The sequence below is a fragment of the Frateuria hangzhouensis genome (assembly GCF_026410505.1).
Classification (GTDB): domain Bacteria; phylum Pseudomonadota; class Gammaproteobacteria; order Xanthomonadales; family Rhodanobacteraceae; genus Frateuria_A; species Frateuria_A hangzhouensis.
Genome location: NZ_JAPMIU010000001.1, coordinates 285,781 through 341,844 on the forward strand (window position 1 = coordinate 285,781; position 56,064 = coordinate 341,844).

At 66.6% G+C, this 56,064-nt stretch carries 53 protein-coding genes, 1 other RNA gene and 1 riboswitch (2 of these 55 cut by a window edge); of the genes, 13 read left to right on the top strand and 41 right to left on the bottom strand.

Annotation, left to right across the window (positions count from 1 at the left end):
- A protein-coding gene (locus OSC30_RS01265; protein WP_267170010.1) for a type IV secretory system conjugative DNA transfer family protein crosses the window boundary here: on the top strand, positions 1-323 show its end. The gene continues 1,402 nt to the left of window position 1, outside the view; the window shows 323 of its 1,725 coding nt (coding positions 1,403-1,725); its start codon lies off the left edge, out of view; its stop codon occupies positions 321-323.
- On the opposite strand, the gene lpxK is transcribed toward OSC30_RS01265, so the two are convergent.
- The 14 genes from lpxK to OSC30_RS16910 form a co-directional block, all read right to left on the bottom strand.
- On the bottom strand, positions 320-1,306 hold the full coding sequence (gene lpxK, locus OSC30_RS01270; protein WP_267170011.1) for a tetraacyldisaccharide 4'-kinase: 987 nt from the start codon (positions 1,304-1,306) through the stop codon (positions 320-322). The two genes, OSC30_RS01265 and lpxK, sit on opposite strands and share 4 nt — an antisense overlap.
- A gap of 11 nt (positions 1,307-1,317) precedes the next feature.
- Positions 1,318-3,093 carry a lipid A export permease/ATP-binding protein MsbA gene (gene msbA / locus OSC30_RS01275; protein ID WP_267170012.1) on the bottom strand — a complete coding sequence of 592 codons (1,776 nt, stop codon included), beginning with the start codon at positions 3,091-3,093 and terminating at the stop codon, positions 1,318-1,320.
- The gene (locus OSC30_RS01280; RefSeq protein WP_267170013.1) at positions 3,090-3,518 is read right to left on the bottom strand and encodes an ExbD/TolR family protein; all 429 of its coding nucleotides are present in this window, start codon (positions 3,516-3,518) and stop codon (positions 3,090-3,092) included. The genes msbA and OSC30_RS01280 overlap by 4 nt, the downstream gene beginning before the upstream one ends.
- A 7-nt stretch (positions 3,519-3,525) precedes the next feature.
- The gene (locus OSC30_RS01285; protein WP_267170138.1) at positions 3,526-4,167 is read right to left on the bottom strand and encodes a MotA/TolQ/ExbB proton channel family protein; all 642 of its coding nucleotides are present in this window, start codon (positions 4,165-4,167) and stop codon (positions 3,526-3,528) included.
- A gap of 115 nt (positions 4,168-4,282) precedes the next feature.
- Positions 4,283-6,589 (bottom strand): DNA internalization-related competence protein ComEC/Rec2, encoded by a 2,307-nt coding sequence (locus OSC30_RS01290; protein WP_267170014.1) that lies wholly within the window; start codon positions 6,587-6,589, stop codon positions 4,283-4,285.
- A 267-nt stretch (positions 6,590-6,856) separates the two neighbouring features.
- Positions 6,857-7,576 carry a lipoprotein-releasing ABC transporter ATP-binding protein LolD gene (lolD, locus tag OSC30_RS01295; protein WP_267170015.1) on the bottom strand — a complete coding sequence of 240 codons (720 nt, stop codon included), beginning with the start codon at positions 7,574-7,576 and terminating at the stop codon, positions 6,857-6,859.
- A complete protein-coding gene (locus OSC30_RS01300; protein ID WP_267170016.1) occupies positions 7,569-8,813 on the bottom strand; it encodes a lipoprotein-releasing ABC transporter permease subunit in 1,245 nt (414 codons plus the stop codon). Before OSC30_RS01300 ends, lolD begins: the two co-directional genes overlap by 8 nt.
- Positions 8,814-8,973: 160 nt before the next feature.
- On the bottom strand, positions 8,974-9,399 hold the full coding sequence (locus OSC30_RS01305; protein ID WP_267170017.1) for a hypothetical protein: 426 nt from the start codon (positions 9,397-9,399) through the stop codon (positions 8,974-8,976).
- Complete coding sequence (locus OSC30_RS01310; protein WP_267170018.1) at positions 9,371-9,610, bottom strand: FAD assembly factor SdhE; 240 nt, start codon at positions 9,608-9,610, stop codon at positions 9,371-9,373. Before OSC30_RS01310 ends, OSC30_RS01305 begins: the two co-directional genes overlap by 29 nt.
- A gap of 244 nt (positions 9,611-9,854) precedes the next feature.
- A complete protein-coding gene (locus OSC30_RS01315) occupies positions 9,855-10,634 on the bottom strand; it encodes a succinate dehydrogenase iron-sulfur subunit (protein ID WP_267170019.1) in 780 nt (259 codons plus the stop codon).
- A 79-nt stretch (positions 10,635-10,713) separates the two neighbouring features.
- On the bottom strand, positions 10,714-12,501 hold the full coding sequence (gene sdhA, locus OSC30_RS01320) for a succinate dehydrogenase flavoprotein subunit (protein ID WP_267170020.1): 1,788 nt from the start codon (positions 12,499-12,501) through the stop codon (positions 10,714-10,716).
- Positions 12,502-12,506: 5 nt separating this feature from the next.
- Positions 12,507-12,902, bottom strand: a complete 396-nt coding sequence (gene sdhD, locus OSC30_RS01325) for a succinate dehydrogenase, hydrophobic membrane anchor protein (RefSeq protein WP_267170021.1) — start codon at positions 12,900-12,902, stop codon at positions 12,507-12,509.
- A complete protein-coding gene (gene sdhC, locus OSC30_RS01330; protein WP_267170022.1) occupies positions 12,899-13,294 on the bottom strand; it encodes a succinate dehydrogenase, cytochrome b556 subunit in 396 nt (131 codons plus the stop codon). Before sdhC ends, sdhD begins: the two co-directional genes overlap by 4 nt.
- Before the next feature lie 81 nt (positions 13,295-13,375).
- A complete protein-coding gene (locus tag OSC30_RS16910) occupies positions 13,376-13,618 on the bottom strand; it encodes a DUF1674 domain-containing protein (protein WP_425474717.1) in 243 nt (80 codons plus the stop codon).
- Between the two features lie 39 nt (positions 13,619-13,657).
- Between OSC30_RS16910 and ygfZ the strand changes: the two genes are divergently transcribed.
- Positions 13,658-14,449 carry a CAF17-like 4Fe-4S cluster assembly/insertion protein YgfZ gene (ygfZ, locus tag OSC30_RS01340; RefSeq protein ID WP_267170024.1) on the top strand — a complete coding sequence of 264 codons (792 nt, stop codon included), beginning with the start codon at positions 13,658-13,660 and terminating at the stop codon, positions 14,447-14,449.
- Positions 14,450-14,546: 97 nt separating this feature from the next.
- Here ygfZ and OSC30_RS01345 read toward each other — a convergent pair whose 3' ends face one another.
- From OSC30_RS01345 to cmk, 10 genes are all read right to left on the bottom strand, one after another.
- Positions 14,547-14,885 (bottom strand): tRNA-binding protein, encoded by a 339-nt coding sequence (locus OSC30_RS01345; protein WP_267170025.1) that lies wholly within the window; start codon positions 14,883-14,885, stop codon positions 14,547-14,549.
- Entirely contained in the window at positions 14,882-16,171 is a 1,290-nt protein-coding gene (locus tag OSC30_RS01350; protein WP_267170026.1) for an NAD(P)/FAD-dependent oxidoreductase, read from the bottom strand. The genes OSC30_RS01345 and OSC30_RS01350 overlap by 4 nt, the downstream gene beginning before the upstream one ends.
- Positions 16,172-16,342: 171 nt before the next feature.
- Positions 16,343-17,230 (bottom strand): UTP--glucose-1-phosphate uridylyltransferase GalU, encoded by an 888-nt coding sequence (gene galU, locus OSC30_RS01355; protein ID WP_267170027.1) that lies wholly within the window; start codon positions 17,228-17,230, stop codon positions 16,343-16,345.
- Positions 17,231-19,153: a polysaccharide biosynthesis protein gene (locus tag OSC30_RS01360; protein ID WP_267170028.1), complete on the bottom strand. Its 1,923-nt coding sequence runs from the start codon at positions 19,151-19,153 to the stop codon at positions 17,231-17,233. It abuts the gene before it with no gap.
- Positions 19,140-20,180: an MraY family glycosyltransferase gene (locus tag OSC30_RS01365; protein ID WP_267170029.1), complete on the bottom strand. Its 1,041-nt coding sequence runs from the start codon at positions 20,178-20,180 to the stop codon at positions 19,140-19,142. Before OSC30_RS01365 ends, OSC30_RS01360 begins: the two co-directional genes overlap by 14 nt.
- Positions 20,177-21,349, bottom strand: coding sequence for a lipopolysaccharide assembly protein LapB (gene lapB / locus OSC30_RS01370; protein ID WP_267170030.1), 1,173 nt, complete (start codon positions 21,347-21,349; stop codon positions 20,177-20,179). The genes OSC30_RS01365 and lapB overlap by 4 nt, the downstream gene beginning before the upstream one ends.
- Positions 21,346-21,603 carry a lipopolysaccharide assembly protein LapA domain-containing protein gene (locus OSC30_RS01375; RefSeq protein ID WP_267170031.1) on the bottom strand — a complete coding sequence of 86 codons (258 nt, stop codon included), beginning with the start codon at positions 21,601-21,603 and terminating at the stop codon, positions 21,346-21,348. Before OSC30_RS01375 ends, lapB begins: the two co-directional genes overlap by 4 nt.
- A 168-nt stretch (positions 21,604-21,771) precedes the next feature.
- Positions 21,772-22,071, bottom strand: coding sequence for an integration host factor subunit beta (locus OSC30_RS01380; RefSeq protein WP_267170032.1), 300 nt, complete (start codon positions 22,069-22,071; stop codon positions 21,772-21,774).
- Positions 22,072-22,156: 85 nt separating this feature from the next.
- The gene (rpsA, locus tag OSC30_RS01385) at positions 22,157-23,830 is read right to left on the bottom strand and encodes a 30S ribosomal protein S1 (RefSeq protein ID WP_267170033.1); all 1,674 of its coding nucleotides are present in this window, start codon (positions 23,828-23,830) and stop codon (positions 22,157-22,159) included.
- Positions 23,831-24,019: 189 nt separating this feature from the next.
- Positions 24,020-24,700: a (d)CMP kinase gene (gene cmk / locus OSC30_RS01390; protein ID WP_267170034.1), complete on the bottom strand. Its 681-nt coding sequence runs from the start codon at positions 24,698-24,700 to the stop codon at positions 24,020-24,022.
- A gap of 100 nt (positions 24,701-24,800) precedes the next feature.
- Between cmk and OSC30_RS01395 the strand changes: the two genes are divergently transcribed.
- From OSC30_RS01395 to ykgO, 4 genes are all read left to right on the top strand, one after another.
- Positions 24,801-25,058, top strand: a complete 258-nt coding sequence (locus OSC30_RS01395) for an acyl-CoA-binding protein (protein WP_267170035.1) — start codon at positions 24,801-24,803, stop codon at positions 25,056-25,058.
- 152 nt (positions 25,059-25,210) lie between these two features.
- Complete coding sequence (locus tag OSC30_RS01400) at positions 25,211-27,223, top strand: NADPH-dependent 2,4-dienoyl-CoA reductase (RefSeq protein WP_267170036.1); 2,013 nt, start codon at positions 25,211-25,213, stop codon at positions 27,221-27,223.
- A 208-nt stretch (positions 27,224-27,431) separates the two neighbouring features.
- Positions 27,432-28,340 (top strand): LysR substrate-binding domain-containing protein, encoded by a 909-nt coding sequence (locus tag OSC30_RS01405; protein ID WP_267170037.1) that lies wholly within the window; start codon positions 27,432-27,434, stop codon positions 28,338-28,340.
- A gap of 62 nt (positions 28,341-28,402) precedes the next feature.
- Entirely contained in the window at positions 28,403-28,528 is a 126-nt protein-coding gene (gene ykgO / locus OSC30_RS01410; RefSeq protein WP_008215056.1) for a type B 50S ribosomal protein L36, read from the top strand.
- A gap of 152 nt (positions 28,529-28,680) precedes the next feature.
- On the opposite strand, the gene greA is transcribed toward ykgO, so the two are convergent.
- From greA to carA, 3 genes are read right to left on the bottom strand one after another with little or no spacing between them, the layout of a single operon-like run.
- Positions 28,681-29,157: a transcription elongation factor GreA gene (greA, locus tag OSC30_RS01415; protein ID WP_267170038.1), complete on the bottom strand. Its 477-nt coding sequence runs from the start codon at positions 29,155-29,157 to the stop codon at positions 28,681-28,683.
- Positions 29,154-32,381, bottom strand: coding sequence for a carbamoyl-phosphate synthase large subunit (gene carB / locus OSC30_RS01420; protein WP_267170039.1), 3,228 nt, complete (start codon positions 32,379-32,381; stop codon positions 29,154-29,156). Before carB ends, greA begins: the two co-directional genes overlap by 4 nt.
- Positions 32,381-33,508, bottom strand: a complete 1,128-nt coding sequence (carA, locus tag OSC30_RS01425; RefSeq protein WP_267170040.1) for a glutamine-hydrolyzing carbamoyl-phosphate synthase small subunit — start codon at positions 33,506-33,508, stop codon at positions 32,381-32,383. Before carA ends, carB begins: the two co-directional genes overlap by 1 nt.
- 211 nt (positions 33,509-33,719) lie before the next feature.
- Here carA and OSC30_RS01430 point away from each other — a divergent pair, with 211 nt between their 5' ends.
- Positions 33,720-34,415 carry a 2OG-Fe(II) oxygenase gene (locus OSC30_RS01430; protein ID WP_267170041.1) on the top strand — a complete coding sequence of 232 codons (696 nt, stop codon included), beginning with the start codon at positions 33,720-33,722 and terminating at the stop codon, positions 34,413-34,415.
- Between the two features lie 2 nt (positions 34,416-34,417).
- On the opposite strand, the gene OSC30_RS01435 is transcribed toward OSC30_RS01430, so the two are convergent.
- The 6 genes from OSC30_RS01435 to hrcA form a co-directional block, all read right to left on the bottom strand.
- Positions 34,418-35,416: a sodium:calcium antiporter gene (locus OSC30_RS01435; protein ID WP_267170042.1), complete on the bottom strand. Its 999-nt coding sequence runs from the start codon at positions 35,414-35,416 to the stop codon at positions 34,418-34,420.
- Positions 35,417-35,510: 94 nt separating this feature from the next.
- Positions 35,511-35,651: riboswitch (yybP-ykoY riboswitch) on the bottom strand.
- A gap of 136 nt (positions 35,652-35,787) precedes the next feature.
- Positions 35,788-36,579: a 4-hydroxy-tetrahydrodipicolinate reductase gene (dapB, locus tag OSC30_RS01440; protein WP_267170043.1), complete on the bottom strand. Its 792-nt coding sequence runs from the start codon at positions 36,577-36,579 to the stop codon at positions 35,788-35,790.
- Between the two features lie 137 nt (positions 36,580-36,716).
- A complete protein-coding gene (gene dnaJ / locus OSC30_RS01445) occupies positions 36,717-37,847 on the bottom strand; it encodes a molecular chaperone DnaJ (RefSeq protein WP_267170044.1) in 1,131 nt (376 codons plus the stop codon).
- 165 nt (positions 37,848-38,012) lie between these two features.
- Entirely contained in the window at positions 38,013-39,935 is a 1,923-nt protein-coding gene (gene dnaK / locus OSC30_RS01450) for a molecular chaperone DnaK (RefSeq protein WP_267170045.1), read from the bottom strand.
- 116 nt (positions 39,936-40,051) lie between these two features.
- Positions 40,052-40,573 carry a nucleotide exchange factor GrpE gene (gene grpE, locus OSC30_RS01455; protein ID WP_267170046.1) on the bottom strand — a complete coding sequence of 174 codons (522 nt, stop codon included), beginning with the start codon at positions 40,571-40,573 and terminating at the stop codon, positions 40,052-40,054.
- An 82-nt stretch (positions 40,574-40,655) separates the two neighbouring features.
- Positions 40,656-41,711, bottom strand: a complete 1,056-nt coding sequence (gene hrcA / locus OSC30_RS01460) for a heat-inducible transcriptional repressor HrcA (RefSeq protein ID WP_267170047.1) — start codon at positions 41,709-41,711, stop codon at positions 40,656-40,658.
- 144 nt (positions 41,712-41,855) lie between these two features.
- On the opposite strand from hrcA, the gene recN reads away from it, so the two are divergent.
- Positions 41,856-43,529: a DNA repair protein RecN gene (gene recN / locus OSC30_RS01465; protein WP_267170048.1), complete on the top strand. Its 1,674-nt coding sequence runs from the start codon at positions 41,856-41,858 to the stop codon at positions 43,527-43,529.
- A gap of 86 nt (positions 43,530-43,615) precedes the next feature.
- Here recN and OSC30_RS01470 read toward each other — a convergent pair whose 3' ends face one another.
- Complete coding sequence (locus OSC30_RS01470; RefSeq protein WP_267170049.1) at positions 43,616-44,254, bottom strand: response regulator transcription factor; 639 nt, start codon at positions 44,252-44,254, stop codon at positions 43,616-43,618.
- A gap of 168 nt (positions 44,255-44,422) precedes the next feature.
- Between OSC30_RS01470 and OSC30_RS01475 the strand changes: the two genes are divergently transcribed.
- A complete protein-coding gene (locus OSC30_RS01475) occupies positions 44,423-46,018 on the top strand; it encodes an MASE1 domain-containing sensor histidine kinase (protein ID WP_267170050.1) in 1,596 nt (531 codons plus the stop codon).
- 449 nt (positions 46,019-46,467) lie between these two features.
- Here OSC30_RS01475 and fur read toward each other — a convergent pair whose 3' ends face one another.
- Positions 46,468-46,884, bottom strand: coding sequence for a ferric iron uptake transcriptional regulator (fur, locus tag OSC30_RS01480; RefSeq protein ID WP_267170051.1), 417 nt, complete (start codon positions 46,882-46,884; stop codon positions 46,468-46,470).
- Positions 46,885-46,959: 75 nt separating this feature from the next.
- Between fur and OSC30_RS01485 the strand changes: the two genes are divergently transcribed.
- On the top strand, positions 46,960-47,412 hold the full coding sequence (locus OSC30_RS01485; RefSeq protein ID WP_267170052.1) for an outer membrane protein assembly factor BamE: 453 nt from the start codon (positions 46,960-46,962) through the stop codon (positions 47,410-47,412).
- A gap of 3 nt (positions 47,413-47,415) precedes the next feature.
- On the opposite strand, the gene OSC30_RS01490 is transcribed toward OSC30_RS01485, so the two are convergent.
- Together OSC30_RS01490 and OSC30_RS01495 are read right to left on the bottom strand one after the other, a co-directional pair.
- Positions 47,416-47,679 carry an RnfH family protein gene (locus OSC30_RS01490; protein WP_267170053.1) on the bottom strand — a complete coding sequence of 88 codons (264 nt, stop codon included), beginning with the start codon at positions 47,677-47,679 and terminating at the stop codon, positions 47,416-47,418.
- Positions 47,672-48,100: a type II toxin-antitoxin system RatA family toxin gene (locus tag OSC30_RS01495; RefSeq protein ID WP_267170054.1), complete on the bottom strand. Its 429-nt coding sequence runs from the start codon at positions 48,098-48,100 to the stop codon at positions 47,672-47,674. The genes OSC30_RS01490 and OSC30_RS01495 overlap by 8 nt, the downstream gene beginning before the upstream one ends.
- A gap of 70 nt (positions 48,101-48,170) precedes the next feature.
- Here OSC30_RS01495 and smpB point away from each other — a divergent pair, with 70 nt between their 5' ends.
- The 3 genes from smpB (at position 48,171) to OSC30_RS01510 (ending at position 50,599) form a co-directional block, all read left to right on the top strand.
- Positions 48,171-48,662 (top strand): SsrA-binding protein SmpB, encoded by a 492-nt coding sequence (gene smpB, locus OSC30_RS01500; RefSeq protein ID WP_267170055.1) that lies wholly within the window; start codon positions 48,171-48,173, stop codon positions 48,660-48,662.
- An 89-nt stretch (positions 48,663-48,751) separates the two neighbouring features.
- Positions 48,752-49,104, top strand: a transfer-messenger RNA (tmRNA) gene (ssrA, locus tag OSC30_RS01505).
- A 376-nt stretch (positions 49,105-49,480) separates the two neighbouring features.
- Positions 49,481-50,599: a TolB family protein gene (locus OSC30_RS01510; RefSeq protein WP_267170056.1), complete on the top strand. Its 1,119-nt coding sequence runs from the start codon at positions 49,481-49,483 to the stop codon at positions 50,597-50,599.
- 282 nt (positions 50,600-50,881) lie between these two features.
- Here OSC30_RS01510 and gyrA read toward each other — a convergent pair whose 3' ends face one another.
- The 4 genes from gyrA to phaC all read right to left on the bottom strand — a co-directional run.
- On the bottom strand, positions 50,882-53,518 hold the full coding sequence (gene gyrA / locus OSC30_RS01515) for a DNA gyrase subunit A (protein ID WP_267170057.1): 2,637 nt from the start codon (positions 53,516-53,518) through the stop codon (positions 50,882-50,884).
- Between the two features lie 147 nt (positions 53,519-53,665).
- Positions 53,666-54,076: a GtrA family protein gene (locus OSC30_RS01520; protein WP_267170058.1), complete on the bottom strand. Its 411-nt coding sequence runs from the start codon at positions 54,074-54,076 to the stop codon at positions 53,666-53,668.
- On the bottom strand, positions 54,073-55,101 hold the full coding sequence (gene mtnA / locus OSC30_RS01525) for an S-methyl-5-thioribose-1-phosphate isomerase (RefSeq protein ID WP_267170059.1): 1,029 nt from the start codon (positions 55,099-55,101) through the stop codon (positions 54,073-54,075). Before mtnA ends, OSC30_RS01520 begins: the two co-directional genes overlap by 4 nt.
- Before the next feature lie 104 nt (positions 55,102-55,205).
- On the bottom strand, positions 55,206-56,064 hold the 3' portion of the coding sequence (gene phaC / locus OSC30_RS01530; RefSeq protein WP_267170060.1) for a class III poly(R)-hydroxyalkanoic acid synthase subunit PhaC. Its footprint extends 212 nt past the window's final position; 859 of the gene's 1,071 nt are visible here — the last part of the coding sequence; its start codon lies beyond the right edge, outside the window — the gene reads right to left on this strand; it ends in the stop codon at positions 55,206-55,208.

Here is a 56,064-nt window from a genome sequence, read left to right on the forward strand (position 1 = left end):
ACGCCAACGAATACAGCGAGATGCTCGGCTATACCACCGAGCGACGGCGCCAGCGCACCCGTTCCAAGGGCGGATTCGGTCAAGGCAGCAGCGTGTCCTATGCGGAAGTGGAAGAGAAGCGCGCCCTGATGCTGCCGCAGGAGTTGAAGGGACTCGACCCCAGGAAGGAGATCGTGTTCATCGAAGGCACGCCGCACCCGATCCGCTGCGACAAGATCCGTTACTACGAGGATGGCTACTTCAAACCGCGGCTGCTGGGTGCCGCAAGCGTGCCCCGCCTGGCGATGGAACCCGAGCAGCGCGAAGCGGAAACGATCGGCTAGCTGGCGGCCGTATGGCTGGTCTTGATGCGGCCGGCAAGCGCTTCGAAGAACTCCCGCGGCAGCTCCGCATGCACCGGCACCCGCCACCAGCCCGGCTGCGCGAAACGCCGGCACTTGATGGCATCCTTGTCGGTCATCAGCACCGGCAGGTCGTCACCGAAATGGAAGTCGGCCGGGATGAAGGCGTGGTGGTCCGGGAAGGCGTGCTCGATCGGCAATATGCCGTAGGCGCGCAGGCTGTCGAAGAAGCGTGCCGGATGGCCGATGGCGGCCACGGCGTGTACGCGCTGGCCGGTGAAGGCGGTCAATGGCTGGCAGGTATCGTCGCTGAGCGAGCAGGCCTCGCCGCCCTGCAGTTGCATGGGATAGGCCCCCATGCGTTCACCACCGTTGCAGACGCGCATGTCGGAGGTGACCAGGCGCATCAGTGGCTCGCGCAGCGGGCCGGCCGGCAGCAGGCGCCCGTTGCCGAAACCACGCACGGCGTCGATCACGCAGATTTCCACGTCGCGGGCCAGCCGATAATGCTGCAGGCCGTCGTCGGCAATGATCACGTCACAGCCGGCGCCGATGAGCAGCCTGGCCGCTGCCGGGCGATTGCGGCCCACGGCCACCGGGATGCCCTGGGTGCGGATCAGGCTCGGTTCGTCGCCGACCTGCTGCGGATTGGGTGACTCGTTGAGCAGCAGCGGCTCGCGCTGACGTCCACCGTAGCCGCGGCTTACCACCCCAGGGGTAAAACCGCGCTCACGCAGTTCCCTGGCCACCGCGATCGTGAGCGGCGTCTTGCCCGTGCCACCCGCGGTAATGTTTCCAATGACCACCACCGGCACCGGCAGGCGCACGGTTCGTCGCCAGCCGCGTCGGTAGAACGTGCGGCGCAGGCCGGTCACGCCGCCATAGAGCCACGCCAGCGGATGCGTCCACAGCGGCGTACGGCGTTCGCCGTACCAGGCTTGTTCGAGCTTCTGCGCAAGCGCCATGTGTGGACGCCTCAGCCTTCTTCCTGCTCGTGGAACTGCATGCGGTGCAACGCCGCGTACTGTCCGCCCAAGGCTACCAGTTCCGCGTGCGTGCCACGTTCGACGATGCGCCCCTGGTCCATCACGGCGATCTGGTCGGCATGTTCGATGGTCGAAAGTCGATGCGCGATGACCAAGGTGGTGCGATCGCGCATAAGCCGCTGCAGGGCCTGCTGGATCAGCCGTTCCGATTCGGTGTCCAGCGCGCTGGTGGCTTCGTCCAGCACCAGGATCGGCGCGTTCTTGAGGATCGCCCGGGCGATCGCCAGGCGTTGGCGCTGCCCGCCGGAAAGCATGCCGCCACCCTGCCCGATCGGGCTGTGGATGCCTTGCGGCATGCGCTGGATGAACTCCATCGCGTTGGCCGCTTCGGCCGCGGCGACGATGTCCGCTTCGCTGGCGCCGGCCAGTTCGCCGTAGGCAATGTTCTGCGCCACGGTGCCGTCGAACAGCACCACGCTCTGCCCCACCCAGCCGATCTGGCGACGCAGTGAAGCGAGCGTGTAGTCGCGGTAGTCCGCGCCGTCGAGCACGATGTGCCCGGCGCTCGGCTCTTGGAAGCGCGGCAACAGGCTGACCAGGCTGCTCTTGCCGCTGCCCGAACGGCCGACCAGGGCCGTTACCGTGCCCGGCGCGCAGTGCAGCTCGACGCCACGCAAGGCTTCGGTCTCGCTGCGCGGGTAGCGCAAGTGGATGCCTTCGAAGCGCAGGTCGCCGCGGGTGCGCTCGAGCATCTGGCATCCGCTGTCCTGCTCGGGCGGCAAGTCGATCACCGCAAACAGATCCTCTGCTGCGGATACGCCGCGCTGGATGTTCGCCTGCACGCCGGCCAGCCGTTTGAGCGAGGGCATCATTGCGCCCATCGCCGTGAGTACTGCGATGAATACGCCCGGCGAGATGTGGTCGATCGCCCCCGGCCGTGTGCCGAGGTAGACGAGCACCGCCAGCGCGAAGGCCGCGGTGGTCTGGATGGCGGTGCTCGAATAGGCGTTCGTGGCGGCGATCTTGAGGTTGAGCCGGCGCGTGTGTTGGGTCACCTGGTCGAAGCGCTGTGCCTCATGTGCCTGTCCACCGTAGATGCGCACTTCCCGATGCGCACCCACCGACTCGTCCACCGTGCCGGTGACCGAGCCCATCGAGCCCTGGATGCGCCGGCTGATGGCGCGATAGCGGCGGCTGACCACCGTGGCGATCAGTACCACGGCGGGAATCATCACCAGCAGGGCCAGCGTGAGGTAAGCGCTGTTGTGCAGCATCACGTAGGCCATGCCGATCACGGTGACGCCTTCGGTCACGGTCACCTTCAGCGCATCGGTGGAGGCTGCCGCAACCTGCTCGCTCGTGTAGGTGATGCGCGAGATCTGCTGGCCCGAAGGTTCGGTGCCAAAGAAGGTGGCCGGCAGGCGCAGGTAGGAGGCGAACACGTCCCGCTGGATCGCCTGCACCACGTTGCGGCCGATGTAGGCGATGCCATAGCTGCTTACGAAGGTTCCCATGCCGCGTACGGCGAAGATCCCGATGATCCAGATCGGCATCCAGAAAATCAGGAAGGGGTCCTTGTTGGCGAACAACTGGTCCAGCATGGGACGCAGCAGGTTGGTGAACACGGCCAGGCCGGCACCATCGACCGCCATGCCGAGCACCGCGATCATTCCTACCATCCACCAGCGCCGCGTATAGCCGAGCAGCCGCTTGTAGACGCGCAGCGTTTCGGCGTCCCAGACGGCGACCTTGCCGGTTGCCGTCAACGCGCGGCCCCCTGGCTGGGCGTGGTGGCGATCGACAGGTGCGAGAAGCCGAGCTGGCCCAGTGCGTCCATCGCCGTGACCACGCTCTGGTGAGGCGTCATGGCGTCGGCCCGGATGGTCACCGGACGGTCGTGGTCGTCGCCGGCCACGCGGGCGATCGCCTGCTTGAGCGGATCGATGCCCTCGCCCATCACCTCGTCGCTGCCCACGTAATAGCGGCCATCGCGATCGATCATCATGGTCAGCGCCGGGGCGTGCAGGTCACGATCCGCGGCGCTGGCCTGAGGCAGCGTGACCTGCAGGCGCGAGTGCTGCACGAAAGTGGTGGTCAACACGAAGAACATCAAAAGCGTCAGCAGCACGTCGATCAGCGAGATCACGTTGATCTCGAAATCGTCCTGCCGGCGGTCGGAACCAATACGCATGCGTGCCTCAGCCTGCGCTGGTGGCAGCCGCCGCGGTGCGACGCGGACGCGCCGCGGCCGCCGGCGTGCCGGTCAGGTCATCCAGTAGCGCGGTGGCCTGCTTCTCCATATCGATGCAGTAACCGGCCACCTTGGAGCGGAAATAGCGGTGCAACACATAGGCCGGGATCGCCACCACCAGGCCCATGGCCGTGCAGATCAGCGCCTCGCCGATGCCACCGGCCATCTTGGTCGGGTCGGCCATGCCGCCGCCCATCACCTGCATGAACATGCGGATCAGGCCGATCACGGTGCCGAGCAGGCCCAGCAACGGGCCGATCAGCGCGATGGTGCCGAGCGTGTTCAGGTAACGCTCCATGCGATGCACCACGTGGCGGCCGGTGTCCTCGATGCGCTCCTTGATCTGCTCGCGCGGGCGGTTGCGCACGGCCAGCGCGCCGGCCAACAGTTCGCCCAGCGGCGAACCGGCGGCGAGCGCCTCCAGGTGGGCCGGGTCGAGCTGGCCGCTTCGCGCCCACTGGCGCACTTCCGCGCCAAGCCCATCGGGCAGCACGGCCTTGCGGCGCAAGGTCCACCACCGCTCCAGCACGATCGCCAGGGCCACCGCCGAACAGATAAGGATGGGCGCCAACGCCCAACCGCCAGCCATCAGAATCTCAAGCACTGCCTAACTCCCGCCAGGGCAACTTCGCAAGGGGAGGCGGCATCATAGCAGTCCCTTCACAGGGTTCCGCGGCGCGCTTGGCAGTTGCAAAAACGACCGTTCACTCACGCCAGTAGCGGGGGTGGCGCTGGCGCCAGGTGACTTTCACGGCGGGCTCGACAGTGGGCTGCGCGACGACCTCGATGGCTCCGCGCGTGGCGGTGTTCAGCAGCGGCACGCCGGCGTCGGCGTAGCGCTGGACCACCAGCGGGTGCGGATGGCCGAAGCGATTGTGCCAGCCGGCCGAAACCAGCGCCAGCCGGGGCGCCGCGGCGGCAATGAAGGCCGGGTCGGACGAGTGCCGGCTGCCATGGTGAGGCACTACCAGCACCGTGGGCCGCTCCGGCCCGATGGCGGCGGCCACGGCAGGCTCCACACGACTGCTGATGTCGCCGGTCAGCAGCAGGCGCCCGCCTGCACCGTCCACGGCCAGAACACAGGAGCGGTCGTTGCGCCGTCCCGCGGGATGCGGCGACGGCGACAACATGCGAAAACCGACCCCATCCCAGTGCCACGCCTGCCCCGCCACGCAGGGGTGCATCGGTACCTGCATGCGCCGGGGCTCCCCGGCAAGGCGCGCGGCATGCGGGAACGCCTTGGCGACCGCCGGTGCGCCGCCGGCATGATCGTTGTCCGCATGGCTGACCGCCAGCAGGTCGAGCCGGTCGATGCCCAGCGCATGCAACGCCGGCACCACCACCGCATCGCCCAGGTCGAAACCGGACGGGTAGCGCGCGCCGGCGTCGTAGACCAGCGCATGGTGGCGGGTGCGCACGACCACCGACAGGCCCTGCCCCACGTCCAGCACCCAGGCCTGGAAGCCGCCCTCGGCCGGAGGATGCGACACCGGCCAGACCAGCGGCAGGAACAGCAACAGGCCCAGCCCGCGCAGCGGCAAGCCGCGCGGGGCGAACAGCCATAAGGCGCCCAGCGTAGCCAGCAGCAACGCCCACGGCCCCACCTCGGGCAGGTACCAATGTGCGCCCGGCCAGCTCGCCATGCGTTCGAGCAGCCACCATTGTGCGTGCACGAACACCGCGGCCAGCTTCAGCACCGGCGCTGCGGTCGGCGGGGCGAGCAGGAGCAGCAACATGCCCAGCAGCGCGCAAGGCACGATCACGAAACTCACAAACGGCACGGCAATGAGGTTCGACAAGGCGCCGACCAACGAAGCTTCGCCGAAGAACCACAACGTCAGCGGCAGCAGCGCCACCGTCATCACCAGTTGCCCGGCGGTCAGCTCGTGCAGAAATCCGCGCAGGCCCTGCGGACGCGCATTCAGGCAGAGCATCAGGAAGGCCACGCCGATGAAGGACAGCCAGAACCCCGCCGACAGCACGGCCAGGGGGTCGGCGATCAGCATCGCGACCATCGCCAGACCCAGAGTCTGCGCGCCGCCGATCGCGCGGCGGCTGCAACGGGCCAAGGCCACCACCGCGATCATCAGCAGCGTGCGCACGGTCGGCAGGCCGAAGCCGGCCAGCGCGCCGTACAGGCCCGCCGCCAGCAAGGCCGCGGCGGCCTGGGCCGGCAGGCGCGGCAAGCGCAGCGCCAGGCCTGGCCCAAGCAGGTACAGCAGGCGCACGAGCGCGATGCCGAACAGCGCGGCCATGCCCACGTGGAATCCGGAAATGGCGATCAGGTGCGACACGCCGTTGCCGCGCGCCACTTCCCAGTCGTCCTGGCTCAGTCCGCGCGTATCGCCGATGGAGAACGATTGCAGCAGCGCCGCGTCGTGAGGATCGGCCACGCGAGCGGCAATGCCGCGGGCGATGCGCTCACGCACGCCATCGACGCATCGCGCCGTTCCCAGCCACCGGTTGATGCCCTTCGCACGCACGTAACCCGTGGCGGCGATGCGCTTCTCCAACGCGCTGCGCTCGCTGTCGTAACCGCCGGGGTTGAGTAGGCCGCGCGGCCGCCGCAGCCTTACGTGCAACTGCCAACGCGAGCAGGCGGGCAAGGCGGGCGCGTCGTCGTACCAGCTCAGTCGCACGCGGCCGTGCAAGGCTACCGGTTTGCCATCAAGCGTTGCTCGATCGACGTGCAACATGAAGCGGGTAGCGTCTTCGCGTACCTGCGGCAGGCCGGACAGCGTGCCGGAAACATCGAAGTCGCGCCGTTCCAGCTCGCGCGGCAGCCGCAGGTCGAGCGCGAGCGTGCCGCGCCAGATGGCCCAGGCCACACCCAGCAGCACCAACGCGGGCACGCGCAGTTTGGGCCAGCGCAGGCTGGCCCAGAACATCACCAGGCCGGGCAATGCCCCCCAAGCCGGCGGCGGCAAGGCCGGCAGCCATTGCACGGCCGCCACGCCCAGCAGCAACGCGATTCCGGTTGCCGCCGCACCGGGCATCCGTGCCTCGTGCATTCCACCCTCCCATGGCGAGCGTCCAGCCTAGCGGTGGACAGGCTTCGGGAGGGCTGAAATGTGTGTAGGGATCGGCTGGTTCGGGCCAAGTCGTCCCCATCCGTTCTCTGGACATCCTCCCGCGTAAACGGGAAAAGGACCGCCAGTAGAACGCGCGTCGCCGCATCGTCCCTGCGCACCGCGAACAATGGCAGCGAGACGCCCGGTAACGGGCCTTCCCCGCTCTGCAAGGGGAAGGTGCCTACAGGCGGATGGGAGAGGCCCGCCTCAACCCAACGCCGCGCGCGCCTTTTCCTGCAGCACGCCGTTATGCAGCTCCAGCGTACGATCCATCTTGTTCGCCAGCCGATGGTCGTGGGTGACCAGGATGAAGCTGGTGCCGACCTCGCGATTGAGCTCGAGCATCAGTTCATAGACCTGCGCGGCATTGCCCTCGTCGAGATTGCCGGTGGGCTCGTCGCCGAGCACGCAGGCGGGGCGGGTGACCAGCGCGCGCGCCACCGCACAGCGCTGGCGTTCGCCGCCGGACAGCTCTGCCGGCTTGTGCTCCTCGCGCTTGCCCAGCCCGACGCGCTCCAGCAACACCCGCGCCTGGCGCTGCGCTTCCTCGATGGCCACGCCGCGGATCAGCAGCGGCATGCACACGTTCTCCAGTGCGGTGAACTCGGGCAGGAGGTGGTGGAACTGGTAGATGAAGCCCAGTGAACGGTTGCGCACGCGGCCGCGTTCGGCGTCGGAAAGCCGGGACAGGATGCGGCCTTCGACCTCCACCTCGCCGCGGGTCAACGTGTCCAGCCCGCCGATGATGTGCAGCAGCGTGCTCTTGCCCGAGCCGGAGGCGCCGACGATGGCCAGCGTCTCGCCCCGCTTGAGGGTGAAGCTGACGTCCGCGAGGACGTCCGTCTTCAGATCGCCCTCCTCGTAGGTCTTGGCGATCCCGCTGGCGCGCAGCACGATGTTGTTGTCCATGGTCGAGGGCTTATTCATAGCGAAGCGCCTGCGCCGGCTGCGTGCGCGAGGCGCGCCACGCGGGATAGAGCGTTGCCAGCAGCGAGAAGATGAAGGTGACCAGCGTTACCCAGCCGACGTCGCTGGCGACCAGCTTGCTGGGCACTTCGCTGATGTAATAGACGTCCGGCGAGAGGAAGGTGACGCCGGTGAGGTGCTCGACCCATTTGATGATGGCCGGCAACTTCCATGACAGCAGCGAGCCCAGGCCCACGCCGAAGCCGATGCCGACCACGCCCACCAGCACACCCTGCACCATGAACATGCCCATGATGCTGCGCGGGGTCGAGCCGAGCGTTCGCAGGATCGCGATGTCGGCCTGCTTGTCGGTAACCAGCATCATCAGCATCGAGATCAGGTTGATCACCGCGACCAGGATGATCAGCGACAGGATGATGAACATCACGTGCTTCTCCATCGAGATGGCGGAGAAGAAGTTGGCGTGGCTGTCCATCCAGGTCTGCACGACGTAGAACTGGCCCAGGGTGCTGGCCAGCTCCCTGGCCACGGGACGGGCGTTGAACATGTCGTCAAGCTTGAGACGGATGCCGGTGGGGCCGTCCAGGCTGCGGAGCTTCTCGGCGTCGTGCATGTTGATCATGGCCAGGCCCGAGTCGAACTCCTGCATGCCAAGCTCGAAGATGCCGACCACGTGGAAGCCGCGCAGGCGCGGTACGCTGCCCATCGGCGTAGCGCGGAATTCCGGCACCGCCATGGTCACGCGGTCGCCGACCGTAACCCCCAGCGTCAACGCCAGTTCCCTGCCCAGCACGATGTTCCAGCTATCGGGCTTGAGCTGGTCCAGGCTGCCCTGGACCATATGCGTATTGATGTCCGAGACCTTCGGCTCCTGGCTCGGCTCGATGCCGCGCACCAGTGCGCCACTGGGCCGGCGCGCCTGCAGGAAGGCTTCCATCTCCACGTAGGGCGCAGCGCCTCTGACATGCGGGTTGGCCTCGGCAATGTGCACCGCGCGCGGCCAGTCGCGCACCGCCTCGCCCGGGAGGCCCGACACGGTGGCGTGCGAAATGGCGCCGAGGATGCGCGTGCGCAATTCGGAATCGAAGCCGTTCATCACCGACATCACCGTGATCAGCGCAGTCACGCTGATGGCGATGCAGACGATGGAGACAGTGGAGATGAAGGAGATGAACTGGTTGCGTCGTTTGGCGCGGGTGTAGCGCAGGCCGATGAACAGTTCGAGCGGTCGGAACATGGGCGGTCGCTTTTTCCAGTCGGGGGGCGGGCCGCCCTGTCGATGCATTATCGGGTATTCACTCGGACCGTGCCCAAGGTGAAAAGTGCCACGCAGGCATGGGGACGCCCTTGAGGTTGATCGCCATGCGTGGAGATGGCGGTCGCGCCCAAGGGCGCTCCTACAGAATCTCGGCGACCGGAGAATGCGCGGCCAGGCGCATGCGCAGCCGGCGGCGGATGTCCGGGTCGCTGTTGTCCGGTGCCAGCAGCAGGGTTTCGGTCGTGTGATCGGTCTTCAGCCGCAGCAGCACGCAACTGCCGATCACGCGATGGGAGCGCAGCGTGGCCGGGAGCTGGCTGCGGTCGGCCCGGTAGACAGCCCAGCCGTCCGGCCCATAGCCCAGGCCGGCAATGCCTGAGCGCCCCGAGCGGCGCGCGCCGGCAACGGCCAGCATCGACGTGCCTGCCACCAATGCCATTTTCAGTCCGGAAGGTGCGCCGCTCAGTGCGATGGCGACGAGAGCGAGCGCGGTGACAATGGCCAGCAACCTGCGGGGCAGGTGCGAGGGCCGGTAGTCAAAGCCGATGGCGGGCGCGGATGTCATCGATGATCGCCTGCCAGTCAGCGCGCGGGGCCTGCGCGTGGCCCATGATCCAGTCCCACAGATCCGGGTCCTGGGTGTCGAGCAGTTGGTCGAAGGCCAGTTGTGTCGCCGTATCGGCGCTGGCGTAGCGCTCGTCCAGCCATCCGCCCAGCAGGGCGTCGAGTTCGCGCGTGCCGCGGCGGGCACGCCAGCGCAGGCGGGCGAGGCTCATGGCAACGCGAGGCGCGAAGCGCCAGCCTTGGCTCCCTCTCCTCTGCGGGGAGAGGGTTGGGGTGAGGGACGGGGCTCGCGGGAAAAGTGGGACTGAGCCTCGACGCGCTTTGCAAAATGCGCGGGCGCCGAGATCTCAGCGCGTTCCGGCTGCACCGCGACGGCTCTAATGGAAGTGTGTCGCAAGAGTGTCCCCTCACCCCAACCCTCACCCCGCAGGGGAGAGGGAGCTTGGTCTCCGGATCCTACGAGCGGCGCTCGACCATCAGTTTCTTGATCTCCGCAATCGCCTTGGCTGGGTTCAGACCCTTCGGGCAGGTGCGCGCGCAGTTCATGATGGTGTGGCAGCGGTAGAGCTTGAACGGGTCTTCCAGGTCGTCCAGGCGCTCGCCGGTGACTTCGTCGCGGCTGTCGGCGATCCAGCGGTAGGCCTGCAGCAGGATGGCGGGGCCGAGGTAGCGGTCGCCGTTCCACCAGTAGCTCGGGCAACTGGTCGAGCAGCACGCGCACAGGATGCACTCGTAGTAGCCGTCGAGCTGCTTGCGGTCCTCCGGCGACTGCAGGCGCTCGCGCGCCGGCGCCGGGCTCTGCGTGCGGATCCACGGCTTGATCGAGGCGTACTGCGCGTAGAAGTGCGTCAGGTCCGGCACCAGATCCTTGACCACCGGCATGTGCGGCAGCGGATAGATCTTCACCTCGCCCGAGCCGCAGTCGCCGATGGCCTTGGTGCAGGCCAGCGTGTTGGTGCCGTCGATGTTCATCGCGCAGGAGCCGCAGATGCCTTCACGGCAGGACCGGCGCAGCGTGAGCGTCGGGTCGATCTCGTTCTTGATCTTCAGCAGCGCGTCCAGAACCATCGGGCCGCACGCGGCCAGGTCGATCTCGTAGGTATCGACGCGCGGGTTCTGATCGTCGTCCGGACTCCAGCGATAGACCTTGAAGGTCTTCGGCTTCCTGGCGCCCTTGGCCGGGTAATGCTTGCCGGACTGGATCTTGGAATTTTTTGGTAGCGTGAACTCTGCCACGGTGACCTCACTTGGCCTGTGCGCTCATCCATGAGCGCGAGAATCAAAAAGCGGCCATCCATGGCCGCACTCTGAAATATCAGTAGACGCGCTTCTTCGGCGGCACCACGTCGACCTCGTCGGTCAGCGTGTACATGTGCACCGGGCGGAATTCGAAGCTGGCCTGGCCTGCGTCGCTGAGGCTGACGAGGGTGTGCTTCATCCATTGCTCGTCGTTGCGATCGGGGAAATCCTCGCGCGCATGCGCGCCGCGGCTTTCGGTGCGCTGCTCGGCCGAATGCATGGTGACCACGGCCTGCGCGAGCAGGTTGGACAGCTCCAGCGTTTCGATCAGGTCGGAATTCCACACCAGCGAACGGTCGGTGACGCTGACGTCCTTGAACGAATCGAACACCTCGGAGATGTGTCGCTTGCCCTCGGCCAGCGTCTCGCCGGTGCGGAACACCGCCGCATCCTTCTGCATGGTTTTCTGCATCTCGGCACGGATCTGGGCCGTGGGCTTGCTGCCCTTGGCGTAGCGCAGCGCGTCGAAACGCCCCAAAGCCTTGTCGAGGATGCTGGCTGGCAGATCCTTGTGCAGCGTGCCCGGCTGCACCAGCTCGGCGCAGCGGCCGGCCACGGCGCGGCCGAACACGACCAGGTCGAGCAGCGAGTTGGAACCCAGTCGGTTGGCGCCATGCACCGACACGCAGGCCGCCTCGCCAATGGCGAACAGCCCCGGCACCACGGCATCGACGTCGTCGCCCTTCTTCTGCACGACTTCGCCGTGATAGTTGGTCGGGATGCCGCCCATGTTGTAGTGCACGGTCGGGATGACCGGGATCGGCTCCTTGGTCACGTCCACGCCGGCGAAGATGCGCGCCGATTCGGCGATGCCCGGCAGGCGCTCGTGGATCACGTCGGCGCCCAGGTGCATCAGGTTCAGATGGATGTGGTCCTTCTCCGGACCGACGCCCCTGCCTTCGCGGATCTCGATGGTCATCGCGCGGCTGACTACGTCGCGCGAGGCCAGGTCCTTGGCGCTGGGTGCGTAGCGCTCCATGAAGCGCTCACCCTCGGAGTTGGTGAGGTAGCCGCCTTCGCCGCGCACGCCTTCGGTGATCAGGCAGCCGGCACCGTAGATGCCGGTCGGGTGGAACTGCACGAACTCCATGTCCTGCAACGCCAGGCCGGCGCGCAGCACCATGCCGCCGCCATCACCGGTGCAGGTGTGCGCCGAAGTGGCGCTGAAGTAGGCGCGACCGTAACCGCCGGTCGCCAACACCACGGCGTGGCCGCGGAAGAAGTGCAGCGTACCTTCGTTGAGATCGAGCGCGAGCACGCCGCGGCAGACGCCGGCCTCGTCGAAGATCAGGTCGATCGCGAAGTACTCGATGAAGAACGCCGCGTCATGCGCCAACGCCTGCTGGTAGAGCGTGTGCAAGATCGCGTGGCCGGTGCGGTCGGCCGCGGCGCAGGTGCGCTGCGCGGTACCCTTGCCGTAGTGCGTGGTCATGCCGCCGAACGGGCGCTGGTAGATCTTGCCTTCCTCGGTGCGCGAGAACGGCACGCCGTAGTGCTCCAGCTCGATAATCGCGGCCGGGGCCTCCTTGCACATGTACTCGATCGCATCCTGGTCGCCGAGCCAGTCGGAACCCTTGATGGTGTCGTAGTAATGGAAGCGCCAGTCGTCCTCGCCCATGTTGCCCAGCGCGGCGGAGATGCCACCCTGCGCCGCCACGGTGTGCGAGCGGGTCGGGAAGACCTTGGTGATGCACGCGGCCTTCAGACCCTTCTCGGCCAGGCCGAAAGTGGCGCGCAGGCCTGCGCCGCCGGCGCCAACCACGATCACGTCGTACTTGTGTTGCTGAACCTTGTAGGCTTCCATCGAACTCACGCTCCCAGGGCGATGCGCAGCACCGCGAGCACGCCGGCCAGGGTGGCCAGCACGGCAATGAACTTGATCGCCATCAGGAGCGTCGCTTCCTTCCAGCGGGTGTGGACGTAATCCTCGATCACCACCTGCAGGCCCAGCACGGCGTGCCAGAACGCGGTGACGACGAAGGCGATCAGCAGCACGGCGTTCCAGGGACGGGCGACCAGCTCGCGCGCGGTGGCATAGTCGGCGTGCAACATGCGCAGCACCAGCGTGACCAGCCAGATACCCAGGGCGACCAGGGCGACGGCGGTAACGCGCTGCACCCACCAGTGGCTCACGCCGTGCTGGGCCGAGCCCAGGCCGCGGGCCTTCTTCAGCGGGCTGCGGTATTCCTTCGGATAAGCGCTCATGCGGCGGCTCCCAGGGTCAGCACGTAGGCCCACGCGGCGATGGTCAACAGCAGGCTGACGATGATCGAGCTCCAGCTCGATCGCACGAATTGCACGATCTCGTAGCCGTAGCCGCCATCTTGGATGAGATGCCGGATGCCGTTGCACAGGTGGTAGAACAACGCCCAGCTCCAGCCGACCAGCAGGATGATGCCGACCGGGCTGCCGACGAAGGCGGTGAAGTGGCCGAAGCGCTCCTCGCCCCCGGCCAGCGCCAGCAGGCCCCAGGCGACCAGCAACAGGCCCACCGACAGGGCGATGCCGGTGGCACGATGCAGGATGGAAGTCATCATCTGCACCTGCCATCGATAGACGGAAAGGTGGGGTGAAAGCGGTCGTCGCGTGTCTGCCATGGCGGCTATCCGTGTGGTGGAATCGCTGGCTGCGATCGCCCGCTTCCCATGTCCGTGCCGGCTCGCGCCGCCACGGGCGGGTCAGAAGTCGATGCAGCGCCCGTTCTTTTCCCAATCGCCGTAGCGGGTGGGGTCCGGCGCCGGACGCTCCGGTGCCGATCCGCCTTCGACCGGCCGCACGGGCACGGCCTTGCTTCCCGCGGGCGCGGGAGCCGGGGTGGATTCGGTTTGGGAGGAGGTCTCGGACATAAGTAAAGCCGCAGAAGCGTAATACGCGTCAACGTGGAAGCACAACCTTGACGCTGCGCGAAAACCGTTGTCCATGCCTTGCCTTCGCGCCCGCCATCCCTTATCTCATGCGCCATGCCAAGCACCTATCCCGCCGAGCTCGTCTCGATCGAAGGCCCTGACGCGATCGCCTTCGCGCAGTCCCAATTGAGCAGCAACCTCGCTTCCCTTGCCGACGGCCAATGGCAGTTCAGCGCCTGGCTCGACGCGCAGGGACGCGTGCGTGCGCTGTTTCACCTGGTGCGCCTGGATGCGCAGCGCCTGCGGTTGTTGCTGCGCGGTGGTGAGGCCGGCGCGTTGGCCGGCGAGCTGCAGCGCTACATGTTCCGCGCGAAGGTGCGCGTCGCTGCGTTGCCGGCGCAACAACTGGCCACCGTGGATGCGATGCCGCTGCATGCGGCCATGGAACAGGACGATATCCTGTTGCTCGGCTGCGGCTCACACGGTCTGAGGCTCGTCGCGGACGGCGACGACGACTGGCGCCTGCCGCAACTGCGCGCCGGCTGGCCATGGCTGGTAAATGGCACGCCCGGCGAATTGCTGCCGCCGTGGCTGGATCTGGGCGCGCTCGGAGCCACCGCGCTGGACAAGGGCTGCTATCCCGGCCAGGAGATCGTCGCGCGCCTGCATTACCGCGGTGGCAGCAAGCGACAGCTGCACCGCCTGGCACTGTCGCGCGCCTTGCCGCCGGGCAGCGTGCTGGACGTCGACAGCAAGGCATCGATCCACATGCTCGACGTGGTACCGGTGAACGTGGCAGCCGAGGCGCTGGCGGTAGTGCACGAAAGCACTCTGGGCGCCCTGAGGTCCGGCATCGAGGTCACGCACGATGGCCTGCCGGTGTCCATGCAGGTGATCGCTCCTTGATCGCTCCTCCGTTGCAGGAGGGAGCCCCAACCGCCCACCGATGCCGGCCGGGCAACCGCTGGAGCCAACTCTGCGCAGTCGCCCCCGGCGGCGTGACTTATGCCAGCCTGGCTCCATTGGGCACCGGGCGCTCCACCGTGGTGACGACCACACCCGCCTCGGTATGGAAGCCGGTCAGCAGAAACTGCGAGCGAACCGGCCCGATCTGCTTTTCGGGAAAGTTGAGTACGCCGACGATCTGCTTGCCGATCAACTGCTCGGGCGCGTAGAGCGCTGCGATCTGGGCGCTGGTCTTGCGCTCGCCATAGGGTCCGAAGTCGGCCCACACTTTCCACGCCGGCTTGCGTGCCTCCGGAAAGGGCTCGACCCGCACGATGGTGCCGGCGACGATCAGGATTTTCTCGAAATCCGCCCAACTGATCTCTTCCACGCTCATCCTTCCAGCCTCGTTTTCAACCAATCCTGCCATTCGGCCCGCCAATAGGCCGCCTGTGCGCCCAGGAAGCCCAGCGGGCGATATGTAGGCGCCAGGCCGTAATCGGTGAACTCACGCCAGGCCGGATCGCTTTCGGCGATCGCCGCGGCCAGCAGTTCGCCCGCCGCACAGGTCGAACTGAGGCCATGCCCGCCGAACGCCTGCGCCCACCACAGCCCGTCCTCGCGCCCGCCGATCTGCGGCATCTGGTGGCGGGCGTAGCTCATCAGCCCGGACCAGGCGTAGTCGATGCGCACGTCGCCGAGCTGCGGGAACACCCGCAGCAGATCGCGCCGCAGCAGCCGCTGCACGGCGCCCGGAGCACGATCGAGCACCGAGATACGGCCGCCCCAAAGCAGACGGGTGTCGGGCAGCGGACGGTAGTAGTCGAAAGCGAAGCGGGTGTCGTAGATGGCCGCGTTTGTGTCCAGGCATCCGGCCAGCCGCTCACCCAGTGGCTCGGTCACCATCACGTAGGTGGCGATCGGCAGGATCGCGCGGTCGATCCGCCGCTCCAGGCCCGCCAGGTAGCCACCGCAGGCAAGCACCACCTGCTCGGCCAGCACCTCGCCATGGGCAGTCTGCACCCGCCAGCGGCCGCCTTCCCGCTGCAGCCGCCGTACGCCGCTATGTTCGTGGATGCGCACGCCCTGCCCCGCCGCGGCACCGGCCAGGCCGATCGCGTAGTTAAGGGGATGCAGATGCAATGCGTCGCGCTCGAACAATCCATCGTGGTAGCGCGTGCTGTGGATGCGCTCGCGCAACTCGGTTTCGGGCAGCCATTGCCATGTCACGCCATAGCGCTCGGCCAGCAACCGCTGGCGTGACCGCAGTACGTCCGGATCGCGAAACCAGTTGGCCCAGATCACGCCCTGGTCGACCGCATCGCAGGCAATCGCGTAGTCGGCCACGCGGCGGCGGATGCGATGCACGCCCTCGATCGTGCGAGTGAACAGCGCCCGCGCCCGGGTCTCGCCCAGCTGATCGAGCAGGGACTGTTCGCCCAGCGAGTAGCCGGCGAACACGAAGCCGCCATTGCGGCCTGACGCACCGTGGCCAATCTGCTCGCGCTCCAGCAACACGACATCGCGCAGCCCGCGCTCGGCCAGTCCCAACGCCGTATTGAGCCCCGCAAAGCCGCCACCGATCACTGCCACGCGCACCTCCTGTCGGCTTTCGAGCGGCGCATACGGAGCGTACGGCGTGGCCGTGGCGCGGTAGTAAGAGATGGCGGGCGACGGCGTCATGGGATCGGGCCGGTCGGGCGACGGCTGAGCATATCGCGGCACAAGCTGCTGTTCGACCGAAACCGCGGATGCGGCCGAATTGAAGGAACCCGCTTGCAGGCGATGCTCTCGCCTGGGCCAGCCAAGGGCATCGCCCGCAAGCGGGCTCCTACAGGTGGACCTTGCAGACGGTCAGAGCTGGCCGACAAACTCGCGCACGACCGGCGCGAGCTTGGGATCCTGCATGGCCATGTGCATGGTGGCCCGGACCAGGCCGGCCTTGTTGCCGCAGTCGAAGCGGGTGCCTTCGAAACGATAGGCGAGGACCTTGCCCTGTTCCGTCAGCAGCGCCTCGATGGCGTCGGTAAGCTGGATCTCGCCACCGGCTCCGGGTTCGGTCTGCTCGAGCAGCTCGAAGATGCGGCCTGGCAGCACGTAGCGGCCGACCACCGCGAGGTTGGACGGGGCATCGGCGGGTCTGGGCTTTTCGACCATGTAGCGGATGCGCGCACTGCGTGCGTCCACGGGCTCGGCATCGACGATGCCGTACTTGTCGGTCTGGTCGTGCGGCACTTCTTCCACGGCGATCACGCCGGCGTGCTCGCTCTCGGCCAGCGCCGCCATCTGCCCCAGCGCACCCTTGCGCCCTGCCCCGATCTGGCCGTTCCAGATCAAATCATCGGGCAGGATGATGCCGAACGGCTCGTCGCCGACCACCGGCTTGGCGCACAGCACGGCATGGCCCAGGCCATGGGCCTCCGGCTGCGTGACGAAGATGGCCCGCACGTTGGACGGCAGCGTGCCCTGCACCAGCGCGAGCAACTCGTCCTTGCCCTTCTCCTCCAGCTTGGCCTCGAGCTCGTAGGCCTTGTCGAAGTAGTCCGCGATGGCGTGCTTGTAGCGGTTGGTGACGAACACCAGGGTGTCCGCGCCGGCATCCACCGCTTCGTCGACCGCGTACTGGATCAGCGGCTTGTCCAGCACCGGCAGCATTTCCTTGGCCACCACCTTGGTGGCGGGCAGGAAACGCGTGCCGAGGCCGGCCACCGGGAACACCACCTTGCGCAACGGCTTGGTCACTCACTTCTCTCCTGTTTCGATGCGACCCTGTTCGACGCGTCCCGCCTCGCGGCGGATCGAGACCACGTTGTCCGGCTGCGCGGTATCGCTCCAGCGGAACGACGGCAGCAGGCTGGACACGCAGCGCCGCAACTCGTCCTCGTTGAACGCCGCGGTGGCCTCGCTGGCCTTGTTGAGCAGCGCCTGCAGCAGCTCCCAGGACACCTCGCGATGTTGCGCGAGGAAGATCTTGGCGTGCGCGGTAGCGCTGTAATTCTCGAGCTGGTGGAAGAGCTCCTCGAAAAGCTTCTCGCCGGCGCGCAGGCCGGTGTAGACGATCGGGACCTCGGTACCGGGCTTCTTGCCCGCAAGCCGGATCATCTGCTCGGCGAGGTCGCGGATCTTCACCGGCTCGCCCATGTCGAGCGCGAAGATCTCGCCGCCCTGCCCCAGGCAGGCCGCCTGCAGGATGAGCTGGCAGGCCTCCGGAATGGTCATGAAGTAGCGGGTGATTTCCGGGTGGGTGATCGTAACCGGGCCGCCGTCACGGATCTGCTGGCGGAACAGCGGCACCACCGAACCGGCCGAATCGAGCACGTTGCCGAAGCGCACCGTGATGTAGTGCGTGGCCGAGTTGGCGTTGAGATTCTGGCAGTAGATCTCGGCGACGCGCTTGCAGGCGCCCATCACACTGGTCGGATTGACCGCCTTGTCGGTGGAGATCAGCACGAAGCATTCGACATGGAATTCGTTGGCCAGGTCGGCCACCGTGCGCGTACCCAGCACGTTGTTGCGGAACGCCGCGCGCAGCTGCTTCTGCAGCATCGGCACGTGCTTGTACGCGGCTGCGTGGAACACCACCTGCGGCTTGGTCTCGGCGAAGGTCTCCTGCATCGCGATACGGTCGCCGCAATCGCACAGCACGCACTCGAGCAGCAGCTCCGGATAGTCGCTGCGCAGTTCCTTGCCGATGCGGTAGAGGTTGTATTCGCTCTGCTCGACGATGGTCAGCGATTGCGCACCCAGGCGCGCCACCTGCCGGCAGAGCTCCGAGCCGATCGAGCCGCCACCGCCGGTGATCAACACGCGGCGACCGGTAAGCGTTTCGCGGATGGCGGTCCAGTCAAGCTCGACCGCATCGCGGCCCAACAGGTCCTCGATCGCCACTTCCTTGATCTCGTTGAATTGCGCGCGGCCGGCAACCACGTCCTCGAGCCGGGGCACCGTGCGGTACGGCAGACCGGTCTGGTCGCACATCTCCACCACCCGGCGCATCTCGCCGGTGGTCGCGGCGGGCAAGGCGATCAGCAACATCTCCACCGCCGCCTCGCGCGCCAGTTCGGGCAACTGCTCGATGCAGCCGAGCACCGGATGGCCATTGATGGAAGCACCGCGCAGCCCGGCCTTGTCGTCGACGAAACCAATCACGCTGTAGCGGCCGTCATGGCGCAGGTCGCGCGAGAGCGCCTCGCCAGCGCGATCGGCGCCGACGATCAGCACCCGCTTGCACGTCCGCGCGCTGAACAGGTCCAGCCTGCTGTCTTTCCAGAACCGGTAAGCCAGGCGCGGCACGCCCAGCAGCAGGGTCAGCGCCACGGGATAGAGCAGCAGTACCGAACGCGGCACGCCTTCCATGCGCTCGTAGAGAAACAGCACCACGTAGATGGCCACGGTTCCCAGCACCGCCGCTTTGAGGATGTTCCACATGTCCGGAAGGCTGGCGAAGCGCCATACACCCTTGTACAGGCCGGTCCAAGTGAAAATGAGCCCCTGCATGGCCAGCACGATCGGAAACTCGAGCGCGTCGAAGCTGCCGTCCTGCCCGGGCGCCGTGGCATAGCGCAACGCCTTGGCGATCCACCAGGCACAACCGGCCATCGCCAAGTCGTGCGCGACCACGGCGAGGCGCGGGTGGATGAGACCGATCCATTTACGTGGCGACATGACGCTCCTTCTGCGGTACACGCCGCACGCAACGGCGCTTGATAACGATCCATGTTGCGCCCGCTGCCGTATACACGGCGGCACAGGCCGGCAATGCCATGGTGGGGTGAAGCCTTGCTATGAGTGCCGCGGGTGCGGCGACGAGCAGGTTCCAGCCCAGGTACAACGCGGCGGCGCGTTTGTGCGTGCGGCCGGATCGTACCAGCCACTGGTACAGATGCTCGCGGTGTGGAGCATACCAGCGCCTGCCGCGTAGGAAGCGGTTCAGCAACGTCAAGCTGGCATCGGCGACAAAGCTGGATCCGAGAATGAGTGCCGGCCAGAGCAACGCGGGCTGGACCCGCCACAGCATCGCGGCAAGGGCGAACAGCAACAGGCCAACGCTACCGCTACCCACGTCGCCCATGAAAATGCGCGCGGGCGGCCGGTTGTAGCACCAGAAACCCAGGCAGGCGGCCGCCACGATGAAGCCGGCGGCTGCCAGTACGGGATAGCCCGCGCTGGCGCCCAGACAGCCGAGGCCCGTCGCCATGAAGAGCCCCTGCTGTGCCAGCAGCGCATCGATGCCGTCCATGAAATTATGCAGATTGATGCTCCAGCCGCCGGCCAGCACCAGCAACGGCAGCCAGGCCCAGCTCAGGCCCGCGCCGGCAAGCAGCGCGGCGCCGAACACTCCGGTCGCCAGCAGTTGCACGCCCAGCCGGGGCCACTGCCGCAACGGCCGGTGGTCGTCCCACCAGCCAATGGCTGCCACCAGCAACAAGGCCCCCTCCAGGCTCGCGATCGTCCAGCCCGACCATGCCCCTGGCAGCGTCGACCAGACGCCCGGCAACGCGACCAGGCAAGCCAGCACGATGCCGATGCCACCGCCGCGCGGCGTGGGCAGCGTATGCGAGCGGCGCTGGCCGGGCTGATCCAGCATGCCGCGCCGGTGCGCGTAGGCGATCGCCCCGCGCGCCGCCAGCGCCGCGATCGCCAGTGCGGCCAGGCTCCATCCCAGCGCGATGATCCATTCGGCGCGGTTCACTCGTTGGCTACGCCGTGAATCGGACGGATGGTGCTCCAGCCCTTGCAGCTGGGACACTGCCAATGGTGCGCCTTGGCGCCGAACCCGCAACGGCTGCAGCGGTACATCGCCTGCCCTTCGAGCAGCTTGCGGGTAAGGTCGCGCAGGATCAGGAAATTCTCGCGCGCCTCACCCTCGATCTTGTCCATGGTCGCGTCGATCAGCGCCATCAGGCCACGCACCGAGGGCCGCTGGCGAAGCTGCGAGGTAAGGAAGTCGATGCCCGCACGCTCACCGTCGCGCTGGTGGTACAGCCGCGTCAGCGCCAGCACCGGCGAGATGCCGTGGTAGCGCGCCAGGATGTCGCGCAGGAAATGCTCGGCGCGCTCCATCTGGCCGATACGCGCGTAGCTGTTGAGCAGCGGCGGCAGGATCTCCGGCACGAAGGCGATGTCCGCGCCCACCGCGGCCTCGTACGCCGCGACCGCTTCGGCGTGCTCGCCCGCTTCCGCATGCAGCCGGCCGGTGAGCATGAAGGCGCGCACACAGTCGGCCTGGCATTCGAAGGCCTGGTGCAAGTAGTCGCGCGCTTCCGAGCGCGCGCCGTGCTGGCGGGCCTGCTCGGCCAGTTCGCAATAGAACTGGGCGATCATGGGCGACTCGTCGTCACCGGTCATGGCCTCGAGCCGACGCGCGTGGTCGATCGCCTTGTGCCAGTCGCGCTCGTGCTGGTAGATCGCCACCAGATGGCGTAACGCCGAGGGCGCGTGCGCATTCATCGCGACCAGGTCGGAAAACAGTGCCTCGGCACGGTCGAGCAGGCCGGCGCGCATGTAATCCTCGCCCAGCTCCAGCAGCGCGACCGTCTTCATCGCCTCGGTCAGGCCCGGACGCGACACCAGGTGCTGGTGCAGGCGGATCGCGCGGTCGACCTCGCCGCGGCGACGGAACAGATTGCCCAGCGCCAGGTGGGTTTCGACCGTATCGCGGTTGTACTCGGCAAGCTTGAGGAACACCTCGATCGCCTTGTCCTGCTCCTCGTTGAGCAGGTAGTTCAGGCCACGGAAATAGTCGGACGACAGTTCGCTGACTCGCATGCCGGAACGATGCACCGCCGCGCGGCGGGCCGCGAACCAACCGCTGGCGAAGGCCGCCGGCACCAGCAGAACCAGCACGTAGAGGATGCTCATGCGCGGGCCGGCGTCTTCCCGCTGGACTGGCGCGCACGGCGCAGCACGCGACGATGGCGCAGGCTCATGCCGAGCCAGGCCGTGAGTCCGCCCAGCAGCCAGCCGATCACCAGGGCGACCAGCAGACCGGCGCCCTTGGGCATCGTCAACTTGGCGAAGGCCAGGTCATAACTCACCGGATCGGCGTTGAGCGCGCCGACGACCACGCCGACGACGACGAAGAGCACGAGGATGAGCAAGGCAATCAATCGCATGGCGAAACTTTACCTGAATCGGCTTGAACCGGCACAGACCGGCACATTCGAACCGCTCTTGTTTGCGCAGACCGCTTGCGACGGCAACGCCATCCACAAAAAGGGCAGGATCGGCTCGCGCCGCCTGCCCTTCCTCAAAACACCCGGGACCAGGCCCGGTAGACCCCGTCAGGCCATTTCAGCCTGCAGTGAAAGGTTTACGCGTTCGCGCAGTTCCTTGCCCGGCTTGAAATGCGGCACGTGCTTGCCCGGCAGGGCGACCGCTTCGCCGGTCTTGGGATTGCGGCCCATGCGCGGCGGGCGATAGTGCAACGCAAAGCTGCCGAAGCCGCGGACCTCGATGCGCTCGCCCTGTGCCAGCGCGTGGCTCATCTGTTCGATCACGCTCTTGACCGCGAGCTCCACATCGCCAAACGCAAGATGGGTCTGGCGCCTGGCCAGAGCCTCGATCAGTTCGGATTTGGTCATGGGTCCCCAATGTCCGTGACGTTAAACGGCGGGGCGGCTTGGCGCCGCCCCGCTTCATGCTCAAGCCATTGTAATCCTAAAGGATTTACTCGGACTTGTTGAGCTGCTCCTTGAGCAACGCACCCAACTTGGTGGTACCGCCGGAAGCGGGGCCGTAATCGGCCATCACGTCCTGCAGATCGGCCTCGTCCTTGGCGCGGATCGAGAGCGCCAGCTGGCGACCCTTGCGGTCCATGCCGGTGAACTTGGCCTCGACCGCGTCGCCCACCTTCAGGTGCTGGGTGGCGTCGTCGATGCGCTCCTTGGCGATGTCGTTGGCGCGCAGGTAACCCTCCACGCCCTCGCCCAGGTCGATCACCGCACCCTTCGCGTCCACTTCCTTGACGGTGCCGTTGACGATCGTGCCGCGCGGATTGTTGGCCATGAACTGGCCGAACGGATCCTGCTCCATCTGCTTGATGCCGAGGGAGATGCGCTCGCGCTCCGGATCGACCGCCAGCACCACCGCCTCGATCTCGTCGCCCTTCTTGAAGTTGCGTACGAGGTCTTCGCCGGAGGCCTGCCAGGAGATGTCGGAAAGGTGCACCAGGCCGTCGATGCCGCCTTCCAGGCCGATGAAGATGCCGAAGTCGGTGATCGACTTGATCTGGCCGGACACCTTGTCGTTCTTCTTGTGCATGGCGGCGAACGCTTCCCACGGATTGGAACGCGTCTGCTTGATGCCCAGCGAGATGCGGCGACGCTCTTCATCGACGTCCAGCACCATCACTTCGGTCTCGTCGCCGACCTGCACCACCTTGGCCGGGTTGACGTTCTTGTTGGTCCAGTCCATCTCGGACACGTGGACCAGGCCCTCGACGCCCGGCTCGATCTCGACGAAGCAGCCGTAATCGGTGACGTTGGAGACCTTGCCGAAGATGCGGCTGCCGACCGGGTAGCGACGCGAAATCGCGACCCACGGATCGTCGCCCAGCTGCTTGAGGCCCAGCGACACGCGGTTGCGCTCGCGGTCGTACTTGAGCACGCGCACGTCCAGTTCGTCGCCGACGTTGACCACTTCGGACGGGTGGCGCACACGCTTCCACGCCATGTCGGTGATGTGCAGCAGGCCGTCGATGCCGCCCAGATCCACGAACGCGCCGTAGTCGGTGAGGTTCTTGACCGTACCCTTGACCACCGCGCCCTCGGTCAGGCGTTCCAGCAGCTTCTCGCGCTCCTCGGAGAACTCGGTCTCGACGACGGCGCGGCGGCTGACGACCACGTTGTTGCGCTTGCGGTCCAGCTTGATGATCTTGAACTCGAGGTCCTTGCCCTCGAGGTACACCGGATCACGCACCGGGCGCACGTCGACCAGGGAACCCGGCAGGAACGCGCGGACGTCCTTGATGTCGACGGTGAAGCCGCCCTTGACCTTGCCGGAAATCTTGCCGGTGATGGTCTCTTCCTTGTCGAAAGCCGCCTCGAGGTCGTCCCACACCATCGAGCGCTTGGCCTTCTCGCGGGAGAGCTTGGTCTCGCCGAAGCCGTCTTCCAGGGCGTCGAGGGCAACCTTCACCTCGTCGCCTACCTGCACCTCCAGCGTGCCCTCTTCGTCCTTGAACTGCTCGATCGGGACGATGCCTTCGCTCTTGAGGCCGGCGTTGATCACGACGACGTCGTTGCGGATTTCCACAACGATGCCGGTGACGATGGCACCCGGCTTCAGCTTGGCGATGGCCTGCTGGCTCTGTTCAAACAGCTCGGCAAAACTTTCAGTCATGTTGATTCCAGAAATGGGAAAAGGCCACAAGCCCCTTGTGCGCGCCGTCGGATTGATATGCGCACGAGCTAACCGGCCCACCGGTTGTGGGTGTCGCAGAAAACGCGCCCTTTGACGGACCGCCCTGTCGGCACCGTTGAACCAAAACCTCCGCCGCGGCGGAGGCGCCTTTAGCCGCGTGCAGCCTTATCAGGGCCGCACGACGGCAAATACTTTCGCGACCACGGTGTCGATGGGCATGCCGGTGGTATCCACCAGAACAGCATCGTCGGCCGGGCGAAGCGGGGCGACGGTACGCGACGCGTCGCGCTCGTCACGCGCCTCGATCTCGCGCTGAAGGGCGCCAAGTGTAACGTTCAGACCCTTTTCCTTCAACTGCTTATAGCGCCTTTTCGCCCTTTCGGCGGCGCTGGCGGTGAGGAACACCTTGAACGGGGCGTCGGGGAAGATCACCGTACCCATGTCGCGCCCGTCGGCCACCAGGCCCGGAGCCTTGCGGAAACCCAGTTGGAGGTCCACCAGGGCCTGGCGCACCGACGGAATCGAGGCAATCGCCGAGGCCGCCGCGCCAGCGGTTTCGGTGCGCAGTTCGTCCGTGGCGTCGTGGCCATTGACGATCACCCGGGTTTCGCCGTCGTCGGCCGCGGCCTGAAACCGGATCCGCGTCGATTGCGCACAGCGGGTGACCGCGTCGGCGTCGGACAGGTCCAGCCCTTCGGCGCCCGCGGCATAGCCGACCGCCCGGTACAACGCGCCCGAATCGAGCAGTCGCCAGCCCAGATGTTCGGCGACCAGGCGGCTGATGGTGCCCTTGCCCGACCCGGACGGTCCGTCGATGGTGAGGACTGGGACCGGCTGCGTGGGGCTCATGGGACTCCGGGGAATGCGGCAAAAGCCCATGTTAACGCGTTGACCACCCCCATGGCGCGTGCTATCCAGTCGCGCACCGCCTTGCCGTTCCTTTCCCGACATGACCGATCTTCGCAGCGAGTTCGACGAGGCCGCCGAGGACGTCAAGCGGCTCGGCAGCCGACCGGACAACGACACGCTGCTCAAGCTTTATGCCCTGTACAAGCAGGGTTCCAGGGGCGACATCCAGACCCATCCGCCGGGCTTCTTCGACTTCGTCGGAACGGCCAAGCACGAGGCGTGGGCGCAGTTGTCCGGCATGCCGCGGGATGAGGCGATGCGCCGTTACATTTCGCTGGTGCGACAACTTCTCGCCTGAGCCCGCAGGGGGGCTTCGACCCACCAAAGCCCTGCTTCCTGGCATCACCCGAAAGGTGGCTGAAGGCCCGCCCTTCGCCCGCGCCGCGGTCGTGGCTTGCTTTCGGTGCGTCCACCCGGCACATTCATACGATCGTTTGAATGGACGCCGGCATGCATTACCCGCACCTGTTCGCTCCGTTGGACCTTGGCCACGTCAGCCTGCCCAACCGCATCCTGATGGGTTCCATGCATACCGGCTTGGAGGACCGCGCGGCCGACTACGACAAGCTCGCGGCCTACTTCGCCGAGCGCGCCCGCGGCGGCGTCGGATTGATGGTGACCGGTGGCATCGCTCCCAGCATCGAGGGCTGGCTCAAGCCGTTCGGCGGGCGCCTGTCGATGCCCTGGCACGTCGCCCGGCACCGAAAAGTGACCCGCGCAGTGCATGCCGAAGGCGGCAGGATCTGCCTGCAGATCCTGCACGCGGGACGCTATGGCTATCACCCGCTGTCGGTGGCGCCCTCGAAGCTCAAGTCGCCGATCACTCCGTTTACCCCGCGCGCTCTTTCCGCCCGCGGCGTGGAACGGACCATCGGCGACTTCGTGCACTGCGCCCGGCTGGCCCGCGAGGCAGGCTACGACGGCGTCGAGGTGATGGGTTCGGAAGGCTACCTGATCAACCAGTTCCTCGCCGCGCGCACCAACCAGCGCGACGACGCCTGGGGCGGCGATCCCGCCCGCCGCATGCGTTTTGCGGTCGAGATCGTGCGGCGCATGCGCGCGGCGGTCGGGCGCGACTTCATCATCATCTATCGCTTGTCCATGCTGGAACTGGTCGAGGGTGGCCAGTCCTGGGACGAGATCGTGGCGCTAGCCAAGGCGATCGAGACGGCCGGCGCCAGCATCATCAACACCGGTATCGGCTGGCACGAAGCGCGCGTGCCGACCATCGTCACCTCGGTACCACGCGCCGGGTTTGCCTGGGTCACGCAAAGGCTCAGGCGCGAGGTCAGCCTGCCACTGGTGGCGACCAACCGGATCAACATGCCGGAAGTGGCCGAACGCGTGCTGGTCACCGGCGAGGCGGACATGGTCTCGATGGCCCGCCCGTTGCTGGCCGATCCGGCCTGGGCCACCAAGGCCCGCAGCGGACGCGGTGCCGCCATCAACACCTGCATCGCCTGCAACCAGGCCTGTCTGGATCATGTCTTCCAGAACAGGCGCGCCAGTTGCCTGGTCAATCCGCGCGCCTGCCATGAAACAGAACTGGTGGTTGCGCCAGCCGCGCAGCCCCGGCGCATCGCCGTGGTCGGCGCCGGACCGGCAGGACTGGCCTGCGCCACCACCCTGGCCGAACGTGGGCACGCGGTGGCGTTGTTCGAACAGGCGAGCGACATCGGCGGCCAGTTCAATGTCGCCAAGCGCATCCCGGGCAAGGAAGAGTTCTACGAAACGCTGCGCTACTACCGCCACCGCCTGTCCGAGCTCGGCGTGGAAGTGCGGCTGAACTGCCGCGCCGATAGGGACACGCTGCGCGGCTTCGACGAGGTGGTCGTGGCGACCGGGGTGACGCCGCGCCAGGTGCACTTCCCCGGGAGCGACGACCCACGCATCCTGGGTTACCTGGACGTGCTCGCCCACGACCGCCCGGTAGGCGCGCGGGTGGCGATCGTCGGCGCTGGCGGCATCGGTTTCGACGTGGCGGAGTTTCTCGTCGAACAACCGCCCTCCCCTACGCTGGACGCGGTGCGCTGGGCGCAGGCATGGGGCGTGGATCGCACCCTCGCCGCCCGCGGCGGCCTGGTTGCACCGGCACCCGAGCCACCCGCACGGCAGATCTGGCTGTTGCAGCGCAGCGACGGCCGCCCCGGCGCGCGCCTCAACAAGACCACCGGCTGGGTCCATCGGGCCACGCTCAAGGCCAAACGGGTACAGATGCTCGGCAGCGTGCAATACCAGCGTTTCGATGATGCCGGCCTGCATATCCTGCAGGATGGGCAGCCGCGGATGCTGCCGGTGGACAACGTGGTGATCTGCGCCGGACAGGAACCCGCCCGCGGCCTGGTCGACCAGCTGCGCCAGGCCGGCCTGCAGCCGCACGTCATCGGCGGTGCCGACGTGGCCGCCGAACTCGATGCGAAACGGGCGATCGCGCAGGGTACGCGGCTGGCCGCGTCTTTGTAGGGGCGAGCAAAAAGAAAGCGCCCCGCGAACGACGCGTCGGTACCGGCTCTGGGGGGGAGGACCGGTGCCGCGGGGATAGCGTCGCTGCGGGGCGAGGGTCACCGCCACCTGGGGGGAGGGGGAAGGTGGCGGGACAAGGCAAACGATACGCTCGTCACAAATACCCTTCCAATATATATTTGGCTGCCGACTTATTCGTGTTTCGACTATGTTTGACTTTCGCCAGCTCCGCTATTTCGTGGCCGTGGCCGAGGAGCTGAGCTTCACCCGCGCCGCCCAGCGGCTGCATATCTCGCAGCCACCGCTGTCCCAGCAGATCCAGGCGCTGGAACAGGACCTGGGCGCCCGGCTGTTCGACCGCGACAAGCGCAACGTGGCGCTGACCGAACCCGGGCGCATCCTGCTCGAACAGGCGCGGCAGATCCTGGCCAAGGCGGAAGAAACCCGCGGCCATGTCAGCGATGCGGCAGCCGGCTTCAGCGGCGTGCTGCGGCTGGCCTACACCATCTCGGTCACCTTCCATCGCGCGCTGCCGCAGACACTGTTGCGGTTCCGTCAATACGCGCCCAAGGTACGCATGCAACTGCACGAGATGTACAGCGAGCCACAGTTCGCCGCGTTGCGCGCCGACCAGATCGACGTTGGCTTCGTGCGCGACGAACCGCGCCATCCGTCGGACGCCCAGGCGTTGCGCATGGATGTGGTCGATTACGAACCGCTGGTGCTGGCAGTGCCTTGCGGCCATCCGCTGGCTGGACAGGACAGCGTGCAGTTCGGCGAACTGGCCAACGAAGTGTTCGTGAGTCAGCCGCGCGAACTGGCCGCAACCCTGTACGATCGGCTGGTGCAGCTGGGCGCGAAGGCAGGCTTCCATCCGTTGATCGGCCAGCAGGCGCAACAGATCAATGGTCTGCTCGCACTGGTCGCCGCGGGCGTCGGTCTGGCGCTGGTGCCGGTCAGCATGCGCGTGGTGCAACTGGGCGGCGTCAGCTATGTGTCGCTGGAGGATCCGGACGCCTACCTGCTGCTCGCGGTCGCCAGCCGCAAGGACAACCCTTCGCCGGTGCTGGCCAGGTTCCTGCAGACCATCAAGGACGTCGAGCATCTGGACTTGTGAAGTCCCCTGGCACGGGCTAGAATTGGCGGCTTGAATTTTCCGATTTGTTCCAGGAGCTGGCCGTGAAGGTGCTTTCCTCTTTGAAGTCCGCCAAGCAGCGGCACCGTGACTGCAAGGTCGTGCGCCGTCGCGGCAAGGTCTTCGTGATCTGCAAGAGCAACCCGCGTTTCAAGGCGCGCCAGCGCTAAACCGCTCGGGTTCGACGCAAAAAGGCCGCTTGATGCGGCCTTTTTTGTTGCCTGCGTTTCGGGCCGGATACCCCGCGTAGGGTGGGCTTCAGCCCACCGCGCCCGGAGCCGGCAAGGTGGGCTGAAGCCAACCCTGCCCCGCCCATGACGGCTTACTCGTAGCGCACGCCGGTGATCTCGTAGTGCTTGACGCCGTTGGGAGCCGTGAACTCGAAGCTGTCACCCTCGCTCTTGCCGATCAGCGCGCGGGCGATCGGCGAAGACACCGCAATCAGCCGCTGCTTGATGTCGGCTTCCAGGTCGCCCACGATCTGGTAGGTCACCGGTTCGCCGGAATCCTCGTCCTCCAGGTCCACGGTGGCGCCGAACACCACCTTGCTGCCGGCGCCGAGCCGGGACACATCGATCACCTCGGCGGTCGACAAGGTACCCTCCAGCTCGCCGATGCGCCCTTCAACGAAGCTCTGCTGCTCGCGCGCGGCATGGTATTCGGCGTTTTCTTTCAGATCGCCATGGGCGCGTGCCTCGGCGATGGCCGCGATGATGCGCGGGCGCTCGACGGATTTCAGGCGCTCCAGTTCGGCGCGCAGGCGCTCCGAACCGGCTTTGGTCATGGGGGCGCGGCTCATGCGCTCAGCTCCTTGTGCAGTTCCTGCAGGCTATGCACGTCGTCTTCGCCATGGAAATCGAGCGAATGGACGAGCGCGCGCGCGCCGGCGACGGTGGTGGAATAGGTGACGCGTTGCTGCAACGCCTCGCGCCGGATCGAGAACGAGTCGGCAATGGCCTGCTTGCCCTCGGTAGTGTTGACGATATAGACGATCTCGCCGTTCTTGATCAGGTCGACGATGTGCGGCCGGCCCTCGAGCACCTTGTTGATGCGCTCGCACGGCACGCCGTGTTCGGCGAGGAAAGCCGCGGTGCCTCCGGTCGCGACCAGGCTGAAGCCGCGTGCCAGGATTTCCTTCGCCACCGGCAGCAGCCGCTCCTTGTCGGCATCGCGCACGGAGAGGAATACCTTGCCGGCGTTTGGCGTCCGGATGCCGGCCGCCTCGTGGCCACGCGCGAAAGCCGCGCCAAACTGGCGGCCCACACCCATCACCTCACCGGTGGAGCGCATTTCCGGGCCCAGGATCGGGTCGACATTCTGGAACTTCAGGAACGGGAAGATCGCTTCCTTGACCGAGAAATAGCCCGGGATGATCTCCCGCGTGGCGCCCTGCCCTGCCAGGCTGCGGCCGGCCATGCAACGGGCGGCGATCTTGGCCAGCGGCATGCCGGTCGCCTTGGAGACGAACGGCACCGTGCGCGAGGCGCGCGGGTTCACTTCCAGGATGTAGACGGTGTCGCCCTGGATCGCGAACTGAGTGTTCATCAGGCCGACGACCTTTAGCTCCTTGGCCATCGCGGCGGCCTGGCGGCGCAGCTCGTCCTGGATGCCGGGCGAGAGCGAATACGGCGGCAGCGAGCAGGACGAGTCGCCCGAATGCACGCCGGCCTCTTCGATGTGCTCCATGATGCCGCCGACCAATACGTTGCCCTCGGCGTCGGCGATGACGTCCACGTCCACCTCGACCGCGTGGTCGAGGAAGCGGTCCAGCAGCACCGGCGAATCATTGGAAACCTGCACCGCCTCGCGGATGTAGCGCGACAGGTCCGCGTCGTCATAGACCACTTCCATCGCGCGGCCGCCCAGCACGTAGCTCGGGCGTACCACCAGCGGATAACCGATCTCGCGCGCCAGCGCCAGCGCCTCGTCAGCGTTGCGCGCGGTGCGGTTGGGCGGCTGGCGCAGGCCCAGCTTGTGGATCATCTGCTGGAAGCGCTCGCGGTCTTCGGCCAGGTCGATGGAGTCGGGCGAAGTGCCGATTACCGGCACGCCGGCGGCCTCCAGCGCGCGCGCCAGCTTGAGCGGCGTCTGGCCACCGTACTGCACGATCACGCCCTTGGGCTTTTCCAGATCCACGATCTCCAGCACGTCCTCGAGCGTCAGCGGCTCGAAGTACAGGCGGTCGGAGGTGTCGTAGTCGGTAGAAACGGTTTCCGGATTGCAGTTGACCATGATGGTCTCGAAGCCGTCTTCGCGCAGCGCCAGCGCCGCGTGCACGCAGCAATAATCGAACTCGATGCCCTGGCCGATGCGATTGGGACCGCCGCCCAACACTACGATCTTCTCGCGATCGGATGGGTTGGCCTCGCACTCTTCCTCGTAGGTCGAGTACATGTAGGCCGTACTGGTGGCGAACTCGGCCGCGCAGGAGTCCACGCGCTTGTACACCGGCCGCACGCCCAGCGTATGGCGCAGGTGGCGCACGGCCGCCTCGTCGGTGTTGAGCAGTTGGGCGATGCGTGCGTCGGCGAAGCCCATGCGCTTCAACTCGCGCATGCGTGGCGCATTGAGCGCGGTCATGCCCTGCCCCTTGACCTCCTTCTCGGTCAGGACGATGTCCTCGAAGGCGGCCAGGAACCAGGGATCGATGCGGCTGCAGTCGTAGATTTCTTCCAGCGCAATCCCCGCCCGGAAGGCATCGGCCACGTAGAACACACGCTCGGGGCGCGGCTCGCGCAACTCGCGCCGCACCCTGGCCAGACCCTCGGCGCTGGCCAGGTCGAGCCCGGTGGGGTTCAAGCCGGTCTTGCCGATCTCCAGTCCGCGCAGCGCCTTCTGCAGCGATTCGTGGAAGGTGCGGCCCATGGCCATCACCTCGCCCACCGACTTCATCTGCGTGGTCAGGCGAGCGTCGGCCGAAGGGAACTTCTCGAAGGCGAAGCGCGGGATCTTGGTGACCACGTAGTCGATGGTCGGTTCGAACGACGCCGGCGTAAGACCGCCGGTGATGTCGTTCTTGAGCTCGTCCAGCGTGTAGCCCACGGCCAGCTTGGCCGCGACCTTGGCGATCGGGAAACCCGTCGCCTTGGAGGCCAGTGCCGAGGAGCGCGACACGCGCGGGTTCATCTCGATCACCACCACGCGCCCGTCCTCGGCGTTGATGCCGAACTGCACGTTGGAGCCGCCGGTGTCCACGCCGATCTTGCGCAGCACGGCCAGGCTGGCGTCGCGCAGGCGCTGGTATTCCTTGTCGGTGAGCGTCTGCGCCGGCGCCACGGTGATGGAATCGCCGGTATGCACGCCCATCGGATCGAGGTTCTCGATCGAGCAGACGATGATGCAGTTGTCCGCATGATCGCGGACCACTTCCATCTCGAATTCCTTCCAGCCCAGCACCGATTCCTCAACCAGCACCTCATGCACTGGCGAGAGCTCGAGGCCGCGCTTGACGATCTCCTCGAATTCCTCGACGTTGTAGGCGATGCCGCCGCCGGAGCCGCCGAGCGTGAAGCTAGGGCGGATGATGGTCGGAAAGCCGACCCGCGCCTGAATCTCGACCGCCTGCTCGTAGCTCCTGGCCACTTCGGCCTTCGGGCAGTCCAGGCCGATCTCGGCCATCGCCTGCTTGAACAGCTCGCGGTCCTCGGCCATGCGGATCGCGTCACGCGAGGCGCCGATCAGCTCCACGCCGTGCTTGTCCAGCACGCCATGGTCGGCCAGGTCCAGCGCGCAGTTGAGCGCGGTCTGGCCGCCCATCGTCGGCAGCACCGCGTCGGGCTTTTCCTTGGCGATGATGCGCTCGACCGTCTGCCAGTTGATCGGCTCGATGTAGACCGCGTCGGCCATTTCCGGGTCGGTCATGATGGTGGCCGGGTTGGAGTTGACCAGGATCACCCGGTACCCCTCTTCCCGCAGTGCCTTGCACGCCTGCGCGCCGGAGTAGTCGAACTCGCAGGCCTGGCCGATCACGATCGGGCCGGCGCCGATGATCAGCACGCTCTTGATGTCGGTACGCTTGGGCATTAGCGGGCCTCCTGCATGAGCTGCGCGAAGCGCGCGAAGAGATAGCCGACGTCATGCGGGCCGGGCGCCGCTTCCGGATGGCCCTGGAAGCAGAACGCCGGGCGGTCGGTGAGCGCGAAGCCCTGCAGCGAACCGTCGAACAGCGAAGTATGGGTGACGCGCACGTTGGCCGGCAGTGTGGCCGGATCCACCGCGAAGCCGTGGTTCTGGCTGGTGATCAGCACGCGGCCGTCGTCGTGGTCCTTCACCGGATGGTTGGCGCCGTGGTGGCCGAACTTCATCTTGACCGTCTTGCCGCCCAGCGCCAGGCCCATCAACTGGTGACCCAGGCAGATGCCGAACAGCGGAATCTTCGCATCGAGGAAGCTGCGCGTGGCGGCGATGGCGTAATCGCAGGCGGCCGGGTCGCCCGGGCCGTTCGACAGGAACACGCCGTCGGGCTTCATCGCCAGCACGTCGGCGGCGGGCGTCTGCGCCGGTACCACGGTGATGTCGCAGCCGTGGCTGGCCAACAGACGCAGGATGTTGAGCTTGGTGCCGTAGTCGTAGGCAACCACCTTGTAGCGCGTGCCCGGCTCCGTGAAGGCGGCCGCGTCCAGGTTGTACACGCCTTCGGTCCAGCGATACGGCTCGCGCACGCTGACCACCTTGGCCAGGTCCATGCCATTCAGGCCCGGGAAAGCGCGCGCCTTGGCCAGCGCGTCGTCGGCGTTGACCTGCTCGCCGGCCACGATACAGCCGTTCAGCGCGCCCTTGTCGCGCAGGATGCGGGTCAACCGGCGGGTGTCGATGCCGGCGATCGCCACGATGTTCTGGCGCGCCAGGTAATCGGGCAGGCTTTCGGTGCTGCGCCAGTTGCTCGGCCGGCGCGGCACGTCGCGCACGATCAGGCCGGCAGCCTGCACGCGGGTCGACTCGGCATCTGCCGGGTTGACGCCGGTGCTGCCGACGTGGGGGTACGTGAGGGTCACGATCTGGCGGGCGTAGGAGGGATCGGTGAGGATCTCCTGGTAGCCCGTCATCGCCGTATTGAAAACCACCTCGCCGACGGTTTCGCCAGTCGCGCCCACGGCATGGCCGTGGAACACGCTGCCATCTTCGAGGGCAAGCAGAGCGGGAATGGGCATTGGGGGCCGCCTTTAGGTGCAGCAAGGTCCGCAAGCCGCTGCAAGCAGGCTTGTGGACCTTGGGTCGGAAGAAGTCTCGGGCGGGACGCAATGATAGGCGTGGGCCGCAAATCTGTCCACAGCGCGAATGCGTGAACCAGACGCCCAGGTGGGCGTCTGGGCGCCGCCGGCACGCGCTAGACTGAGCGGTATCCCGTTCGACAAGTCGTCCATGAACGCTACCGTACTGCTCGATCCCGCCCGCCTGGACCGCCCGGATACCGATGTGCGGCAGGAGCCCTTCCCGTTCCTGATCGCCCACGGCCAGTTGCCCAACGATGCGCGCAACGCATTGGAGCGCGACTTTCCGCGCTACACCAGCGCCGGCTTCTTTCCCTACGACCCGACCGATTGCGGCCCATCGATCAACACGCTGGTCGCCGACCTGACCGCGCCGGCGTTTGCCCGTACGATCGGCGAACGCCTTGGCATCGAGGATCTGGGCCAGTACCCGACTCTGGTGACGCTCTGCCGCCACCTCAACAAGCGCCACGGCACGATCCATACCGACAGCAAGTCCAAGGTCGCCACCGCGCTGCTCTACCTCAACCTGCAGTGGCCCGACACCAGCAACGGCTGCCTGCGCTTCCTGCGCCGCATCGACGACATCGACGATCTGGTTGCGCCGGAACTCACGCCCCTGTACGGCGAGTTCGCCGTCTTCAAGCGCTGCGAGAACTCCTTCCACGGCCACCTGCCCTTCGAGGGCGAGCGGCGGGTGATCCAGGTCGCCTGGCTGACCAGCGAGGAGGAAAAGCTGCGCAAGACGCGCCGCGGCAAGTTCTCGCGCAGCTTCAAGAAGCTCGTCGGCGCGCTGGATCGCAAGTTCGGCGCCGGCCGCGATCGCAACGCCGCGCACCGGGACTGACGTCAGGCCAGGTGCCAGGCCACGAACGCGGCAAACACGGCGTACAGCAGGCCCACTGGCATCAGCCAGCGCGCGTTGACGTGGCCGCGCTGGAACAACCACCACAGGTAGCCGACCGCCACGGTGGTGAGCACGCCGGCCACGATCAACGGCGTGTCGAACAGCCACGGGGTGAAGAACAACGCCAGCGAGCTGGGGATGGTGGCCTGGATCATCATGGCGCCGGAGATGTTTGCCAACGCCAGGCGCTCCTTGCCCTGGCGCACCCAGATCAGTGCGTTGACGGTTTCCGGCAATTCGGTCGCCACCGGGCTGAGCACCAGCGCCACCACGTGCGCCGACAGGCCGAGCGCCAGCCCGATCACTTCGATCTGGGTCACGAAAATCCGTGAGGCCACGGCAATCACCACCAGCGCCAGACCGCTCTGCGCGATGACCCGCCACATGGCCGGGTCGACCGACCGCGGCTGAAACTTCAGCGGCTCCAGCTCCTCCTCTTCCGGCGCCGTCTCGCCGCCCTTCAGTTCACGCCACACGTACAGACCATAGGCGGCGACGAACAGCACGCCCAGCCACGGTTTGAGCGCAAACGCCACCAGGCCGAGCGCGCATTTGACCACGAAGATCGACAGGAACCAGCGCTGGTCGCGCGCGAGCCGCGCGTTGTCCACTTTGACCACTGCATTGGGACGCTGCAGCCTATGCCGGTTGCACCACAGCGCGATGCCGACCACCGCATAGGCGATGGTGCCCAGCACCAGCGGCCCGCCCAGGGCCGCGCCGACGCCAATACCGCGCTGTTCGGGCGTGTCTCCGAACACCACGGCGATGAACGTCACCGCGCTCTCCGGCAGTGCCGTGCCGAATGCGGCCAATACAGTGCCGGTGGCGGTGGCATCGAGCCGGCATTTGCGACCCAGCCATTCGATGCCATTGACGAAATACTCGCAGGCCGCGTAGATCGCGCCGGCGGAGAGCAGGAACCACAACGTGGTGAGCATCAATGCTTATCCGGCCGGGCGAGCGAATACCAATGGCACGACGATGCGGCCCGCCCGGCGAGGGTTCGAGCGCATCGTGGCCAAAGGTCTCGCCGGGCACGCACGCCGCGTTTCGGCGGTGCGGCCATCCACGCCATGGAGCGGTGGCTCCAAGTCTGTTGACGCGGATTCCTCGGGGAACGAAGGCAAATGGTGGCTTCGCGGGTGAGGATGGCTACTCCCCAATGACAATCGATACATGGTATCGGTGGGACACACGTCGAACAAGCCGCACCGCCAGGAAGCCCATCGCCCGCATGTCATCCGGGCACGTAGGGCGGGCTTCAGCCCACCTGCGCCTTCCCGCAGGGCGATGGTGGGCTGAAGCCCACCTACGCCACTCGCGAGGCAAGCATCGACTGCAGATCATAAGCACCGGGCGGTTGGTCACGCAGCCAGTGCGCCGCTTCGATCGCACCACGGGCGAAGATGCTGCGATCGGTGGCCCGATGGCCGAGTTCCACGCGCTCGCCGGCGCCGATCAACAACGCGGCGTGCTCTCCCACGATGTCGCCACCACGCACTACCGCAAAGCCAATGCTGCCGCTGCGACGCGCGCCTTCGCGGGCGCCGCCGACACCGTCCCGCGCGAGCGTGGTGCCGCGGGCCGAAGCCGCAGCCTGGCCCAGCGAAAGCGCCGTGCCCGAGGGCGCGTCGACCTTGCGGCTGTGGTGGGCCTCGACGATCTCCAGGTCCCAATCCGGCAGTGCAGCGGCGGCCTGGCGAAGCAACTGGGTGAGTAGCGCCACCCCGAGGCTGAAGTTGCTGGCATGCATCAGCGGGATGCGCGATGCCGCTTCCGCCGCGCGCGCCTCAAGCGAGGCATCCACACCGGTCGTGCCGCTGACCAGCGCAACGCCGTGGCCGGTGCAGTAGTCCAACGCGGAAGCCAACCCAGCCGGACCGCTGAAGTCGATCACCACGTCGAGCGGCTCCTGCGGCCAGTCTGCGCCCAGGTGCGGCGTGGCGCTGTCGTGCCAGGCACGCTCGCCCAGCTGCGATGAGCCCGGGGCGGTGAGCGCCGCAACCAGCTCGAAGCGGGCATCCTCGCGCAACAGGTCGAGCAGCACGCGCCCCATGCGGCCGGTGGCACCGTTGACGGCGAGGCGTAGCGGTCGGGTCATCGCGGGGTCCGGATGTTTCGAAGCACGTAGCGTAACCGGGAGGTCGAGCGCGCGCATGCCGGACTGCTTTACTCCTTCTCTCCGGGGAAAGTGAGCCGGTGCGCGGTGGGACCATCACCCTTACGAGGTGACCTGCCCTACGAAGTGACGCGGGAAAGGAAATCCTTGACGCCGTCGACCCAGCTCTTGGCACGCGGCGTATGCGCGTCCGGCTCGCCTTCGGCGAAGGTGGCTTCGAGCTTCTCCAGCAGCTCGCGCTGCTCGCGGGTCAGCCGTACCGGGGTTTCCACCGCCACGCGGCAGATCAGGTCACCGACGCGCCCGGAGCGGACCGACTTCACGCCCCGCCCGCGCAGGCGGAAGGTCTGGCCGGTCTGGGTTTCCGGCGGAATGGCGACCGCCACTTCGCCGTCCAGCGTCGGCACCTTGAGTTCGGCGCCCAGCGCCGCCTGGGCGAAACGGATGGGGACTTCGCAGTGCAGGTCGTTGCCGTCGCGCTGGAAGATCGCATGTTCGCGAACGCGCACGTCCACGTAGAGATCGCCCGCTTCGGCGCCGCCGGGGCCGGCCTCGCCCTGCCCGGAAAGGCGGATCCGATCGCCGTTGTCCACGCCGGCCGGGATCTGCACCGACAGCGCGCGCGTTTCCTCGAGCAGGCCTTCGCCACGGCATTCCTTGCACGGCTTCTCGATGGTCTGGCCGCTGCCGCCGCAGTGAGGGCAGGCCTGCTGGATCGAGAAGATGCCGTTCTGCATGCGCACGCGGCCATGGCCGTGGCAGGTCCTGCATTGCGTGGTCTTGCCGTCGGCCGAACCGGAGCCGTTGCAGTGATGGCAATTGACCTGGGTGGGGATCTCGATCGCCTTTTCGACGCCGAACACCGCCTCTTCCAGATCTAGCTCCATCACATAGCGAAGGTCCGAGCCGCGGCGCGCACGCGCGCGGCCGCCACCCATGCCGAAGATGTCCCCGAAGATGTCCCCGAAGATGTCGCCCATGTCGCCGAAACCGCCGCGACCGCCCATGCCGCCTTCGAAGGCGGCGTGGCCGTGCTGGTCGTACATGGCGCGCTTCTGCGCATCGGCCAGGACCTCGTAGGCCTCCTTGGCCTCCTTGAATTTCTCCTGCGCGGAGGGATCGTCCGGGCAGCGGTCCGGGTGGTATTTCATCGCCAGGCGGCGGAAGGATTTCTTCAGCTCGACTTCGGTGACGCTGCGCTCGACACCCAGCACCTCGTAATAATCGCGCTTGCCCGTTGCTGCATTCATGACTTCAAAAAACCCCTGCTCGATACCTGGTTCTGTTGGCTCCAGATACAGAACCCCAAAAAAGTGTCTGACGTGGGCGCTGCGTCGCTACCCACACTCGACAAACAGCCCGCGCGACATGATAGCCGGCGCGGGCTGCCCTTCTGCGTCACCGGCGGCCGATGATTACTTCTTCTCGTCCTTGACCTCGGTGAACTCGGCATCGACCACGTCGTCGGGTTGCGCCGAGCCGCCGCCCGGTGCGGCCTGCGGACCAGCCTCGGGGCCGGCGCCGCCGCCCTGGGCCGCGGCATGGAGCGCCTGCGCGACCTGCTCGAGCTTTTCCATCTTGGCTTCGATCTGCGCCTTGTCGTCGCCGTCCTTGACCTTCTCCAGCTCCGACAGCGCCTCTTCGATGCCACCGATCTCCGCACCGACCTTGCCGCCGTGCTCCTTCAGCGCGCTGCGGGTGGCGTGTACCAACTGGTCGGCCTTGTTGCGGGTGGCGACCAGTTCATGGAACTTCTTGTCTTCTTCCTTGTTCGCCTCGGCATCGGCGACCATCCGCTGGATTTCGTCCTCGGACAGGCCCGAGCCGGCCTTGATCTCGATCTTCTGTTCCTTGCCGGTCTTCTTGTCCTTGGCCGACACGTGCAGGATGCCGTTGGCGTCGATGTCGAAGGTGACTTCGATCTGCGGCATGCCGCGCGGCGCGGCATCGATGCCGGACAGGTCGAAGCGGCCCAGCGACTTGTTGGCGCTGGCACGCTCGCGCTCACCCTGCAGTACGTGCACGGTCACTGCGGTCTGGTTGTCGTCGGCAGTGGAGAAGGTCTGCGCGGCCTTGGTCGGCACGGTGGTGTTCTTCTCGATCAGCTTGGTCATCACGCCGCCCATCGTCTCGATGCCGAGCGACAGCGGGGTGACGTCCAGCAGCAGCACGTCCTTGACCGAACCACCCAGCACGCCGCCCTGGATCGCCGCGCCCACGGCGACGGCTTCGTCCGGGTTGACGTCCTTGCGCGGCTCCTTGCCGAAGAAGTCCTTGACCGACTCCTGCACCTTGGGCATGCGGGTCTGGCCGCCGACCAGGATCACCTCGTTGATGTCCGACACGCGCAGGCCGGCGTCGTTGAGCGCGGTGCGGCACGGCTCGATGGTGCGCTTGACCAGGTCTTCCACCAGCGCCTCGAGCTTGGCGCGGGTCAGCTTGATGTTCAGATGCTTGGGACCGGAGGCATCGGCGGTCACGTACGGCAGGTTCACATCGGTCTGGTGCGAGGAGGATAGCTCGATCTTGGCGCGCTCGGCCGCGTCCTTCAGTCGCTGCAGCGCCAGCGGGTCCTTGCGCAGGTCGATGCCCTGCTCCTTGTTGAACTCATCGACCAGGTAGTCGATGACGCGCATGTCGAAGTCCTCGCCACCGAGGAAGGTGTCGCCGTTGGTGGCCAGCACCTCGAACTGCTTCTCGCCGTCGACTTCGGCGATCTCGATGATCGACACGTCGAACGTGCCGCCACCCAGGTCGTAGACCGCGATCTTGCGGTCGCCGCCCTTCTTGTCCAGGCCGTAGGCCAGCGCCGCCGCGGTCGGCTCGTTGATGATGCGCTTGACCTCCAGGCCAGCGATCTTGCCCGCATCCTTGGTGGCCTGGCGCTGGCTGTCGTTGAAGTAAGCAGGCACCGTGATGACGGCCTCGGTGACCGGCTCGCCAAGGTAATCCTCGGCGGTCTTCTTCATCTTCATCAGCACCTTGGCGGAGATTTCCTGCGGCGCCATCTTCTTGCCGTCGGAGGTCTGCACCCAGGCGTCGCCATTGTCATGGGCGACGATGCCGTAAGGCACGATGTGCAGGTCCTTCTGGACCTCGGCATCGGTGAACTTGCGGCCGATCAGGCGCTTGACCGCGTAGAAGGTGTTCTTGGGGTTGGTCACGCTCTGGCGCTTGGCCGGCGCGCCCACGAGGACTTCGTTGTCCTTGCTGAAGGCGACGATGGAAGGCGTCGTGCGATCGCCCTCGGCGTTCTCGATCACCTTCGCGCTGCTGCCGTCCATGACGGCCACGCAGGAGTTGGTGGTACCCAGGTCAATGCCGATGATCTTGCCCATAATGCTCAGCTCCAATGCTTTCGGGCGGCCCCCGCGGCCGCGATGGTTTTTCAGATGGTGGCCCGCCTGCGACGATTCAATGCCGTGGGCCCTAGGCGTGTGCGGCGATCCGCTCGTCAGTCTTTGGCCACGGCGACCAGCGCCGGACGCAGCAATCGGTCGTTCAGCACATAACCCTTCTGCAACACGTTGACCACGGTGCCGGGCGGCTTGCCGGGTGCCTCGACCATGCTCACGGCATGGTGGCGCTCCGGATCGAGCGCCTGGCCGACCGGGTCGACCTGCACCAGGCCGTGGCTTTCGGCGACCTTCAACAGCGCCTTCAGGGTCAACGCCAGGCCTTCGCGCACGGCCGCGGCATCACCACTTTCGATCGCCAGGCCACGTTCGAGGCTGTCGTACACCGGAAGCAATTCGTTCAGCAGCTTCTCGTTGGCGAAACGGCGCGCCTGTTCCAGGTCGCGATGCAGGCGGCGGCGCTGGTTTTCCAGCTCCGCGTGCTCGCGCAGCACGGTTTCGCGCAACTCGGCGTTGCCCGCCTCCAATTCGGCGATGCGCGCCTGCAGGGCGTCGGTTCCCGACGCGTCCGGGGCGCCTGGCTCCTGTCCCTGTTCCGGCGTCTGCTCGTTGTTCTGCATGCATTACTCCCAAACGAAAATCCGGGCTGGCACTCCCGTGCCGGCCATCAAAGAAACTGCGGAAACCCGCCCTCCGGGGCGTTTATAGGGACGTTGCCGCCCGATTCAAGGCGTCGGTGAGCAATCCGGCCGTGGCCTGGACCACCGGAATGACGCGCTCGTAGGCCATGCGGGTGGGCCCGATCACGCCGACCGCGCCCAATACGCGCCCCTGCACACCGTAGCTGGCGGTCACGACGCTGCAGCCGTCCAGCGCCGCGAAGCCCGATTCCTCGCCGATGAACAGCCGCACGCCCGGCGCGCGGGCGCAGACCTCCATGAGTTGCAGCAGCTCGTTCTTCTTCTGGAATGCCTCGAACAGCTCGCGCAAACGCTCCAGATCGGCCAGTTCGGCGTAGCCCATCAGGTTGGTCTGGCCGCTGACCAGCACGTCGTCGCCGCCGCCCTGCGGCGCGAAGGAGGCAGCCGCCAACTCGGTGGCGCTGGCCACCAGCCGGTTGAGTTCACTGCCCGCCTCACGCAGCTCGCGCAACAGGTGGGCACGGATATCGTCCACACGCAGGCCGGCGAAATGCGTATTGAGGTAGTTGGCGGCCTGTTCCAGTTCGCGGCCGTCCAGCGGCCTGGCCAGCTGCACGATGCGGTTCTGCACCTGGTTGTCGGAAAAGACCAGGATCACCAGCACGCGCGCGTCGGGCAGCGGCACGAAGTCGATGTGGCGCAGCGGGAAGTCGCCCTGGCGCGGCACCGTGACCACACCGGCGAAATGGGTCATCGCCGAGAGCAGGGTCGAGACGTTGCCCAGCAGGTCGCGGGTGGTGGTCGGCCCGGGCGGCAGCTCGCGCTTGAGCCGGGCCATCTCCTCGCGCGGCAGCGGCTGGAGCTCGATCAGGCTGTCGACGAACAGGCGCAGGCCGCGCGGCGTGGGCACGCGCCCGGCCGAGGTGTGCGGCGAGGCGACGAGGCCGGCGTCTTCCAGGTCGGCCATGATGTTGCGGATGGTCGCCGGGCTGACATCCAGGCCCGAGGAACGCGACAGCGTGCGCGATCCCACGGGCTCGCCGTCGGCCAGGTATTGCGCGATCAAGGTGCGCAGCAGGCGGCGGGCGCGGGCGTCGAGGTCGTGGGTTCGGGTCATGCGCTGTGGCAGTCCATGAGACGGCACAGAAATAAGGTGGGAGACAGGAGTTTGCAAGAAAGCCGGCCGCGGCGGTAGCCATGTGCGGTCCGGCACGGTCCGCCGTCCTCGCCAAATGCCCTTCTGCCCGTACAATTCGACGCCATGCTCACCTCCCTTTACGTCCGCCATTTCGCCGTCGTCGAAGAAGCCGAAGTCGCCTTTGGCCCGGGCCTGACCGTGGTCAGCGGCGAAACGGGCGCCGGCAAGTCGCTGCTGGTCGACGCCCTGATGCTGCTCGCCGGTGCCCGCGCCGACAGCGGCATGGTGCGCGAGGGCTGCGATCGCGCCGAACTGATCGCCGAGTTCGACCTGTCCGCCCTTCCCGCGGCTCGCGCCTGGCTCGCGCAGGAGGAACTGGACGACGACAACGCCTGCCAGCTGCGCCGGGTGATCCGTGCCGAAGGCAGTTCGCGCGCCTGGATCAACGGCCGCCCGGCCAACGCCCGCCAGCTCGGCGAATTGGCCACCCTGCTGGTGGAAATCCACGGCCAGCACGAACACCAGGCGCTGCTCTCGCGCGGCCACCAGCTCGACCTGCTCGATGCCTACGCGGGCAACGAGCAGCCGGTGGCGCAAGTCCGCGCGCTCGCCACGCAATGGCGCGAGGTGGGCGCGCGCATCCGGCAGCTGAGCGGCGGCGACGATCGGGAACAGCGGCTGGAGCTGTTGCGCCACGAAGTCGCCGAGCTCGAGCGCTGGGCGCTTCCCTCGACCGAAATGGCCGAACTGGAAGCCAGCCACAAGCGTCTGGCGAACGCGGGACGCCTGGCCGAAGGTGCGACCGGCGTGATCGAATTGCTCGATGGCGACAGCGAGTTCGCACTACGCCGCGCATTGGGCCGTGCGCACGGCGAGCTGGGCAAACTCGCCGCCATCGACAGCCGCCTCGCGCCCTTGCTCGAGTTGCTGGACACCGCCGAAATCCAGCTCGGCGAGGCCGCTGACGGGCTCTCGCGCTATGCCCAGGACGTCGACCTCGACCCCGAGCGCTATGCCGAGGTCGATACCCACCTCGCCCGCCTGCACGAATTGGCCCGTCGTCATCGGCTGCCGGTGGCCGAACTGCACGAACGACTGGGCGCGCTGCAGGCGGAGCTGGCCGAACTGGAGGGTGCCGGCGACGCATTGGAGCGGCTCGCTGCCGAACGTGCGCGGCTGGAGCGCGACTACGCCAAGGCCGCCGATGCGCTGGGCCAGGCACGCCGCCGCGCCGCTGCACGCCTCGGCGAGGAGGTCAGCAACTTGATGGGCGAACTGGGCATGGCCGGCGGCCGGCTGGTGGTCGAGCTCGAGCCGGGCGGCGGCGACGAGCCGGACGCGCAGGGCCGCGAGCGCTGCGAGCTGCTGGTCAGTGCCAACCCGGGCCAGCCGCCGCGCGCGCTGCGCAAGGTCGCCTCCGGCGGCGAACTGGCCCGCATCAGCCTGGCCATCGAGGTGGCCACGTTGGGCAAGGACACCATCGGCTGCATGGTGTTCGACGAAGTGGACACCGGTATTGGCGGTGCCGTCGCCGAGGTGGTCGGGCAGAAGCTGCGCGCGCTCGGCGTGGAACGCCAGGTGCTCTGCGTCACGCACCTGCCGCAGGTCGCCGCGCAAGGCCACGCGCACCTGCGCGTGAGCAAGCACAGCGACGGCGACACCACCCGCACGCAGATCGAGAAGCTGGACGCGGCCGGCCGGCGCGACGAACTGGCGCGCATGCTCGGCGGCCTGGAGATATCCCGCGAAACCCGCGCCCACGCCAAACAGATGCTGGAGCGCGCGCAAAGCGCCTGAACCACGGCTGTTCCAGGAGCCCGCTTGCGCCGCGATGCCTTCGCAACTTGAAGAGCATCGCCCGCAAGCGGGCTCCTACGAAAAACCTAGCTCTTGCGTTCCGACAGCAGGCCCCGCTCGCTGGCCATGCGGTATAGGTCCAGCTCCGAACCGGCACCCAGCTTGCCCATCAGGCTGGCACGGTGGATGTAGATGGTCTTCTGCCCCACCCCGAGCGCCGCGGCTACCTGCTTGGGCGCCTTGCCCGCGGCCAGCAGCAGGAATACCTCCCGCTCGCGCGCGGTAAGCCGGTTGACCGGGTCGAGCGCCTCGCTGGGCCGCTCGGCGCGGCGCTGGCGCAGGTCCGAGCTCAGGAAGGTCTCGCCTTGCATTACCTGGCGCAGGCCGGCCACCAGCTCTTCCGGCGCGGCGCCCTTGGTCACGTAGCCGCTGGCGCCGCGGCGCAACGCCTCGGACACGTAGGGCTCGCCGTCATGCATGCTCAGAACGACGATGTGCGTGTCGGGCACCAGGCTGTGCAGGTGCTCGATCAACGGCAGCCCGCTACCGTCGGGCAGGGAAAGATCCAGCGCCACCAGATCCGGCCGACGATGGTTGATCGCCTCCACCGCGTCGTCGGCACAACGGCATTCGGCGATCACCTCCAGGTCCGGCTCCATCTCGATGAGCCGCTTGAAGCCTTCGCGGACGATGGCGTGGTCGTCGACCAGGACAATGCTGTACATGGTTCCCCACTGACGTGCAAAGTTTCGGGGCCGCGCATCACTTGCAGCACACCCGTTTCGGACGCTTCTGCGCCCTCGCCTGCGTTCGGAGTCTATAAGAAGAAGCACCGGAGCTGCCCGCGGCAGTCCGCGTGCCGGGCAGGCGACAGTCGCATGTACCATCCGCGCATGCGATCCAAGCCATTCTCCCTGCCCGAGTCGGGCCCGCTGCTGGGCGTGTTTTACGTACTGTTGTGGCTGGCGCTGCTGCCTACCCAGCAGCCCTACTGGATGCTCCCCTTCGGCCTGCGCTTCGCTGCGTTGCTGATCGTGCCGGTTCGCCAGTGGTTCTGGCTGCTGGGGCTGGAACTGGCCGCCACGGCGATCCTGGACCTGCGCTCGGGCCTGCCGATGGGTTGGGAAACCTTCGTCATCGGCGACCTGCCCGAACCGCTGATCATGGCGGTGGGCCTGTGGCTGCTGCGCAGGGTCAACCTGCACGCCAGCCTGCGCGACCCGGAGGAAGCCACCCGCCTGCTGCTGTCGGCAGTACTGGTGGTGGGCGCGGTGGCGGCCATCGACGCGGCGCTGCTGGCGGTGCTCCATGAGAGCGCGGCTCCCGCGGCGATGGTGCGCGCGCTGGGACGCGAACTGCTCGGCAACTATCTGGGCGCGCTGCTGGTGGCGCCGCTGTCGATCATGCTGCTGCGCGCCCGCCCCAACCGGAAGATGGTGGCCAGCCTGGTCATGGACGGGCTGCTGGTGATGCTGCCGGCGATGGCGCTGCTGCTGATGTTGTCCGAGCACGCCGCGCCACAGCCCGAATTCGCCCGCGTGCTCTCGCTGGCACCGGTGCTGTTCTTCGCCTTCCGCCACGGCTGGCGCGGAGCGACCCTGGCGATGCTGGTGTCCTGCCTGGGCATGACCGCCGTCGACCACCAGCCCGGCCACGCACAGAGCGCCGCCGGTTATCTGTTCCTGGCCGTGGCCGGCACCGGCGCCCTGATGCTCGGCGCGGCGACCGACGCCCTGCGCCGCAGCAGCGAGCGGGTGGCCGAACAGAACGTCTACCTGGGCGCGGTCAACCGCCGCCTGGACCAGCTCGCCCGCCAGCTGCGCGACGCCGCCCGCGGCAACCTGCAGGCCGAGGAGAACCAGCGCCGCCACATGGCCGCCGAATTGCACGACGAACTGGGCCAGAACATCACTGCCATCCAGACCCACATGAAGCTGGCCCAAGTGCGCCTGCGCCAGGCCGGGCTGGAGGACATCAGCGTCTCGATCAACACCATCCTGGGCTACATGCGACGCGCCCTGCATCGCCTGCTGGACGACCTGCGCCCTGCGGTGCTGGATGAGTTCGGTTTGCTGCGCGCGCTGGACGAGGGTCCGATCCGCGACCTGCTGACCACCGCCGGCATCGCCTTCCACACCGACATGCGCGGCGATCCGCGGCTGCTCGACGAGGACACCCGCACGGCGGTGTACCGCCTGGTACAGGAAAGTGCCACCAACGCGGTCAAGCACGCCCAGGCCAGCGAGTTCCGCCTGCGCCTGCGCATCGGCGAACGCCACGGAACGGTGCTGGCGCTGCTGGATATCCGCGACGACGGGGTCGGCCTGCCCAGCCGCCTGCCCCGCGGCGGACGCGGCCTGCAAGGCATGCGTGACCGGGTCACATCGCTGGGGGGCCTGTTCCGACTACGGCCGGACCGCCAGGGCGTGCATTTTCGCGTTTTGTTGCGGAGCAGCACGCCCGGCCGCGACGCAACGCGCCTCACCTAGGAATTTTTCCAATACCGCAATCGTGAACACATCGTTAGCATCTGTTCCATCGATGTGGGGGAGGCCGCCATCGCAAGATGGCGTGCCGTGGTCACCGTGGGGACGGTGGCCACGAAGAACGGCAGGATGCCGTTCCGCCGGTACCAACGGCGCCACCAGGCCAGCGAGCAATTCGCACAGTCTAGGCGCCAAGTGGTAACGGATCAGCCGTGGGTGGACAGGAGTCCTCCCGCGGCTTTTTTTTGGTTCACCGCGCCCGTACGGGAACCCAGACACGAAGCACTGTACGAGCCCACTTGCGGGCGATGCCCTCAGCTCTGGTTCCGGCAAGCCAAAAAAGGCCTGATTCCCGCCCGATGAGAGCCAAGGCAAGCTTTCTCCCCGGCTCTCCCACTCCAGGCGGGGAGAAGGATTTACGCGTTCCGAGACACAAGCCTGCAGAGGACCTGTCAGCGGGTCTTGCCTTTCGGCCGCACGTACAGCACGAGGCTGTGATCCTCCAGCACATAGCCGTGCTTGGCGGCGATCTCGTGCTGAAGACGCTCGATTTCCTCGCTGACGAACTCGATGACCTTGCCGCTGTCTACGTCGATCATATGGTCGTGGTGCTTGCCGCGGTCGAGCTCGTAGACGGCCTGGCCGCCTTCGAAGTTGTGCTTGACCACGATGCCCGCGGCCTCGAACTGGGTGAGTACGCGATAAACCGTGGCCAGCCCGATGTCTTCCTGGTCCGCCAGCAGTTTCTTGTAGACGCCTTCGGCGGTGAGGTGCTGGACGCCCTCTTCCTCGAAGATTTGCAGGATCCGCATGCGCGGGTGGGTGACCTTCAGGCCGACCCGGCGCAACTCTCTGGTTTCCTGTTCCATGGCAGGCTCCACGCACGGCGCTGTAGGGCCGTTAGTGTATCATCGACACCTTCACGATCCGGACGCAAACAACGCATGCACAAGCTGATTCGCACGCTCGGTTCCGCCCTTTTGGTGCTCTCGCTGGCGGGCTGCGGACTGGTCTACGTTCCCAACGTGCAACAGGGCAATTTCCTCGACAAGAAAGACGTCGATCAGCTCAAGCCAGGCATGACCAAGCATCAGGTGCTGGTGCTGCTGGGCTCACCCTCGGTCCACACGCCTTTCAACCAGAACCGCTGGGATTACGTCTCCACCCAGCAGCACCGCGGCGGCGCGATCAAGATCCGCACCTTCACGCTGACGTTCAACAACGACACGCTGGTGCGCACCGAGGGCGACTTCTTCGCGCAGGATCCGGAGCAGATGCTCAAGGACAGCGAGAAGTACCATGCCACCTATCCGGTCGACGAAACCAAGGGCGACAAGGACATGACCGGCGATGACGACGCCAGCTCGCCGCCGCAGGGCGACAGCGGCACGCCCTGACCGTCAGCGGGCGCGGCGACGCCGCGCCTCTTTCGGATCCAGCAACAGCGGCCGGTAGACCTCCACCCGGTCGCCATCGCGCAACGGTTGCCCGAGCGGTACGCGCCTGCCGAAGATGCCCAGCTGTTGCGGGTCGATCTGAACGTCCTCGCCAAGCTGCGCCGCCTCGATCGCATCGGCCACGGTCGCCCCATCGGCCAGCGCCACCCGCTTGAGCAGCATGCGCCGCGGCAGTGCCATCACGACCTCCACCACGATCTCAACCATACGTGCGCTGAGCCTCGCGACCGAAGTCCTCGACCATTTTCGTCGCGAGTCCCTGAAAGCCCAGCTTGATGGCGCCGGCCCCCAGGCCCACGTAATCGAAATCCAGCGCAAAGGCGATCTTGCACCCCTGCTCGCCCAGCGCGACGAATTCCCACAGTCCGTCCAGGCTGCGGAACGGTCCCTCCACCAACTGCATGTGCAGGCGTTTCGGGGGCGCGGTGGTGTTGCGGGTGGTGAAGCTCTGTTTCAAGCCGGCGAACTTGAGATCCAGCCGCGCCACCAGCACATCCCCCTCGCGCTCGAGCACCCGCGCGCCGGCACACCAGGAGAAGCGCTTTGGGTATGCTTCGACATCGTTGACCAGATCGAACATTTGCGCCGGCGTGTAATTGACCAGGGCGCTTCGTCGGATTTCGATCACGGTAACCTCATTTTTTCACACCGGGTGCGACAGCTTTCGTCGCACCCGCAAAGGCGCAATTCTACCGGACATGGCAAAAGCGAAGGACAAGGACAAGCACGCCGGCGGCACCATCGCGCTCAACAAGCGCGCCCGCCACGAGTACCACATCGACGAACGCTACGAGGCGGGTATCGCCTTGCAGGGTTGGGAGTTGAAGGCGCTGCGCGCCGGACGGATCAACTTCGGCGACGGCTATGCGGTGGTGCTCAAGGGCGAAATCTTCCTGATCGGCACCTCCATTCCCCCGCTGATCAGCGCATCCACCCACGTGATCGCCGAGGACCGCCGCACCCGCAAGCTGCTGCTGCACAAGCAGGAGATCGACCAGCTCATCGGCGCGGTCGAGCGCAAGGGCTACACCCTGGTGCCTATCGCGATGTACTGGAAGGGAAACAAGGTCAAGGTGGAGATCGGCTTGGCGCGTGGCAAGCAGGCGCACGACAAGCGCGACGCGGAAAAGGAGCGCGACTGGCAGCGCGAGAAGCAGCGCACCATGCGCGCGCACAACCGCGACGCCTGAACGGCGGCCGGCGAGCGCGACGTGTGCATTGAAGTGCGCTCGCCCGGCCCCATATACTTGTTCGACTGACCAGCTCGTACGTTTTCCCCGGGGGTGTCCTGGCTTCGACGGGGGTAGTGAGATGGCTTGGTGCATGCCGAGGGGGCAGCTTTCCTCGTAAATCCAGCCGCAAACTCATAGTTGCCAACGACGACAACTACGCTCTGGCCGCTTAAGGCCTAGCCCCGAACCCACTTGTGCCTGTGCTCGTGGATGTAGGGTCATCATCACGGGATCGCCCGAAGCTGCCGCCTGTCGGCCAAGGGTCAAATCAAGCAGGCTGGTCCTTCGGCGCGCTTCGCACACCGTGCTGCCGCGGGACGAGATCCAACGGTGAGCTAAGCATGTAGTACCGGGCGTCAAGCGCCTTCGGACGCGGGTTCGACTCCCGCCACCTCCACCATCCGAAAGAAAAACCAGCCCACGAGGCTGGTTTTTTTTGTCCGATGCCAAACGCCCGCCTCGACCGGGACGAGGGCCGCGATGCGTAAAGAAGCCGAGCGCCGGACCACCTTCGCATTCGGCCGACCGGGCAGCAAACCATAGCTTTCCCAGGCGAGCGTTACTAACCCGTTGGATCCACCGAGCGATTCGCACGAAGCTTTTGCGAGACGGGTACATCCGATGGGTGCTTGAACCGCATCCCCTGAACGAATGCATAACGGTCACGACTCCGCGCGCAGAGTTCCGCGATGCCGATATCGTTGGGGGCACCAGGCACGCATCCACGCGTGACCGGGGACGCACGGCTACGCCAGGATCATCGGGGAGGAACATCCATGAACATGTGCAGGTCTGCCGCTCCGTTTTGTGCCCTTCTGCTTACTTCCTTGTGCTTCCCACCCGTCGGTCACGCTGCCGCGAGCCAGCGTTCGGTTCAACATTCGAGCGAATCCATTTTGTTCACTCGATCTGTTGAGCATGCTGATCGGTTCGATCCGCACGAAGGCAGCGGATTGTTCCGGGTCAACCCGAACAACGGAAAGGTAATTCAGCTCACGCCAGTGGTGCTGGACCTCTACAACCGGGAAGGGAGCTGGTCGCCCCGCGGGGGCAGCATCGCTTACGTCCACTTCACCGCAGCCACCCGCGACCGGGCACAGATCTTCGTGATGGATCGGCAGGGCAATTCCCGGCGCATCACCCGGGGAGCGGGGTCTCACGAAGCACCGGCATGGGGGCCAGGCGCCAGGATCGCGTACATCACCGATTTCGGTAACCAGAAGTGCGTTTCACTGGTGCATTCGGATGGCAGCAACCAGCGCCAGCTGTTCTGCCCATCTCGCGCGTGGCAGATCGCCAGGCTCAAGTGGTCGCAAGACGGCAAGAACATCTATGTCGAGGTCGGACATGAAACAGCCCCCTTCAACTGGCATTCCAATATCTGGCGAATCAATGTGGCGACGAACCTGGTGACCAAACTGTTCAGTTTCGACTCTTACTGGAGAGGGTTTGTCGAAATCTCGGACGATGGCAGCCGCGCGATCTACACGGACGCCGGCCCGGAAGACACTGCGATGCTCGCCGACCTTGTTACGGGCGACACGAAGATTCTCCAGGGCGATATCCACGGCGCGGTGTTTTCCCACGATGGCCGCCACATAGCGTTCAGCCGATTCGAAGCCGCCAACGGCGCGATCTATCTGTCTCCCTTTGTCATGAATGCGGACGGCACGAACCAGCATCGGGTTATCGACACTCCCATACCGAGGGCGTCGTACACCGTGATCGCATGGTCAAAAGACAATTGCCACATCCTGGTGGATCCCCATCTGGACCAACAGGACGAGGAAGGCAACAATGCAGGCGCGCGCGTCTGGATCATCGACGTCGCAAGCCACGCAGTGGCCAAGATCGCCCGCGGCACGCCGAACGCCGGAAGTTGGTACGAACCGTAGAAGCGTGCCGGCGAGGAACACACGAGCCGAGGCGGCCTGAATCATGCGCGGCACTCGGCACCCGGCACTTGGACCGCTCGCCCAGGACCATCACCGCCAGGCCAAACTCCCTGCACCACTTGTGGGCGATGCCCCCATCGTCCACAAGCGTGCTTCCACGACTCCCACACGTCATGCATCGGAACGGAATCGTGGTGGTCAAGGCACTGTTGCATCTGCCCGGAGGGGTCCCAGGAGAAAGCCCCGGCAAGGCCGGGGCTTTCTTCATCCTGCGTCGCAGGATCAGCTCTCTTGCGTGCCCTCTTCCGTCGGTGCGGCGGCTTCCGCGATGGGGCCTTCCGGCGCCGGGCCTTCCGGCGTCACGCCCTCGGCCGCTTCGGCGTCGTCGCCGTTGCTTTCCTCCGCTTCCAGCCGCACCACGCTGACCAGGCTTTCATCGGACGGCAGGCGGATCAGGGTGACGCCCTGAGTGTTGCGCCCCAACTGGGAGATTTCGCCGACGCGCGTACGCACCAGCGTGCCCTGGTTGGAGATCAGCATCACCTCGTGCTCCTCGGTGACCTGCACTGCGGCTACCAGCGGGCCGTTGCGTTCGGAGCACTGGATGCCGATCACGCCCTGCGTGCCGCGGCCCTTCTTGGTGAACTCCTCCAGCGGCGTGCGCTTGCCGTAGCCGTGTTCGGTGGCGGTGAGGACGTCACCGTCGGCGGCGACGATCAGCGACACCACGTGGGCGTCCTCCGCCAGGCGCATGCCACGCACGCCGGTGGCGGTGCGCCCCATCGAGCGCACGGTGTTCTCGTCGAAGCGGTTGACCTTGCCATTGGAGGCAAACAGCAGGATGTCGCTATTGCCGTTGGTGATGGCCACGTCGACCAGCGCATCGCCCTCGTCCAGGTTGATCGCGATCTTGCCGCGCTGGAGCTGGAAGGCGAACTCGGTCAGCGGCGTCTTCTTCACCGTGCCGCTGCGGGTGGCGAAAAACACGTAGCACTCGGGGCTGTATTCGCGGATCGGCAGTACCGCCTGCACCTTCTCGCCCTCGGCCAGCGGCAGCAGGTTGACGATCGGTTTGCCGCGCGCGCCCGGGCCGGCCTCGGGCATCTGGTAGACCTTGAGCCAGTAGACCCGGCCGGTGCTGGTGAAGGTCAGCAGCGTGTCGTGGGTGTTGACCACCCACAGCTGCTCGACGACATCCTCGTCCTTCAGCGCCGAGGCCGAGCGTCCCTTGCCGCCGCGCCGCTGCGAGCGATACGTGCTGGCAGGCTGGCGCTTGACGTAGCCGGTATGCGACAACGTGACGACCATGTCTTCCGGCGCGATCAGGTCGAGGACGTTCAGGTCTTCCTGCGAATGCTGGATCTCGGTGCGGCGTGCGTCGCCGAACTCGGCCTTGACCGCTTCCAGCTCCTCGCGGATCAGCTTGAGCAGCACTTCCGGGTTCTCGAGGATCTCGATCAGGCCGCGGATGGTTTCCAGGATCTGGCGATACTCGTCCGACAGCTTTTCCTGCTCCAGCCCGGTCAGGCGATGCAGTCGCATGGCCAGGATTTCCTGCGCCTGCACCTCGGAAAGCTGGTAGCCGTCGGTCTTCAGGCCGTCGCGCGGGTCCATGTCTTCCGGCCGCGAGGCACCGGCGCCGGCGGCGGAAAGCAACGCACCGACCATGCCTGGCTGCCACTTGCGCGCCAGCATGCGTTCGCGCGCCTCGGCCGGCGAGGCGGAGCTGCGGATCAGCTCGATCATCTCGTCGATGTTGGCCAGCGCGACGGTGAGACCTTCGAGGATATGCGCGCGGGCGCGCGCCTTGCGCAGCTCGAAGATCGTGCGACGGGTCACCACTTCGCGGCGGTGGCGGATGAAGGCCTCGAGGATTTCCTTGAGGTTGAGCAGGCGCGGCTGGCCGTCCAGCAGCGCCACCATGTTGATGCCGAAGGTGACCTGCAACTGGGTCTGCAGGAACAGGTTGTTGAGCACCACGTCGCCCATGGCGTCGCGGCGCACCTCGATCACGATGCGCATGCCGTCCTTGTCGGACTCGTCGCGCAACTCGCTGATGCCCTCGAGCTTCTTTTCCTTGACCAGCTCGGCGATCTTCTCGATCAGCCGCGCCTTGTTCACCTGGTACGGCAGTTCGTGGACCAGGATCGTTTCGCGGCCGTTGGCTTCGGTCTCGATCTCGGCGCGCGCGCGCACCAGGATGCGGCCGCGGCCAGTGCGATATGCCTCGACGATGCCGGCGGCGCCGTTGATGATGCCCGCGGTCGGAAAGTCGGGGCCGGGGATGTGCTGCATCAGATCATCGATCGACAGCGAGGGCTCGTCGATCAACGCGATGGTACCGGCGATCACCTCGTTGAGGTTGTGCGGCGGCACGTTGGTGGCCATGCCCACGGCGATGCCGGCCGAACCGTTGATCAGCAGCGTCGGCACGCGGGTGGGCAACACCAGCGGCTCGCTCTCGCTCTCATCGTAGTTGGGGCCGAAGTCGACGGTTTCCTTGTCGATGTCGGCCAGCAGCTCGTGCGTGAGGCGCGACATGCGCACTTCGGTGTAACGCATCGCCGCGGCGTTGTCGCCATCGACCGAACCGAAGTTGCCCTGGCCGTCGACCAGCATGTAGCGCAGCGAGAAGGGCTGGGCCATGCGCACGATCGCGTCGTAGACGGAAGCATCGCCATGCGGATGGTATTTACCAATGACGTCACCGACCACGCGGGCCGATTTCTTGTAGGGCTTGTTCCAGACATTGCCCAGTTCGTTCATCGCGTAGAGCACGCGACGATGCACGGGCTTCAGGCCGTCGCGCACATCCGGAAGGGCGCGTCCCACGATCACGCTCATGGCGTAATCGAGGTAGCTCTGGCGCATCTCGTCTTCGATATTGACGCGGATGACTTCTTTGGCGAGTTCTGCCATCAATCGGCTTCCCAGTGGCTTCCATGGAACAAAAAGGCCGCGCAGACGGACGCTTCATGCGCGCGGCTGCGCGGCCCTCAAGCAATCGTGAAATTGTATCACGAATGCGCCCGGAAAGCCCTTATTTTAGCGTTTCAAATCAATAAGTTAGGCGGTCGGTTTTGGACGCCGGAAAAGCACGCCGCGCGCGGTCGAAAAATTGACCAGCGCGGCCACCGCCGAACCGGCCGCCACAGCCAGCGCCGGCCATCGCTGCAATGGCTCGAAGGCCAGCAGCAGCGACGCATAGATTGCGTAGTTCACACAGGCACCCACGCCCATCAGGGCCAGCCAGTGCAACCATTCGATGGCCACCGGGCGGCCGCTGGCGCGATGGGCGAAGGTGTGCCGGCGGTTCCAGCCCCAGGTCACCGTGGCCGCCAACAGGAACGACAGCACCCGCGCAAGGTACGGATTCCAGCCACCCCAGGCGACCAGCGCCTGTACCGTGCCGGCGTCGACGATGAGACCGAGGACGCCGCCGATGGCGAACAACCCGGCCTCGCGGCGCAGCCTCACCGGCCGAACACCGCCTGCATCACGGCGGTGTTCGGTCGTTCGATCACGCCACGCTCGGTGACGATGGCATCGATCAGCTCCGCCGGGGTCACGTCGAATACCGGGTTCCAGGCCTGCGCGCCTTCGACCACCATGCGGCGGCCACCGGTGGAGAGCAGTTCGTCCGCGTGGCGCAGTTCGATCTCGATGGTCTCGCCGTCGGGCGTGGCCATGTCCACGGTCGAGGACGGTGCCACCACCATGAACTTCACCCCATGGTGGCGCGCGGCGATGGCCAGTTGGTAGGTGCCGATCTTGTTGGCGGTATCGCCGTTGGCGGCGATGCGGTCGGCGCCGACGATTACCCATTGGACCTTGCCCGAACGCATCAGGTGCGCGGCCGCCGAGTCGGCAATCAGGTGCGCGGGAATCCTGTCGCGCACCAGTTCATACATGGTCAGGCGGGCGCCCTGTTGCCAGGGGCGTGTCTCGCCGGCGAACACTTCTTCGATGCGGCCGGCTTCCACGCCTGCGCGAATCACGCCCAGCGCGGTACCGTAGCCTGCGGTGGCCAGCGAGCCGGTGTTGCAGTGGGTGAGCACACCCGAGCCCGGTGCGATCAGCGCGGCGCCGAGTGCGCCCATGTGCCGGTTGGCGGCCAGGTCCTCGTCCTGGATCGCCTGTGCCTCGCGCTCGAGCGCAGCGGCATCCGCGCCTGCCGCGATGCTCCTCTTCATGCGGTCGAGCGCCCACATCAGGTTGACCGCGGTGGGCCGGGCCGCCCGCAGCGTCGCCAGCACGTCATCGAGCGGCGCGCCCTGCTGCGCCGCCAGCACGACACCCCAGGCGGCAGCGATTCCGATCGCGGGCGCGCCGCGCACGGCCAGGTCGCGAATGGCCTGGGTCACCTGATCGGTGTCACGGCATTCGATCCAGCGCTCTTCGGCCGGCAACAGGCGCTGGTCGAGCAGGCACAGGCAATCGCCGCGCCACTGCACGGCGCGGATGGTGTCGTGCTCGCGGAGGGAATCGGTGGAGGTGTTCATGAGCGCATTTGCGGAGCGGAGAAGACGGGAAAGCCTAGCATGCGCACCGTCGCCGCCTCCCCTTGTAGGAGCCCACTTGTGAGCCCCTACAAAAGGCGTTGCCCTCAGCCGTCGTGCTCGCGCAGCCAGCGGTGAATGGCAGGGGGCACTTCGCGCTGCGCGCGTCCGGATACGTAGATGCCGATGTGGCCCCCCTTGAAGGCCAGCTCGGTGTAATCCTCGCTGCCGATATGGTGGCCGAGAGCACGCGAGGCGTCGGGCGGGACCAGGTGGTCCTGTTCCGCGTAGATATTGAGCACCGGTTGGGTGATGCGCGCCAGATCCACCGACTTGCCGCCGATGGTGAGACCGCCCTTGACCAGCTTGTTGGCCTGGAAAAAGAACTTGACGAACTCGCGGAAAGCCTCGCCGGCCTGGTCGGGCGAATCGAAGATCCAGCGCTCCATGCGCAGGAAGTTTTCGAGCTCCTTCGGGTTGTCCAGGATGCCGACCAGATTGACGTATTTCTGCTGCAGCAGCCGCACCGGCTTGAGCGTCAGGTAGACCCAGTTCATCAGTGCGGCGGGAATGTTGCCCAGGGTGTCGACGAATAGGTCCACGTCGATGTCGCGCGCCCAGTGCGAAAGCATGTTGTCCGGCGTGTGGTAGTCCACCGGCGTGACCATGGTGACCAGGTTGCGCACCCTGGCCGGATGCAGCGCGGCGTAGCACAACGAGAACGCACCGCCCTGGCAGATGCCGAGCAGGTCGATCGCCTCAACGCCGGCCTGCGCGCGCACGACGTCCACACAGCGGTCGAGGTAGCCGTCGATGTAGTCCTCCAGCGTGAGCCAGCGATCGGCGCCGTCCGGGTAGCCCCAGTCGATCAGGTAGACGTCCTCGCCCTGCGCGAGCAGGTTGCGCACCAGTGACCGGTCGGTCTGCAGGTCGGTCATCCAGACCGTGTTGACCAGGGCGTAGACG

What these genes read in the sequence shown, in the direction of transcription:
- OSC30_RS01345 (WP_267170025.1), bottom strand. Translation starts at nt 14,885, where the DNA reads ATGAGCGTGGAAGAGATCAGTTGGGCGGATTTCGAGAAAATCCTGATC.
- sdhC (WP_267170022.1), bottom strand. Translation starts at nt 13,294, where the DNA reads ATGGCAGACACGCGACGACCGCTTTCACCCCACCTTTCCGTCTATCGA.
- dnaJ (WP_267170044.1), bottom strand. Translation starts at nt 37,847, where the DNA reads ATGAATGCAGCAACGGGCAAGCGCGATTATTACGAGGTGCTGGGTGTC.
- gyrA (WP_267170057.1), bottom strand. Translation starts at nt 53,518, where the DNA reads ATGGCAGAACTCGCCAAAGAAGTCATCCGCGTCAATATCGAAGACGAG.
- recN (WP_267170048.1), top strand. Translation starts at nt 41,856, where the DNA reads ATGCTCACCTCCCTTTACGTCCGCCATTTCGCCGTCGTCGAAGAAGCC.
- ygfZ (WP_267170024.1), top strand. Translation starts at nt 13,658, where the DNA reads ATGCCAAGCACCTATCCCGCCGAGCTCGTCTCGATCGAAGGCCCTGAC.
- OSC30_RS01310 (WP_267170018.1), bottom strand. Translation starts at nt 9,610, where the DNA reads ATGAGCCTCGCCCGCCTGCGCTGGCGTGCCCGCCGCGGCACGCGCGAA.
- OSC30_RS16910 (WP_425474717.1), bottom strand. Translation starts at nt 13,618, where the DNA reads ATGGACAACGGTTTTCGCGCAGCGTCAAGGTTGTGCTTCCACGTTGAC.
- OSC30_RS01510 (WP_267170056.1), top strand. Translation starts at nt 49,481, where the DNA reads ATGAACATGTGCAGGTCTGCCGCTCCGTTTTGTGCCCTTCTGCTTACT.
- OSC30_RS01360 (WP_267170028.1), bottom strand. Translation starts at nt 19,153, where the DNA reads ATGTCGCCACGTAAATGGATCGGTCTCATCCACCCGCGCCTCGCCGTG.
- OSC30_RS01475 (WP_267170050.1), top strand. Translation starts at nt 44,423, where the DNA reads ATGCGATCCAAGCCATTCTCCCTGCCCGAGTCGGGCCCGCTGCTGGGC.
- OSC30_RS01490 (WP_267170053.1), bottom strand. Translation starts at nt 47,679, where the DNA reads ATGGTTGAGATCGTGGTGGAGGTCGTGATGGCACTGCCGCGGCGCATG.
- lpxK (WP_267170011.1), bottom strand. Translation starts at nt 1,306, where the DNA reads ATGGCGCTTGCGCAGAAGCTCGAACAAGCCTGGTACGGCGAACGCCGT.
- OSC30_RS01380 (WP_267170032.1), bottom strand. Translation starts at nt 22,071, where the DNA reads ATGACCAAATCCGAACTGATCGAGGCTCTGGCCAGGCGCCAGACCCAT.
- cmk (WP_267170034.1), bottom strand. Translation starts at nt 24,700, where the DNA reads ATGAGCCCCACGCAGCCGGTCCCAGTCCTCACCATCGACGGACCGTCC.
- dnaK (WP_267170045.1), bottom strand. Translation starts at nt 39,935, where the DNA reads ATGGGCAAGATCATCGGCATTGACCTGGGTACCACCAACTCCTGCGTG.
- OSC30_RS01435 (WP_267170042.1), bottom strand. Translation starts at nt 35,416, where the DNA reads ATGCTCACCACGTTGTGGTTCCTGCTCTCCGCCGGCGCGATCTACGCG.
- hrcA (WP_267170047.1), bottom strand. Translation starts at nt 41,711, where the DNA reads ATGACCCGAACCCACGACCTCGACGCCCGCGCCCGCCGCCTGCTGCGC.
- grpE (WP_267170046.1), bottom strand. Translation starts at nt 40,573, where the DNA reads ATGCAGAACAACGAGCAGACGCCGGAACAGGGACAGGAGCCAGGCGCC.
- sdhA (WP_267170020.1), bottom strand. Translation starts at nt 12,501, where the DNA reads ATGGAAGCCTACAAGGTTCAGCAACACAAGTACGACGTGATCGTGGTT.
- OSC30_RS01280 (WP_267170013.1), bottom strand. Translation starts at nt 3,518, where the DNA reads ATGCGTATTGGTTCCGACCGCCGGCAGGACGATTTCGAGATCAACGTG.
- OSC30_RS01305 (WP_267170017.1), bottom strand. Translation starts at nt 9,399, where the DNA reads ATGACATCCGCGCCCGCCATCGGCTTTGACTACCGGCCCTCGCACCTG.
- lapB (WP_267170030.1), bottom strand. Translation starts at nt 21,349, where the DNA reads ATGAGCATCCTCTACGTGCTGGTTCTGCTGGTGCCGGCGGCCTTCGCC.
- smpB (WP_267170055.1), top strand. Translation starts at nt 48,171, where the DNA reads ATGGCAAAAGCGAAGGACAAGGACAAGCACGCCGGCGGCACCATCGCG.
- OSC30_RS01285 (WP_267170138.1), bottom strand. Translation starts at nt 4,167, where the DNA reads ATGGCTGGCGGTTGGGCGTTGGCGCCCATCCTTATCTGTTCGGCGGTG.
- carB (WP_267170039.1), bottom strand. Translation starts at nt 32,381, where the DNA reads ATGCCCAAGCGTACCGACATCAAGAGCGTGCTGATCATCGGCGCCGGC.
- rpsA (WP_267170033.1), bottom strand. Translation starts at nt 23,830, where the DNA reads ATGACTGAAAGTTTTGCCGAGCTGTTTGAACAGAGCCAGCAGGCCATC.
- OSC30_RS01405 (WP_267170037.1), top strand. Translation starts at nt 27,432, where the DNA reads ATGTTTGACTTTCGCCAGCTCCGCTATTTCGTGGCCGTGGCCGAGGAG.
- fur (WP_267170051.1), bottom strand. Translation starts at nt 46,884, where the DNA reads ATGGAACAGGAAACCAGAGAGTTGCGCCGGGTCGGCCTGAAGGTCACC.
- OSC30_RS01375 (WP_267170031.1), bottom strand. Translation starts at nt 21,603, where the DNA reads ATGCGATTGATTGCCTTGCTCATCCTCGTGCTCTTCGTCGTCGTCGGC.
- OSC30_RS01350 (WP_267170026.1), bottom strand. Translation starts at nt 16,171, where the DNA reads ATGACGCCGTCGCCCGCCATCTCTTACTACCGCGCCACGGCCACGCCG.
- carA (WP_267170040.1), bottom strand. Translation starts at nt 33,508, where the DNA reads ATGCCCATTCCCGCTCTGCTTGCCCTCGAAGATGGCAGCGTGTTCCAC.
- OSC30_RS01395 (WP_267170035.1), top strand. Translation starts at nt 24,801, where the DNA reads ATGACCGATCTTCGCAGCGAGTTCGACGAGGCCGCCGAGGACGTCAAG.
- mtnA (WP_267170059.1), bottom strand. Translation starts at nt 55,101, where the DNA reads ATGAACACCTCCACCGATTCCCTCCGCGAGCACGACACCATCCGCGCC.
- lolD (WP_267170015.1), bottom strand. Translation starts at nt 7,576, where the DNA reads ATGAATAAGCCCTCGACCATGGACAACAACATCGTGCTGCGCGCCAGC.
- OSC30_RS01300 (WP_267170016.1), bottom strand. Translation starts at nt 8,813, where the DNA reads ATGTTCCGACCGCTCGAACTGTTCATCGGCCTGCGCTACACCCGCGCC.
- OSC30_RS01485 (WP_267170052.1), top strand. Translation starts at nt 46,960, where the DNA reads ATGCACAAGCTGATTCGCACGCTCGGTTCCGCCCTTTTGGTGCTCTCG.
- greA (WP_267170038.1), bottom strand. Translation starts at nt 29,157, where the DNA reads ATGAGCCGCGCCCCCATGACCAAAGCCGGTTCGGAGCGCCTGCGCGCC.
- sdhD (WP_267170021.1), bottom strand. Translation starts at nt 12,902, where the DNA reads ATGAGCGCTTATCCGAAGGAATACCGCAGCCCGCTGAAGAAGGCCCGC.
- OSC30_RS01400 (WP_267170036.1), top strand. Translation starts at nt 25,211, where the DNA reads ATGCATTACCCGCACCTGTTCGCTCCGTTGGACCTTGGCCACGTCAGC.
- OSC30_RS01430 (WP_267170041.1), top strand. Translation starts at nt 33,720, where the DNA reads ATGAACGCTACCGTACTGCTCGATCCCGCCCGCCTGGACCGCCCGGAT.
- OSC30_RS01290 (WP_267170014.1), bottom strand. Translation starts at nt 6,589, where the DNA reads ATGCACGAGGCACGGATGCCCGGTGCGGCGGCAACCGGAATCGCGTTG.
- OSC30_RS01470 (WP_267170049.1), bottom strand. Translation starts at nt 44,254, where the DNA reads ATGTACAGCATTGTCCTGGTCGACGACCACGCCATCGTCCGCGAAGGC.
- dapB (WP_267170043.1), bottom strand. Translation starts at nt 36,579, where the DNA reads ATGACCCGACCGCTACGCCTCGCCGTCAACGGTGCCACCGGCCGCATG.